This is a genomic window from Streptomyces sp. NPDC057543, assembly GCF_042801895.1.
GTDB lineage: Bacteria > Actinomycetota > Actinomycetes > Streptomycetales > Streptomycetaceae > Streptomyces.
This window is the reverse complement of the sequence record NZ_JBHVFF010000018.1, coordinates 1-49,910: the sequence shown is the minus strand read 5'-3', so window position 1 is coordinate 49,910 and position 49,910 is coordinate 1. Positions and strand designations below refer to the sequence as shown.

The 49,910-nt window shown below is 69.6% G+C and carries 42 protein-coding genes and 5 pseudogenes; 19 read left to right on the top strand and 28 right to left on the bottom strand.

Going from position 1 to position 49,910, the window contains the following annotated elements; translation table 11 throughout:
* Positions 1-27: 27 nt before the first annotated feature.
* The 5 genes from ACFU8Q_RS05755 to ACFU8Q_RS05735 form a co-directional block, all read right to left on the bottom strand.
* Positions 28-1,620, bottom strand: coding sequence for a von Willebrand factor type A domain-containing protein (locus ACFU8Q_RS05755; protein WP_384448254.1), 1,593 nt, complete (start codon positions 1,618-1,620; stop codon positions 28-30).
* Between the two features lie 129 nt (positions 1,621-1,749).
* A complete protein-coding gene (locus ACFU8Q_RS05750; protein ID WP_384448251.1) occupies positions 1,750-2,625 on the bottom strand; it encodes an ABC transporter permease in 876 nt (291 codons plus the stop codon).
* Positions 2,622-5,330 carry an alpha/beta fold hydrolase gene (locus ACFU8Q_RS05745; RefSeq protein ID WP_384448248.1) on the bottom strand — a complete coding sequence of 903 codons (2,709 nt, stop codon included), beginning with the start codon at positions 5,328-5,330 and terminating at the stop codon, positions 2,622-2,624. Before ACFU8Q_RS05745 ends, ACFU8Q_RS05750 begins: the two co-directional genes overlap by 4 nt.
* Before the next feature lie 150 nt (positions 5,331-5,480).
* Positions 5,481-6,203, bottom strand: coding sequence for a DUF981 domain-containing protein (locus tag ACFU8Q_RS05740; protein WP_384448245.1), 723 nt, complete (start codon positions 6,201-6,203; stop codon positions 5,481-5,483).
* 111 nt (positions 6,204-6,314) lie between these two features.
* Positions 6,315-6,893, bottom strand: a complete 579-nt coding sequence (locus tag ACFU8Q_RS05735) for a DUF4291 domain-containing protein (protein WP_384448243.1) — start codon at positions 6,891-6,893, stop codon at positions 6,315-6,317.
* A gap of 260 nt (positions 6,894-7,153) precedes the next feature.
* Between ACFU8Q_RS05735 and ACFU8Q_RS05730 the strand changes: the two genes are divergently transcribed.
* Complete coding sequence (locus tag ACFU8Q_RS05730; RefSeq protein ID WP_384448241.1) at positions 7,154-7,882, top strand: VC0807 family protein; 729 nt, start codon at positions 7,154-7,156, stop codon at positions 7,880-7,882.
* A gap of 175 nt (positions 7,883-8,057) precedes the next feature.
* On the opposite strand, the gene ACFU8Q_RS05725 is transcribed toward ACFU8Q_RS05730, so the two are convergent.
* Positions 8,058-8,528 (bottom strand): transglycosylase SLT domain-containing protein, encoded by a 471-nt coding sequence (locus tag ACFU8Q_RS05725; protein WP_384448238.1) that lies wholly within the window; start codon positions 8,526-8,528, stop codon positions 8,058-8,060.
* Between the two features lie 474 nt (positions 8,529-9,002).
* On the opposite strand from ACFU8Q_RS05725, the gene ACFU8Q_RS05720 reads away from it, so the two are divergent.
* Positions 9,003-9,422 (top strand): hypothetical protein, encoded by a 420-nt coding sequence (locus ACFU8Q_RS05720; RefSeq protein ID WP_384448236.1) that lies wholly within the window; start codon positions 9,003-9,005, stop codon positions 9,420-9,422.
* Positions 9,423-9,510: 88 nt separating this feature from the next.
* Here the strand turns inward: ACFU8Q_RS05720 and ACFU8Q_RS05715 are convergent, their stop codons facing one another.
* From ACFU8Q_RS05715 to iolC, 5 genes are read right to left on the bottom strand one after another with little or no spacing between them, the layout of a single operon-like run.
* The gene (locus tag ACFU8Q_RS05715; protein WP_384448233.1) at positions 9,511-11,010 is read right to left on the bottom strand and encodes a CoA-acylating methylmalonate-semialdehyde dehydrogenase; all 1,500 of its coding nucleotides are present in this window, start codon (positions 11,008-11,010) and stop codon (positions 9,511-9,513) included.
* Between the two features lie 24 nt (positions 11,011-11,034).
* Positions 11,035-12,915, bottom strand: a complete 1,881-nt coding sequence (iolD, locus tag ACFU8Q_RS05710) for a 3D-(3,5/4)-trihydroxycyclohexane-1,2-dione acylhydrolase (decyclizing) (protein WP_384448230.1) — start codon at positions 12,913-12,915, stop codon at positions 11,035-11,037.
* Complete coding sequence (gene iolB, locus ACFU8Q_RS05705; protein WP_384448227.1) at positions 12,912-13,793, bottom strand: 5-deoxy-glucuronate isomerase; 882 nt, start codon at positions 13,791-13,793, stop codon at positions 12,912-12,914. The genes iolD and iolB overlap by 4 nt, the downstream gene beginning before the upstream one ends.
* Positions 13,790-14,725 (bottom strand): deoxyribose-phosphate aldolase, encoded by a 936-nt coding sequence (locus tag ACFU8Q_RS05700; RefSeq protein ID WP_384448224.1) that lies wholly within the window; start codon positions 14,723-14,725, stop codon positions 13,790-13,792. Before ACFU8Q_RS05700 ends, iolB begins: the two co-directional genes overlap by 4 nt.
* Positions 14,722-15,741: a 5-dehydro-2-deoxygluconokinase gene (iolC, locus tag ACFU8Q_RS05695; RefSeq protein ID WP_384448221.1), complete on the bottom strand. Its 1,020-nt coding sequence runs from the start codon at positions 15,739-15,741 to the stop codon at positions 14,722-14,724. Before iolC ends, ACFU8Q_RS05700 begins: the two co-directional genes overlap by 4 nt.
* Before the next feature lie 131 nt (positions 15,742-15,872).
* Here iolC and ACFU8Q_RS05690 point away from each other — a divergent pair, with 131 nt between their 5' ends.
* The 3 genes from ACFU8Q_RS05690 to ACFU8Q_RS05680 all read left to right on the top strand — a co-directional run bounded on the left by ACFU8Q_RS05690 (position 15,873) and on the right by ACFU8Q_RS05680 (position 17,755).
* Entirely contained in the window at positions 15,873-16,823 is a 951-nt protein-coding gene (locus ACFU8Q_RS05690) for a sugar phosphate isomerase/epimerase family protein (protein WP_384448218.1), read from the top strand.
* A gap of 92 nt (positions 16,824-16,915) precedes the next feature.
* On the top strand, positions 16,916-17,341 hold the full coding sequence (locus ACFU8Q_RS05685) for a peptidoglycan-binding protein (RefSeq protein WP_384448215.1): 426 nt from the start codon (positions 16,916-16,918) through the stop codon (positions 17,339-17,341).
* Between the two features lie 216 nt (positions 17,342-17,557).
* Positions 17,558-17,755: a helix-turn-helix transcriptional regulator gene (locus ACFU8Q_RS05680; RefSeq protein ID WP_384448212.1), complete on the top strand. Its 198-nt coding sequence runs from the start codon at positions 17,558-17,560 to the stop codon at positions 17,753-17,755.
* Between the two features lie 95 nt (positions 17,756-17,850).
* Here the strand turns inward: ACFU8Q_RS05680 and ACFU8Q_RS05675 are convergent, their stop codons facing one another.
* Positions 17,851-18,312 carry an Lrp/AsnC family transcriptional regulator gene (locus ACFU8Q_RS05675; RefSeq protein WP_384448209.1) on the bottom strand — a complete coding sequence of 154 codons (462 nt, stop codon included), beginning with the start codon at positions 18,310-18,312 and terminating at the stop codon, positions 17,851-17,853.
* Positions 18,313-18,483: 171 nt separating this feature from the next.
* Between ACFU8Q_RS05675 and ACFU8Q_RS05670 the strand changes: the two are divergent.
* The 4 genes and pseudogenes from ACFU8Q_RS05670 to ACFU8Q_RS05655 all read left to right on the top strand — a co-directional run bounded on the left by ACFU8Q_RS05670 (position 18,484) and on the right by ACFU8Q_RS05655 (position 22,633).
* Positions 18,484-19,128, top strand: a pseudogene (locus tag ACFU8Q_RS05670) (AzlC family ABC transporter permease).
* A complete protein-coding gene (locus tag ACFU8Q_RS05665; RefSeq protein WP_384448206.1) occupies positions 19,121-19,450 on the top strand; it encodes a branched-chain amino acid transporter permease in 330 nt (109 codons plus the stop codon). The pseudogene ACFU8Q_RS05670 and the gene ACFU8Q_RS05665 overlap by 8 nt, the downstream one beginning before the upstream one ends.
* 353 nt (positions 19,451-19,803) lie before the next feature.
* Positions 19,804-20,112 carry a heavy-metal-associated domain-containing protein gene (locus ACFU8Q_RS05660; protein ID WP_384448203.1) on the top strand — a complete coding sequence of 103 codons (309 nt, stop codon included), beginning with the start codon at positions 19,804-19,806 and terminating at the stop codon, positions 20,110-20,112.
* A 130-nt stretch (positions 20,113-20,242) separates the two neighbouring features.
* On the top strand, positions 20,243-22,633 hold the full coding sequence (locus tag ACFU8Q_RS05655; RefSeq protein WP_384448200.1) for a heavy metal translocating P-type ATPase: 2,391 nt from the start codon (positions 20,243-20,245) through the stop codon (positions 22,631-22,633).
* 469 nt (positions 22,634-23,102) lie between these two features.
* Here ACFU8Q_RS05655 and ACFU8Q_RS05650 read toward each other — a convergent pair whose 3' ends face one another.
* Both ACFU8Q_RS05650 and ACFU8Q_RS05645 read right to left on the bottom strand, forming a co-directional pair.
* Positions 23,103-24,401, bottom strand: coding sequence for a citrate synthase (locus ACFU8Q_RS05650; RefSeq protein WP_384448197.1), 1,299 nt, complete (start codon positions 24,399-24,401; stop codon positions 23,103-23,105).
* Positions 24,402-24,530: 129 nt separating this feature from the next.
* On the bottom strand, positions 24,531-26,831 hold the full coding sequence (locus tag ACFU8Q_RS05645; RefSeq protein ID WP_384448194.1) for an ATP-dependent RecD-like DNA helicase: 2,301 nt from the start codon (positions 26,829-26,831) through the stop codon (positions 24,531-24,533).
* A gap of 204 nt (positions 26,832-27,035) precedes the next feature.
* Here ACFU8Q_RS05645 and ACFU8Q_RS05640 point away from each other — a divergent pair, with 204 nt between their 5' ends.
* The gene (locus ACFU8Q_RS05640; RefSeq protein WP_384448191.1) at positions 27,036-27,278 is read left to right on the top strand and encodes a hypothetical protein; all 243 of its coding nucleotides are present in this window, start codon (positions 27,036-27,038) and stop codon (positions 27,276-27,278) included.
* On the opposite strand, the gene ACFU8Q_RS05635 is transcribed toward ACFU8Q_RS05640, so the two are convergent.
* Complete coding sequence (locus ACFU8Q_RS05635) at positions 27,265-28,179, bottom strand: RNA repair domain-containing protein (RefSeq protein ID WP_384448189.1); 915 nt, start codon at positions 28,177-28,179, stop codon at positions 27,265-27,267. The genes ACFU8Q_RS05640 and ACFU8Q_RS05635 overlap by 14 nt on opposite strands.
* Before the next feature lie 368 nt (positions 28,180-28,547).
* Here ACFU8Q_RS05635 and ACFU8Q_RS05630 point away from each other — a divergent pair, with 368 nt between their 5' ends.
* Positions 28,548-29,054: a DUF6584 family protein gene (locus ACFU8Q_RS05630; RefSeq protein ID WP_384448186.1), complete on the top strand. Its 507-nt coding sequence runs from the start codon at positions 28,548-28,550 to the stop codon at positions 29,052-29,054.
* 64 nt (positions 29,055-29,118) lie between these two features.
* Here ACFU8Q_RS05630 and ACFU8Q_RS05625 read toward each other — a convergent pair whose 3' ends face one another.
* Positions 29,119-29,472 carry a hypothetical protein gene (locus ACFU8Q_RS05625; RefSeq protein ID WP_384448183.1) on the bottom strand — a complete coding sequence of 118 codons (354 nt, stop codon included), beginning with the start codon at positions 29,470-29,472 and terminating at the stop codon, positions 29,119-29,121.
* A complete protein-coding gene (locus ACFU8Q_RS05620; protein ID WP_384448180.1) occupies positions 29,469-29,753 on the bottom strand; it encodes a hypothetical protein in 285 nt (94 codons plus the stop codon). The genes ACFU8Q_RS05625 and ACFU8Q_RS05620 overlap by 4 nt, the downstream gene beginning before the upstream one ends.
* A gap of 139 nt (positions 29,754-29,892) precedes the next feature.
* On the opposite strand from ACFU8Q_RS05620, the gene ACFU8Q_RS05615 reads away from it, so the two are divergent.
* The 3 genes and pseudogenes from ACFU8Q_RS05615 to ACFU8Q_RS05605 form a co-directional block, all read left to right on the top strand.
* The gene (locus tag ACFU8Q_RS05615; RefSeq protein ID WP_384448177.1) at positions 29,893-30,717 is read left to right on the top strand and encodes a Scr1 family TA system antitoxin-like transcriptional regulator; all 825 of its coding nucleotides are present in this window, start codon (positions 29,893-29,895) and stop codon (positions 30,715-30,717) included.
* A complete protein-coding gene (locus ACFU8Q_RS05610; RefSeq protein WP_384448175.1) occupies positions 30,704-30,928 on the top strand; it encodes a DUF397 domain-containing protein in 225 nt (74 codons plus the stop codon). Before ACFU8Q_RS05615 ends, ACFU8Q_RS05610 begins: the two co-directional genes overlap by 14 nt.
* 356 nt (positions 30,929-31,284) lie before the next feature.
* Positions 31,285-31,405 (top strand): annotated as a pseudogene (locus tag ACFU8Q_RS05605) (VOC family protein); the annotation flags it as partial.
* Between the two features lie 174 nt (positions 31,406-31,579).
* Here ACFU8Q_RS05605 and ACFU8Q_RS05600 read toward each other — a convergent pair.
* From ACFU8Q_RS05600 to ACFU8Q_RS05555, 10 genes and pseudogenes are all read right to left on the bottom strand, one after another.
* Positions 31,580-31,900, bottom strand: a complete 321-nt coding sequence (locus ACFU8Q_RS05600) for a hypothetical protein (protein ID WP_384448172.1) — start codon at positions 31,898-31,900, stop codon at positions 31,580-31,582.
* A gap of 13 nt (positions 31,901-31,913) precedes the next feature.
* Positions 31,914-32,244 (bottom strand): annotated as a pseudogene (locus ACFU8Q_RS05595) (hypothetical protein); the annotation flags it as partial.
* 8 nt (positions 32,245-32,252) lie between these two features.
* Positions 32,253-32,585, bottom strand: coding sequence for a hypothetical protein (locus ACFU8Q_RS05590; protein ID WP_384448169.1), 333 nt, complete (start codon positions 32,583-32,585; stop codon positions 32,253-32,255).
* Between the two features lie 381 nt (positions 32,586-32,966).
* Positions 32,967-36,002 (bottom strand): annotated as a pseudogene (locus ACFU8Q_RS05585) (RHS repeat-associated core domain-containing protein); the annotation flags it as partial.
* A gap of 552 nt (positions 36,003-36,554) precedes the next feature.
* Positions 36,555-37,135 (bottom strand): annotated as a pseudogene (locus tag ACFU8Q_RS05580) (putative T7SS-secreted protein); the annotation flags it as partial.
* Positions 37,136-37,274: 139 nt separating this feature from the next.
* Entirely contained in the window at positions 37,275-37,922 is a 648-nt protein-coding gene (locus tag ACFU8Q_RS05575) for a hypothetical protein (protein WP_384448166.1), read from the bottom strand.
* Positions 37,919-38,425: an SseB family protein gene (locus ACFU8Q_RS05570; protein WP_384448164.1), complete on the bottom strand. Its 507-nt coding sequence runs from the start codon at positions 38,423-38,425 to the stop codon at positions 37,919-37,921. Before ACFU8Q_RS05570 ends, ACFU8Q_RS05575 begins: the two co-directional genes overlap by 4 nt.
* Positions 38,426-38,789: 364 nt before the next feature.
* Positions 38,790-39,617: a sugar phosphate isomerase/epimerase family protein gene (locus tag ACFU8Q_RS05565; protein WP_384448161.1), complete on the bottom strand. Its 828-nt coding sequence runs from the start codon at positions 39,615-39,617 to the stop codon at positions 38,790-38,792.
* A complete protein-coding gene (locus ACFU8Q_RS05560; RefSeq protein ID WP_384448157.1) occupies positions 39,614-40,762 on the bottom strand; it encodes a dihydrodipicolinate synthase family protein in 1,149 nt (382 codons plus the stop codon). Before ACFU8Q_RS05560 ends, ACFU8Q_RS05565 begins: the two co-directional genes overlap by 4 nt.
* 77 nt (positions 40,763-40,839) lie before the next feature.
* Positions 40,840-41,991: a Gfo/Idh/MocA family protein gene (locus tag ACFU8Q_RS05555; protein ID WP_384448155.1), complete on the bottom strand. Its 1,152-nt coding sequence runs from the start codon at positions 41,989-41,991 to the stop codon at positions 40,840-40,842.
* A 129-nt stretch (positions 41,992-42,120) separates the two neighbouring features.
* On the opposite strand from ACFU8Q_RS05555, the gene ACFU8Q_RS05550 reads away from it, so the two are divergent.
* The 3 genes from ACFU8Q_RS05550 to ACFU8Q_RS05540 all read left to right on the top strand — a co-directional run bounded on the left by ACFU8Q_RS05550 (position 42,121) and on the right by ACFU8Q_RS05540 (position 45,757).
* Positions 42,121-43,200, top strand: a complete 1,080-nt coding sequence (locus ACFU8Q_RS05550) for a LacI family DNA-binding transcriptional regulator (protein ID WP_384448152.1) — start codon at positions 42,121-42,123, stop codon at positions 43,198-43,200.
* A 121-nt stretch (positions 43,201-43,321) separates the two neighbouring features.
* Positions 43,322-44,107: a sugar phosphate isomerase/epimerase family protein gene (locus ACFU8Q_RS05545; protein WP_384448149.1), complete on the top strand. Its 786-nt coding sequence runs from the start codon at positions 43,322-43,324 to the stop codon at positions 44,105-44,107.
* A 345-nt stretch (positions 44,108-44,452) separates the two neighbouring features.
* The gene (locus ACFU8Q_RS05540; protein WP_384448257.1) at positions 44,453-45,757 is read left to right on the top strand and encodes a cation:dicarboxylate symporter family transporter; all 1,305 of its coding nucleotides are present in this window, start codon (positions 44,453-44,455) and stop codon (positions 45,755-45,757) included.
* Between the two features lie 58 nt (positions 45,758-45,815).
* Here ACFU8Q_RS05540 and ACFU8Q_RS05535 read toward each other — a convergent pair whose 3' ends face one another.
* A complete protein-coding gene (locus ACFU8Q_RS05535) occupies positions 45,816-46,748 on the bottom strand; it encodes an EamA family transporter (RefSeq protein WP_384448146.1) in 933 nt (310 codons plus the stop codon).
* Positions 46,749-46,847: 99 nt separating this feature from the next.
* Between ACFU8Q_RS05535 and ACFU8Q_RS05530 the strand changes: the two genes are divergently transcribed.
* Both ACFU8Q_RS05530 and ACFU8Q_RS05525 read left to right on the top strand, forming a co-directional pair.
* Entirely contained in the window at positions 46,848-47,759 is a 912-nt protein-coding gene (locus ACFU8Q_RS05530; protein ID WP_384448143.1) for a LysR family transcriptional regulator, read from the top strand.
* A gap of 228 nt (positions 47,760-47,987) precedes the next feature.
* On the top strand, positions 47,988-49,853 hold the full coding sequence (locus ACFU8Q_RS05525; RefSeq protein ID WP_384448141.1) for a glycoside hydrolase family 3 protein: 1,866 nt from the start codon (positions 47,988-47,990) through the stop codon (positions 49,851-49,853).
* Positions 49,854-49,910 lie beyond the last annotated feature (57 nt).

Genomic DNA, 49,910 nt, shown 5'->3' with positions numbered 1-49,910 from the left:
CCCCGCGGCCCCTCTCCCTCGGCCCGGTCAGTCGATCTCTCCCTCCTGCGCTCCCCCGGTCCCGTTGTCGTCCGCGCCGCCCCTGAGCCGGTCCGCCTGTCCGATCGCGGTCGCCAGCTTCCGTACCGAATCGTCCTCGGTCTGCGATGCCAACTTCTCTGCCCGCTCCGCAAGTTCGCCGAAGCCCGGCGCGCCCGGCAGTCGTCCGCCGCGCAACGCGTCGGCGAAGTAGGCGGCGACCGCGGTCACTTGGAGCCGCTTGCTGTCGCCGTCCCACAACGGACCGTCGATCGCGTTCGTCGCGACCGACCCCGTCCGCTCGTGCGGCGCCCGGGTCTTCGGGTCCAGCCAGCGTACGGTCGCGGTCGCCACATGACCGGCGGCGCCGTCCTTGAGGTGGACGGCGTAGAGCGCCGTCACCGTGTGGCCGGGGCCGACCTCGCCGCCGTCGACGCGGTCGTTGCGGAAGTCCTCGTCGGCGACCTTGCGGTCCTCGTAACCGATCAGCTTGAACTGCTTGACGGTCTCGGGGTCGAAGGCGACCTGGGCCTTGGCGTCGCGCGCGGTGAGTTCGAGGTGTGCGGGCAGCTGGTCGACGAAGACCTTTCGGGCCTGGGCCTCGTCGGCGATGTACGTGGTGTGGCCGTCGCCCTTGTTGGTGAGCTGTTCCATCAGAGCGTCGCCGTAGTCGCTGCCGACGCCGACGCCGAAGAGGGTGATGCCGTACTCGCGGCGGGCGGAGCCGATGCGTTCGAGGATGGCTTCGGCGTCGGTCGCGCCGGTGTTGGCGAGGGCGTCGGAGAGCAGCACGACCCGGTTGTTGGCGCCCTTGACGCGGCCGTCGACCGCCTCGTCGTAGCCGCGGCGGACGCCCGCTTCCAGGTTGGTGGAGTCGGTGGGTTCCATGGAGTCGACGCGGTCGCGGATCGTGCCGCGGTGGTCCCGCAGCCGGGTCATCGGCAGCAGCGTCTTCGCCTTGTCGCTGAAGGTGACCAGGGAGACCGAGTCGTCGTCGCGGAGTTCGTCGGTGAGGATGCCCAGGGACTTCTTCACCAGGTCGAGGCGGCCCGCTTCGGCCATCGAGCCGGAGATGTCGACGACGAAGGTGAGCGCGGCGGGCGGGCGTTCCTCGCGGGCGGGGGCGGCCCGGGTGGCCAGGCCGACCCGCACCAGCGACCAGCCGTCCGCCCCGGCGCGGGCCCCGTCGACGTTCACGGTGAAGCCGTTGCCGGCCGGGCGCCGGTAGCCCTGGCGGAAGCTGTTGACGAACTCCTCGGGCCGCACGGTGGCCGGCTCTGGCAGGTTGCCGTCGGCGAGGGTGCGGCGCGCGTATCCGTACGAGGCGGTGTCGACGTCCAGCGCGAAGGTGGACAGATAGTCGGGCGGCGCGGACTCCCGGATCCCGTCCTGCTTCTTCGCGCCCTTCGCGCCGTCGCCGTCCGCGACACCGCCCGCCGCGGGGGCCGGGCCGGGTGCGACCCCGCGGTCCATGGCGGAGTTCTCCTTGGTCGTCGTGGCCGAGCAACCGGTGAGCAGCACCCCGCCCGCCAGCAGCACCCCGAGTGCCGCGTGCCATGTCCGTACGTACGTCGCTGCGTACTTTCCTGTCCGGCGTTCCATCCCGAGCCCCCCACGTCGTGTCAGCACTTGTGAATGTGACGTGCGAGACGGCGCCGAGGAACAGACGAAGACGTTGCGGATGAATCTCGATGCGGCAACGGAGGCCGGGAAATCGGCGGAATGTCGAGCTCAGGACACGATGTCCTTACGGCTGAACCCCCGGAAGGCGAAGGCGAACAGGATCAGGGCATACGTCACCGAGATCGCCGCGCCCTTCACCATGCCGCCCCATTCCAGTTCGGGCTGGAGCGCGTCCGCCCAGGCGAACTGCCAATGTGCGGGCAGGAATTCGCGCCAGGAACCGAGCGCGGTGACGGCGTCCAGCACATTGCCGACGATGGTCAGCCCGACCGCCCCGCCGACCGCGCCCAGCGGGGCGTCGGTCTTCGTCGACAGCCAGAACGCCAGTCCGGCGGTGACCAGTTGGGAGACGAAGACGAAGGCGACGACGAGCGCCAGCCGGGGCACGGTGTCCGAGGTCGCCAGCGCCCCGCCGGTGGGGAGTTCGAGCGGCCCCCAGCCGTACGCGACGGCTCCCGCGGCCAGCGCGACGAGCGGCAGCAGCACCATCGCGGCCAGGCTGAAGCCGAGCGCCACGACGAGCTTGCTCCACAACAGCCTGGCCCGTGGCACCGGCGCCGCCAGCAGATAGCGCAGCGAGGACCAACTGGCCTCGGACGCGACAGTGTCCCCGCAGAACAGCGCCACCGGGACGACGAGCAGGAACCCGGCGGACACGAAGAGGCACGTCGCGGCGAAGTTCGCGGCGGACGCGGTCGCGGTGTCCATCAGGGTGACCCGGTCGCCGCCGCCCCGCGAGGACGGTGTGCCGCCGATCGCGAACGCGGTGATCAGGATGAACGGCAGCGCGGCCAGCACCCCGCCCATGAGCAGCGTGCGGCGCCTGCGCAGCTGGCGTACCGCCTCGACGCGCAGCGGCAGGGTGTGCCGGGCGCGGTAGCCGGGTGCCCCGGCGGCTTCCGTGACATCGACTGCGGCACTCATGCGGAGCCTCCGGAGATCAGGGTGAGGAACGCGTCCTCCAGGCGGCGGTGCGGCCCGACGCCGGTCAGCGGCACGTCCAGCCGGACGAGTTCGGCGATCAGCTCGGGCGAGGTGGCACCGTCGAGCCGGACGAGCAGGCCGCGGCCGTCGTCCGTACGGGCCGCCGAGCCGATCCCCGGCAGTGCGGCGATCTTCTCCACGAGGGGTTCGGCCAGCTCGCGCGCGCTGGTGACGAGCAGCATGTCGCCGGAGCCGGTGATCTCGGCGACCGGGCCGGCCTGGACGAGCCGGCCCCGGTCCATGACCACGAGGTGGGTGCAGGACTGTTCGACCTCGGACAGGAGGTGGCTGGAGACGATGACGGTCCGGCCGCCGGCCGCGTACCGGATCATCACGTCGCGCATCTCGCGGATCTGGGGCGGGTCGAGTCCGTTGGTCGGTTCGTCGAGGATGAGCAGGTCCGGCATGCCGAGCATGGCCTGGGCGATGGCGAGCCGTTGCCGCATGCCCTGCGAGTACGTGCGCACGGCGCGGGCCAGGGCGTCACCGAGCCCGGCGATCTCCAGGGCCTCCTCGATGTGGGCGTCCTGGGCGGGCCGTCCGGTGGCCTGCCAGTACAGCTCCAGGTTGGCACGCCCGGTCAGGTGCGGCAGGAAGCCCGCCCCTTCGACGAACGAGCCGACACGGGACAGTACGGGCGCGCCCGGCCGGACGGCCTGTCCGAAGACGCGGATCTCGCCGTCGTCGGGCGTGATGAGGCCCATCAGCATGCGCAGGGTCGTGGTCTTGCCCGCCCCGTTGGGGCCGAGGAGTCCGAGTACCTGCCCCTTCTCGACCCGGAAGGACAGTTCCCTGACGGCGTATGGGGTCTCCCCTGCTCGAACGAAGTTGAGAGCTCGGGGAAGGTCTGCGGACTTCGCGTACTTCTTCGACAGGCCGGTGATCCGGAGGGGCACCTCGGCGAGCACCGGGTCGGGCGCGGGGGTCGCGGTGCGGCGGCGGGCGGTGAGCAGCAGCGCTGCAGCGATCACCACGGCGGCGGCCGGGAGCCCCCAGGTCCACCAGGGCAGGGTGGCCGGTGCGGTCTTCAGGGCGGGCGCGGTGGGGACGGTCAGTGGCCCGGTGGGGGTCACGGTGTACGTCGTCGGCTCGGCCGGTGAGGCGTAGCCGAGGTCGGTGGCGGAGAGGACCAGGCGGAGCCGGTGTCCGGTATCGAATCGGTGGTCGATCGCGGGGAGGGTCAGGGTCACGGCCTTGCCCTGCCGGTCCTGCGGGATCCGGAAGGGGGCGACCAACTGGGCGGGCAGCACCTGCTGCTTGCCGTCCGGCGACACGTCGTACACCTTGCCGAACAGCACGGCGTCGCCCCGCTCCGCTGTCACCCTGACCCGCACGGTCGGCGAACCGGTGACGCGCAGGGACGTGTCCAGCGGTGCCGAGTCGAAGCGGGCGTACTGGCCGGGGAAGTCGAGGGAGAGACCGACGCCGAGGGACGACAGCTGGGACAGCCCGCCACCGACGCCGGGAACGGCCGAGACGGCGGGCGGGTTGGCCCCGGCGGGGTTACGGAACGTCTGCGCCCGCCGCCCCAGACCGATCGTTTCCGCTCCGCTGCTCAGCCCCGGGTACGTGTCGCTGCCCGCCCCGCGGGTGAGGGCGGCGCCGTCGGTGGAGTCGATGCCTCCGGTCCGGGTGACGCGGAACGCGGGTCCGGTGTCGGTGCCCTTGTCGCCCTTGAGATACCGGTCGAACCAGGCGCCGATGCGCCGGCGTACCCGGTCGGTCTCCAGGTCGCCGCCGTCGTGCCCGCCGGCGATCCAGTCGACGGCGACCGGTGCGCCGTTGCCGCTGATCGCCTCGGCCATGGCGTCGGCCTGGCCGAGCGGGAAGAGGGAGTCGGACTGCCCCTGCACGATGAGCGCGGGCACTTTGATGCGGTCGGCGACGGCGCTCGGGGAACGCTCGGTCAGCAGCGCACGCGCGGCGGCGTCCGGCTTTCCGCTGACGGCGACCCGTTCGTACATGTCGCAGAGCCGCTTCTCGAACTTCTGGCAGCCGCCGCCCGTGGTGACGAAGATTCCGGCCCAGAGCTTCTTGAAGACGCCGTCGGGGAACAGCGCGTCGGCGAGGTTCCAGTAGGTGATCTGCGGGGCGATGGCGTCGACGCGCTTGTCGTACCCGGCGGCGAGGAGTGAGACGGCTCCGCCGTAGGAGGCCCCGGTGACCCCGACCCGCGGGTCGCCCTCGGCGTCGAGCTCCACCTCGGGCCGGTCGGCGAGCCAGTCGATCAGCCGGGACACGTCCTCGACCTCGCGGTCGGGGGCATTGAGCGAGATCTCCCCGCCCGATTTCCCGAAACCGCGGGCGGACCAGGTCAGTACGGCGTATCCGGCGGCGGCCAACTGCTCGGCCTGCGCCCGCACATCGTTCTTGCTTCCGCCGAACCCGTGCCCGATCAGCACGGCCGGCCGGCGGTGCGTACCGCCGGTGGTGAAGTACGAGGTGTCGAGGGACACGCCGTCGATCCGCATCATCCGGTCCTGGCGGTGCACGGCGGGCCCGCCGTCGTCGGCCGCGGCGGTCCAGGTACCCGCACCGGCCAGCACGGCGAACGCCGCGAGGCCCGCTGTCCACCGACCGCGGCGGCGGGGCATACGGGGCAGCAGCCGCCGCCACCGGGATGTACGCGCATCAGGGGTCTCCATGGTTCCCGACCCTAAGCGGACCAGCGCGGCGTGCGGGCAGCCTCCGGGGGGAACTCTCCGGCCTCCTTTCGGCGTACGGCACTCAGCCGCCGTACTCCGTACGCGGTATGCCGAGGAGCCCGGGCCGGGCCCACCGGGATTCCGCGCAGGTCACATGGTGTTGATGATGAGGCCGATGTGGGTGAAGTAGTTGAGCCCGCCGAAGAGCAGGAACACCAGTCCGGCCAGGCCCCAGACGACTCCGATGACCGGGCTCAGCCGGCTCCTGGGCCGGCGCACGGCGAACGGGAACAGGAGCGCGCCGATGCCCACGAGGACGTACAGCCCGGACATGAAGCTCGCTTCCATGATCGGCCACTTCGCGAACTCGCCGGAGATGGGTTCCTCGGGCGGCGCCGCGAAGAGGGTGTACTTCCAGCCCGCGGCGGCGATCCCGAAGCAGGCGAGCCCGAGGCCGAAGACGAAGACGGAGATGGGTGCGGCGACGCGGGCCGCGTGAACGATGCGGTCGGCGCTGTTGAGTTCGGCACCGCGTTTCCAGAGGTAGCAGGATGCGGCAAGCAGGAAGACGCCGAAGGCCAGTGCCGGTTCGCCGAAGATGATGTTGTCGAACGGGAAGCCCTGTCCGGCGAGCGGCCAGGTCAGGGTCATGTGGAGGCCGGTGGTGACAAGCGTGAAGCCGACGGCACCGAACGCCAGCACCCAGCCTTCGGGGGTGATGGTGCGGTCGGACGCGAGGAGCAGGCGCCCCAGCGCCACCACGAGCAGCAGCCCGGCTCCGGCGGCCACCGCCATGATCGTGTTGTACGTCGGCATCTTGGCCCAGTCGATCTTCAGGCCGGATGCCGCCAGGAGGATGGCATGGTGAGTCATGCACGGAGCGTAATGCCCAATATGTTCACTATCGGGTAATCAGCCCTTTTGGCCGGGTCGGGAGCGGCGAGGAGGGCCGGTTCGGGGCCGAAGGGGCGAAGGGGCCTGGTGTCACGTTCCCCCGGGATACGGCACCTCCGGCGGCAGGAGCTCCGCCGCTTCGTCGAGCCGTCCGGCCGACACCAGTTCGTGGATCCGCCGGGCGAGCGGGGTGACGTCACGGATCGAGACCGTCCACTCGTCCGCGTACCGCCGCGCCGCGTCGCCGGAGAGGCCGAGCTGCAGGGAGCGGTAGGTGAGCCGGTTCAGGCGGAGGTCGCGCTCTGGATCCCACTGGACGCGGGCCGGGCTCCGGCGCAGGCTCTGCCGCCAGGTGCCGTGGTCGGGGTGAACTCCTCGTACGTAGTGGGAGAGTTCGGAGTTGGCCAGCGCCCAGTCGAAGCCCTCGCGGGTGATCTCGACGGCCAGGACGGTCTCCTGCCCCTCCTTCGTGGCCCAGCCGCAGCGGTACATCATCCACAGGAAGCTCGGCTTGATCCATGTCATGCGGTCACGCTTCCAGGCATCCGGGAAGCGCCCGTCGCGCACGGCGGGCAGCCCGATGAACGGGGCATACGCCTGGTAGACGGTGATGGTCGTGTCCGTGTGCTGGGCGCGGATCTCGTGCTGTGGCCTGGTCGGGGCGGTCATGACCCCATCACAGCACCGGTCCGGCCGGCGAGGCGACCGGGTTACGGGCGCCGCGAAGGCCCGCCGCGCCATCGGCCCCCGCCGTGCCATCGGCCCCCGCCGCGCTCCCGACTCCTGTCGCGTCACCGGCAGGAGCTGACATTCGTCACACGGACCTCGGTACAGGCGGCTCTGCCGGGCACCGGGCCCCGGCCGCCAGTCTGTACGTATCGAGAGCGGGGGCCGCGAAGGCGCCCGCCGATACGGGAGAGGAACCCGTCATGACCAGCCCGGCCGCCACAGCCACCGCCCCTGTCGCAGACGCTCCGGCCGCCGCCGCCCCGTTCGCTCCCCGCAAGGCGTTGCTGGACAGCATGATGCCGCTGCTCGTGGACGTGGGGGTGCCGCTCGCCTCGTACTACGCGCTGAAGGCGGCGGGCATGGGCACGTTCGCCGCGCTGGCGTGGAGCAGTGTGGTGCCGGCCGTGCGCACCGTGTGGGGGGTGGTGCGCAAGCGGCGGCTGAACGGGCTGGCGGCGCTGATGGTGACGGTCAACGTGGTCGGGCTGCTGACGAGTCTGGTGGTCGGCGACCCGCGGCTGATGCTTGCCAAGGACAGCGGGGTGAGCAGCATCATCGGGCTCGTCATCCTGGTGACCGCGCTGAAGGGGCAGCCGATGATGACCGCGGGGGTGCGGCCGTGGCTGGTCAAGGGCAATGCGGCCAAGGACGCCGCCTGGCAGCGGCTTTCGGCGGAGTCGGCGGCGTTCCGGCGGGCGGAGGTCCGGTTCTCGGCGGTGTGGGGCGCGGCACTGCTGGGCGAGTGCGTGGTGCGGGCCGCGGGGGCGTACACCGTGCCGGTCGAGACGATGGTGTGGCTCGGCACGGTGGTCATGGTGCTGACGCTGGTGTGCGCGTTCCTGGTCTCGGGGCGGGTGGGCGCCGTTCCGATGGAGCGGATGCTCGCCGAGGCGGTCCGCCCGGAGAGGGCGACGGACTCGGCGCGTTGACGCCGAGGCCGAGCGCCGGCCGAAGAATCCCAGGAGTGCAGGGAAAGGGAAGAAGCCGGAGAAACCGAAGAAGCCGATGAAGGGGAGCCGTGACGGCTCCCTTTCTTCGGCTTCTCTTCGGTCCCGGCCCGGGACGCCCCTGGCACGGTCATGCGACGTGGATACCCTGCCTCGCTCAGTAGGCGGAGTTGACGTTGTCGATGGAACCGTAGCGGTGCGCGGCGTAGTTGGAGGCAGCGGCGATGTTGGCGACGGGGTCGTAGATGTTCTTGGAGGTGCCGCTGACGTGGTACGCGTTGAAGGTGGGGTCGATGACCTGGAGCAGCCCCTTGGACGGGATGCCCTTGGCGGCGTTGGAGTCCCAGTTGTTGATGGCGTTCGGGTTGCCCGCGGACTCACGCATCAGGTTGCGGTGGATACCTTCGTACGAGCCGGGGATGCCCTTCGCACGCATGACCTCCAGCGCCTGCTTGATCCAGACGTCCACATTGCCGGTGGGGGCCTTGGTGGGGGTCGCGGCCGAGGCGCCCGGGGCGCCGGCGACGGTGCCGGCCACGATCGCCGCACCGGCGGCGAGCATGCCCAGCGAAGCCTTCTTGGTGCGGGTCATGCGGGTGAACTTCTTGGGCATCGCGGTGATCTGCATTCGGAAATTCCTCTTCCGTCGGTGGGGTGATGCCAAGAATTGTTATGCCAAGAGGAAATCCAGGTCAATGATGGCCTTTTACTAAATGGAATCGTATGTGGCGTCAGAAATGATCCACGAATGCGGCACGACAACAGGAACGACAGCACCGGATCTCTACTATTCCGCATCATAGTGACGCCCGTCACGTGGCCCACCACACACGGCAAATGCGCCAAATCGCCACAAGAGTGGTGCGCGTCACGTGGTCTGCGCCACATAAAGGGCAGGTCATTAACTCACCGTAATGCGAAATAAGCACGCCGCATTGACTGCGGGCGGTGAATCGTCTGCCCTGCGACGGTCTCCGCCGGGCGCGCTCGTCGGCCCGCCCCGGGCGGCCATGACCTCAGAGGTAATTGAGCGGATGCCTGGCCCGTCCATACCGTTCGCATGAACTGAGCGACCGCATGACAACGACAGGAGGACCCAGTGATGTCGTCCCAGAACGCGAGTACGGTCCCGGCGGCGGGCACCGCCCGCCCCGACGGCCTTCTCCGGGCGGCCCTCGTGGCAGACGTGATCCTCACCGGTGCGAACGGCATCGGATACCTCGCGCTCGCCACCGTCCTGGACTCGTTCCTCGGCGTGCCGCTCCCCCTCCAGTACGCGGTGGGCGTCTTCCTCACGGTGTACGCGCTGTGGGTGCTGGTCGTCTCGCGGCAGGAGAACATCAGCCGCGGCGCGGTCACCGTCGTCATCGCCCTGAACGCGGCCTGGGCCGTGGCCGGTGTCGTGACCGTCGTCCTGGACGCGCTGACCGCAACGGCGGTCGGCAACGGCTGGATCGTGTTCCAGGGCCTGGTCGTGGCGGCCATGGGCGCGGTCCAGTACGCGGGGCTGCGGCGCATGTGAGAGCGCGGGGCGCCGGGCCCGTACGGACACGGCGACGGCCCGCACGGACGGGGATGCGTCCGTACGGGCCGTCGGCCGGGATGAGGGATCAGTGGTTGCGCGGGAAGCCCAGGTCCACGCCCGCCGGGGCGTCGGCCGGGTCCGGCCAGCGGGTGGTGACGACCTTGCCGCGGGTGTAGAAGTGCACGCCGTCGTTGCCGTAGATGTGGTGGTCGCCGAAGAGCGAGTCCTTCCAGCCACCGAAGGAGTGGTAGCCGACCGGCACCGGGATCGGCACGTTGACTCCGACCATGCCGGCCTCGATCTCCAGCTGGAAGCGGCGGGCGGCGCCACCGTCACGGGTGAAGATCGCGGTGCCGTTGCCGAACGGCGAGGCGTTCATGAGGGCGACGCCCTCCTCGTACGTCTCGGTGCGCAGGACACACAGGACCGGGCCGAAGATCTCGTCCTTGTACGCGTCCGAGTCGGTGGACACGTTGTCGAGGAGGGAGAGGCCGATCCAGTGGCCGTCCTCGAAGCCGTCTACGGTGAAGCCCGTGCCGTCGAGAACGACATCGGCGCCCTGGGCGGCCGCGCCCGTGACGTAGGAGGCGACCTTGTCGCGGTGGGCGGCGGTGATCAGCGGGCCCATCTCGGACGCGGGGTCGTTGCCGGGGCCGATCTTGATCTTCTCGGCGCGCTCCTTGATCTTCGCGACGAGCTCGTCCGCGATGGAGCCGACGGCGACGACCGCGGAGATCGCCATGCAGCGCTCACCGGCGGAGCCGTACGCGGCGGAGACGGCGGCGTCGGCCGCGGCGTCGAGGTCCGCGTCCGGCAGCACCAGCATGTGGTTCTTGGCGCCGCCGAGCGCCTGGACGCGCTTGCCGTTGGCGGAGGCGGTGGCGTGGATGTACCGGGCGATCGGGGTGGAGCCGACGAAGGAGACCGCGGCCACGTCGGGGTGGTTCAGCAGCCCGTCGACGGCGACCTTGTCGCCGTGCAGGACGTTCAGCACGCCGTCCGGCAGACCGGCCTCGGAGGCCAGCTCGGCCAGCAGATTGGCGGCCGACGGGTCCTTCTCGCTGGGCTTGAGCACAAAGGTGTTCCCGCAGGCGATGGCCAGCGGGAACATCCACATCGGGACCATGGCCGGGAAGTTGAACGGGGTGATCCCGGCGACGACACCGAGCGACTGGCGGATCGCGGAGACGTCGACCCGGCTGGAGACCTGGGTGGACAGCTCGCCCTTCAGCTGGGTCGTGATGCCGCAGGCCAGCTCGACGATCTCCAGACCGCGGGCGACCTCGCCCAGCGCGTCCGAGTGCACCTTGCCGTGCTCGGCGGTGATGAGTGCGGCAATGTCGTCGCGGTGGGCGTCGAGCAGCGCGCGGTAGCGGAAGAGGATCGCGGTGCGGGTGGCCAGCGAGGACGTGCCCCAGGTGGCGTAGGCGTCCTTGGCGGCGGCCACCGCGGCGTCGACCTCTTCGAGGGAGGCGAGCGCGACCTGGGTGGTGACGGCGCCGGTGGCCGGGTCGGTGACCGGGCCGTAGTTGCCCGACGCGCCCTCGACGGTCTTGCCACCGATCCAGTGGTTGACGGTCTTCATGACAGAACTCCTTCAGTGGCGTCTTCAGAGGTGGCGGCGTCGGTCGGCGACGTGTCGGTCGTACTCTTCGCGGGCTTTCACGGCCGACGGCCGGGTGGCCGTTTCGGCTACGGGAACATCCCACCACGCCTGTGCCGGAGGCGGGCCCGACACTGTGTCTGCCGTTTCGGTCTCGACGTAGACACAAGTGGGACGGTCCGCGGCGCGCGCCTCGGCAAGGGCTTCACGCAGGTCACGCACGGTCTTGGCGCGCAGTACCCGCATCCCGAGCGAACCGGCGTTGGCCGCGAGGTCGACGGGGAGCGGCGGGCCGGTGAACGTGCCGTCCTCGGCGCGGTGACGGTAGGCGGTGCCGAAGCGTTCGCCGCCGACCGTCTCGGAGAGAGAGCCGATGGAGGCGTAGCCGTGGTTCTGGAGGACGACCAGCTTCACGGGGAGTTCCTGCTGCACGGCGGTGACGATCTCGGTGGGATTCATCAGGTACGTGCCGTCGCCGACGAGGGCCCAGACGGGGCGGCCGGGGGCGGCCAGCTGGACCCCGATCGCGGCCGGGATCTCGTAGCCCATGCAGGAGTACCCGTACTCGACGTGGTACTGGTGCGGGGAACGGGTCCGCCAGAGTTTGTGCAGGTCGCCGGGGAGCGAACCGGCCGCGTTGATCAGAATGTCGTCCTCGGTGACGAGCACGTCGAGCAGGCCGAGGACCTGGGCCTGGGTGGGGCGGGCGTGCGGGTCCTCGGCGGTGAACGCGGCGGTGACACGCTGCTCCCATTCCTCCTTGGCCTCGGTGTACTCGGTCTCGTAGGACGGGTCGACGCGGTGGTTGCGTGCGGCGAGCGCGGCGGTGAGGGCTTCGAGGGCGGTACGGGCGTCGGCGACGAGCGGCAGCGCGCCGAGCTTGTGGGCGTCGAAGCCGGTGATGTTGACGTTGAGGAAGCGGACTGCCGGGTTCGGGAAGAGCGTGGCGGAGGCGGTGGTGAAGTCGGAATAGCGGGTGCCGATGCCGATCACCAGGTCGGCGGTGCGGGCCAGTTCGTCGGCGGTCGCGGTGCCGGTGTGGCCGATGCCGCCGACGTCGGCGGGGTGGTCGTGGCGCAGGGAGCCCTTGCCGGCCTGGGTGGAGGCGACGGGGATACGGGTGGCGGCGGCGAACGCGGCGAGGGTCTCCTCGGCCGCGCTGTGGTGGACACCGCCGCCCGCCACGATCAGCGGCCTGCGGGCGCTGCGCACGGCCCGCACCGCTCGGTCGAGCTCGTGCGGATCGGGGGCGGGGCGGCGTACGTACCACACGCGCTCGGCGAAGAACTCCTCCGGCCAGTCGTACGCCTGGGCCTGTACGTCCTGCGGCAGCGCGAGGGTGACGGCGCCGGTCTCCGCCGGGTCGGCGAGGGTCCGCATCGCCTGGAGTGCGGCCGGGATCAGGGCCTCGGGGCGGGTGATCCGGTCGAAGTAGCGGGAGACGGGGCGCAGACAGTCGTTGACCGAGATGTCGCCCGCCGCCGGGACTTCGAGCTGCTGGAGCACGGGGTCGGCGGGACGGGTCGCGAAGGTGTCCCCGGGCAGGAGGAGGACGGGGAGGTGGTTGATGGTGGCGAGGGCCGCGCCGGTGACGAGGTTGGTGGCGCCGGGGCCGATGGACGTGGTGACCGCGTGCGCGGAGAGCCGGCCGGACTGGCGGGCGTAGCCGACGGCGGCGTGCACCATGGCCTGTTCGTTGCGGCCCTGGAGGTAGGGCATGGCGCGGCCGGACTCGACGAGCGCCTGGCCGATTCCGGCGACGTTGCCGTGGCCGAAGATGCCCCAGGTGGCGCCGATCAGCCGTTGCCGTCGGCCGTCGCGCTCGGTGTACTGGCGGGTCAGGAAGGACACCAGGGCCTGGGCGGTGGTCAGGCGGCGGGTACTCATGCGGGTGCCTCCGTCCCGTACAGCGGGAGTCTGGGGTCCACCGGCTGGGTGGGCCAGGTGTCGCGGATCCAGCTGTGGTCGGGGTGGTCGGTGATCAGCCACTCCCGCTGCTCCCCCGGGCCCGCCATCACGTTGAGGTAGTACAGGGTGCGGCCGGGGGCGGCGATGGACGGGCCGTGCCAGCCGTCCGGGATGAGGACCGCGTCGCCGCTGCGGACCTCGGCGAGGACGTCCGTACCGCCCGTCCGGGACGGCGACACCCGGTGGTAGCCGAGGCCGTCGTCCGCCACCTCGAAGTAGTAGATCTCCTCCAGCACGGATTCGACGCCGGGGCGGTGCTCGTCGTGTTTGTGCGGCGGGTAGGACGACCAGTTGCCGCCGGGGGTGAGGACCTCGACGGCGATCAGCCGGTCGCACGCGAAGGTGTCGGCGGCGGCGAAGTTGTTGACCTGGCGGGAGCAGTTCCCGGAGCCGCGCAGCTCGACGGGTACCTCCGGCGCGGGGCCGTAGCGAGCGGGGAGTCGTCGCTCGCACTTCGCTCCTGCCAGGGCGAAGCGGCCTCCTGCGCCGGAGGCGATCTGTGCATGGGCGTCACGCGGTACATAGGCGAAGTCGGATACCCCGCTGAACACGCTTTCCCGGCCCAGCAGTTCAAAGATCTCACCTGAGGTGTGCACCGTACAGCCACCGGTCAACGGCAGAACGATCCACTCGCTCTCCCCGGTGACAAGTGTGTGAACTCCGCCGGGCTCCAGCTCCAGCACGCGCAGGCTCGACCGGTCCCATCCGGCGCGCTCCGGGCCGATGTCGAGGGCGTAGGGGCCGTGCGCCGTGGATCCCGCGCGAACGTGGTGCCGCGGTTCTTCGTACGTCGTCATACCCATCCCCTACCCGATACCCGGTCCCCGCCCGTTCCTCTCGGCTCCAGCAGCGATACGGCCGTGTCGACGGCCGCGGCCACCTTTCCGTCGGCCGGGTAGAGCAGCGAACGCCCCACCACCAGGCCCTGGACCGTGGGCAGTCGCAGCGCCGTGCGCCACTTCTCGAACGCGCCGTCCAGGTCGTCGCCCACCTCGCCGCCCAGCAGCACGGCGGGCAGCGTCGAGGCCTCCATCACCCGGGCCATGTCGCCGGGGTTCTCGGTGACGGGCACCTTGAGCCAGGTGTACGCGGACGTCCCGGCCAGTCCCGAAGCGATGGCGATCGAGGTGGTGACCGCCTCCGCCCCGAGCTCGTTGCGGACATGGCCGTCCCTGCGGCGGCAGAGGAACGGCTCGACGAAGACCGGCAGCCGGTACGCGGCCATGGCGTCGATGGCCCGGGCGGTGGCGTGCATGGTGTCGAGCGAGCCGGGGTCGTCGTAGTCGATGCGCAGGAGCAGCTTGCCCGCGTCGAAGCGGAGCCGGTCGAGGTCCTCGGGGCGGTGGCCGGTGAAGCGGTCGTCGAGTTCGAAGGCGGCGCCCGCGAGCCCGCCGCGGTTCATCGAGCCGATGACGACCTTGCTCTCCAACGCGCCGAGCAGCAGCAGGTCGTCGAGGATGTCGGCGGTGGCGAGGACGCCGTCGACGCCGGGGCGGGAGAGGGCGAGGCAGAGCCGTTCCAGGAGCTCGAACCGGTTGGCCATGGCCAGTTCGCGGTCGCCGACGGCGAGGGAGCCGCGGGCCGGATGGTCCGCCGCGATGATCATCAGGCGTCCGCCGTCGCCGACGAGGGGACGTCTGCGGCGGTGCGCGGCGGCCTCGGCGACGGCCTCGGGGTGGCGCATGCGCAGCTGGACGAGTTCGGAGACCGAGGAGGCCGGGGGCGTCATGGGGTGGCTCCGGTGGGGCGGGAGGTGACGGCGCCTGCGGCCAGGGCCGCTTCGACTTCGTATGGGAACGGCATGGCGGACGAGCAGGCGAGCCGGGAGGCGACGATCGCACCGGCCGCGTTGGCGTACCGCATGACGCGTTCGGTCTCCCAGCCGGCGAGGAGCCCGTGGCAGAGCGCCCCGCCGAAGGCGTCGCCGGCGCCGAGGCCGTTGACCACCTCGACCGGCAGCGGCGGCACATCGGCCACCGTGCCGTCGCGGTGGACGGCGAGGACACCCTTGGGGCCCCGTTTGACGACGGCCAGCTCGACGCCCGCGGCAATCAGGGCACGGGCGGCCGCGTACGGTTCGCGCTCGCCGGTCGCGATCTCGCACTCGTCGAGGTTGCCGACGGCGACGGTGGCGTGGGCGAGGGCCTCGCGGTAGCGGGCAGTTGGGGTGGAGGTCGTGGAGTCGGAGGTGGTCGAGTCGGAGGTGGTCGAGTCGGCGTCCCAGAACATCGGGCGCCAGTCGAGGTCGAAGACGGTGATGCCGTTCCGGTCGCGGGCGCGGAGTGCGGCGAGGGTCGACGCGCGGCTGGGTTCGGCGCACAGCCCGGTGCCCGTCATCCAGAAGACCCGGGCCGCGCGTACCGCGTCGAGGTCCAGCTCCGAAGCGTGGATCTCCAGGTCGGGGGCCTTGGGCCGGCGGTAGAAGTAGAGCGGGAAGTCGTCGGGCGGGAAGATCTCGCAGAAGGTGACCGGCGTCGGATACGCGTCGACGGGCGTCACCCAGCGATCGTCCACCCCGAACTCCCGCAACTGCTGGTGGAGATACTCCCCGAACGCGTCCCGGCCGGTACGGGTCACCACCGCGGCCCGCCGGCCGAGCCGGGCCGCGGCGACGGCGACGTTGGTGGGTGAGCCGCCGAGGAACTTCCCGAAGGTGTCGACCCGGGCCAGTGGTCGACCGGTCTGCAGGGGGTAGAGATCCACACCGATCCGGCCCATGGTGATCACGTCGTACAGCTCAGGCATCTGCATCCCTTCGACCGGCGACCGGGCGGCTGTCCCCAGGTCTAGCCCTCCCCCGCACCCCTGTCAACGGTTTGTCCGGACATACGGACGAATCATTGACACGGTTCCTCGGGGCCGGGAGGCTGGGCGGCATGACCTCCTCCGCAGCGGCTCCGGCCCGTATCCGTATCGGTTCGGCACCCGACTCGTGGGGGGTGTGGTTCCCCGACGATCCGCGGCAAGTGCCCTGGCAGCGCTTCCTCGACGAGGTCTCCGCGGCGGGTTACGAGTGGATCGAGCTCGGTCCGTACGGTTACCTCCCGACCGACCCGGCCCGTCTCACCGACGAGACCCGCCGCCGCGGACTCACGGTCTCGGCCGGGACCGTCTTCACCGGATTGCACCACGGCCCCGGCGTCTGGGACCGGACCTGGGCGCATGTCGCCGATATCGCGGCACTCACCCGGGCGATGGGCGCCGGGCACCTGGTGGTCATCCCGTCGTTCTGGCGCGACGACAGGACGGGCGAGCTCCTGGAGGACCGGGAGCTGACCGCGGAGCAGTGGCGCGACCTCACCACCCTGACGGAACGGCTGGGCCGCGAGGTGCGGGACCGGTTCGGGCTGCGCATCGTCGTCCATCCGCACGCCGACACCCATATCGACAGCGCGGAGAACGTCACCCGCTTCCTCGACGCCACCGATCCCGACCTGGTCTCGCTCTGCCTCGACACCGGCCACTACGCCTACTGCGGCGGCGACAGCGTCAAGCTGATCGAGACGTACGGGGAACGGATCGGCTATCTGCACCTCAAGCAGGTCGACCCGGAGATCCTGGCCCAAGTCGTGGCGGACGAGGTGCCGTTCGGGCCCGCCGTGGCGCGCGGCGTGATGTGCGAACCGCCGGGCGGGGTGCCCGCGCTGGAACCCGTGCTCGCCGCCGCCCGCGAGCTGGACGTCGATCTCTTCGCCATCGTCGAGCAGGACATGTATCCGTGCCCGCCCGACAAACCCCTGCCCATCGCCCGCCGCACCCGGGCCTTCCTCCGCACCTGCGGCGGCCCGCACCGGGCCCCTGACACGCCGAGGCGCGCCGGGAAGTGACGTAGGGGCGGCACGCGGTGTTGTCCTCGGTGAGAAGCCGGTGCACGGCCCCGGCCGCGCACCCCACCACGCCGCACGAGGAGCAACTCACCATGATCCGGAAGATGCTGTCGCCCCGCAGGACGGCCGGGGCCCTGGCCGCGGTCGCTCTGGCCGCCGCCCTCGCCGTCGGCCTGGGCGGCTCGACCACCTCGACCGCCTCGGCCGACGAGCACAACCCGCCGCCACCGCCCGGCTCCAGCCCGGTCTGCGTCTTCTACGACGGCGACGAGCCGACCATCTACGGCGAGCAGGGCGAGCGGGTCTCCCAGGTGCAGTGCATGCTGGCCAACCGCCACTATCTGCCGTGGTCCGCGGTCGACGGAACGTTCGGACCGCAGACCCTCCTCGCCGTGCAGCGCTTCCAGGCGGACAACCCGCCGCTCAGGCCGAACGGCCTGGTCACCGCGGCGACCTGGTCGGCACTCTGGCACGCGGGACCGAGCCGCGAGACCCCTCTCCCCTATCCGCCGAGGTGACGACGGCGTACACCACCTCTCGCTCCGGTCTCCCGTAACCCGCTCGTCACACATGTCCGCGTTACGTGGCTCTTCCGTCACAGGCGCACGACAGCCCCTCCCCGGGCTCACTCCCTCTCGTTGCACCGAACGCAGGCTGAGTGATCGTCAGCGTCCGTGCCGCGGCTCCTCCGACGGCCTTCCCGGCTGCCGCCGCGGCGCAGAGAGGTGACACCCATGACGGACAGAAGGCTCTGGTCCTACAAGGACATCGCGGCGCACATCCGGGTGCAGACGGACACCGTCCGCTCGTACCGAAAGCACGGTCTCCTCCCATCACCCGACCATGTGGAGAACGGCAAGCCCTACTGGTACGCGGACACCATCCGTGCCTGGGTCGCCTCAAGACCCGGCAACCGAGGACGTGGGGACTGATCCCCTGGCAAACGCAGCCCCGCACGGCGAGAGCACCCAGAACCCGCCCGCCGTGCGGGGCTGCGTCTGCCGGGGGATGAAGGAACGCGCCACCCCTACCCGGAGTTGGTCTTGATCGTCTTCATGGTCAGGTGGGAATCGGTCCGCAGGACGCCGGGCAGACCGGTGAGCTTGCCGGTGAGGAAGGCTTCGTAGGCGGCGTGGTCGGCGACCGCGACACGAAGGAAGTAGTCCGGGCGGCCGAAGAAGCGGCGGAACTCGATCACCTCCTCATAGGAGGCGACAGTCTCCTCGAACGCCTCGACGGTCTTGCGGTCGGTGGCGTAGACCTCGACGTCGACGAGGACCTCCAGGCCGTGTCCCACTGCTGCGGGGTCGACGACCGCGCGATAGCCGGAGATGATCCCGGCCTCCTCCAGACGCTTGACCCGGCGCAGGCACGGCGGCGGCGTGAGGCCGACCCGCTTGGCCAGCTCGACGTTGGTCAGCCGACCGTCCCGTCGCAGGTGAAACAAAATGTCACGGTCGACGGCATCCAGTTGAATTTGATTGCTCACACACCCATCGTAGGGTCACGATGCGCAACCATATAAGGTCCGATTCGTCCTAAAATTTCATCCATGGGAATACCGACTGCCGCTATCGGCGGCCCTGCCCGACCCACTACTCCCGCCCCCTCACCCCGGACGACGCCCGAAGTCCGGGCCGCGTTCAAGGACTCCGCCTCCGTGGGCCTGGGTCTGGTCCCGCTCGGCCTCGCCTTCGGCGTGCTCGTCACGCAGGCCGGGCTGGACTGATGGTGGGCCACCGCGTTCACGACCCTGATCTACGCCGGCTCGTTCGAGTTCCTGCTCATCGGCCTGGTCGTCGCCGTCGCGCCACTGGCGAGCATCGCCCTGACCGCTTTCCTGGTGAACATCCGACACCTCTTCTACGCACTCTCCTTCCCCCTGCACCGCGTGAAGGGCCGCCTTGCCAAGGGCTACAGCACCTTCGCCCTCACCGACGAGGCATACGCCCTGACCACCGGGGAGCGGGCCCGCTCGTGGTCCGGCCGCCGAATCCTCTGCCTTCAGCTGTTCATGCACCTGTACTGGACCGGAGGCGCCACCGCCGGAGCCCTGCTCGGCTCCCTCCTCCCCGACAACGTCACCGGCCTGGACTTCGCGCTTCCCGCGCTGTTCACCGTCCTCGCGCTCGACGCCCTCCGGGACCGGCGCGGCGACCTGCCCACCCCCGCCCTCGCTCTCCTGAGCGCCCTGGCAGCCCGGCTTCTCTTCCCCGACCAGATGCTCCTGGCCGCCTTCGCCCTCTTCACCGGCGGGCTCCTGGCCCGCCACCTCGCCACCGGCAGGAAGCCGAACCATGCCTGACACCCCCTACCTCATCGCCGCGGTCGCCGTCTCCGCCGCCGTGACCTGGGCCCTGCGCGCCCTGCCCTTCGCCGCCCTCGCCCCGCTGCGCGGGAGCCGGACCATCCAGTACCTCAGCAGTCGCATGCCCGCCGGCGTCATGGTGATCCTGCTCGTCTACTGCCTGCGCGACCTCCCCGTGACCGAAACCAGGGCCATCGCCCCTGTGACGGCATTGGCTGTCACCATCGGACTGCACCTGTGGCGCCGCAACGCCCTGCTGAGCATCCTCGGCGGCACCACTGTCCACGTGGTCCTCACCAGTACCCTCTTCACCCACTGAGGCCCACTCGACCGGCATGGCGGTCCTCCCCACCCGCCTCCGTACGACTGACCCGAGAAGCCGTCCGGCCGACACCGCCCCCCGCCCTCTCCTTCCGGAGGCCGAACGGGCGTTTCCACCTCGCCGCGCCCGCGATCGCCGCCAGCCCCCGCGTCGCCGTGCTGCACTCGCTCCGGGACTCGATGCACGGCATCACGATCCGGCCGGTCGCCCGGGTCACCGACACCCGCCCCAACCGCCGACGCTCGCATTCATACCCCCTAGGGGTATAGTCTGAAGAGTGTCGAGGGGCACCGGGGCCTCCCGGGCCCCTGTCGCCACATCCTTCCGCGCTCATCGAAGAGGAGAACACCATGACCGCCGAGACCCAGCTCCCCCAGGCCACCGGCTCCTGCTGCTCGCCGAGTGGCTCCTGCCACGGCAGCACGGACAGCGGTGACGGGACGGGCGCGGTGACCACCGTCTACCAGGTGTCCGGCATGACCTGCGGGCACTGCGAAGGTGCCGTCTCCGAGGAGATCTCCGGCATCGAGGGCGTCACCTCGGTGAAGGCCGTCGCCTCCACCGGCCAGGTGACCGTCGTCTCCCGGGCCCCGCTGGCGGAGGACGCCGTGCGCGCCGCGGTGGACGAGGCCGGTTACGAGCTCGTCGGCCGGGCCTGAACACCATCGGGACCCACCCGCCGCACCCGGAAACACAGAATCACCCGCATCACCCCTCTTTGCCGCCGGGCCGGACCGACCAGCAGATACTGGTGGGGTACGGCCCGGCAGGCGTTTCAGGAGTACGGACATGCACAGCGCGACAGAGGCCGAGACCCCGGCGGCGGAGAGTTCACGGGCGGAGCTCACGATCGGCGGGATGACCTGCGCCTCCTGCGCGGCCCGCGTCGAGAAGAAGCTCAACCGGATGGACGGCGTCACCGCCAGCGTGAATTACGCGACCGAGAAGGCCCGCGTCTCCTTCGGTCCGGGGACCGGTCTGGCGGATCTGATCGCCACGGTCGAGAAGACCGGTTACACGGCGCAACCCGTACGCCGTCCCGATCCCGCACCGCCCGCCGGGGCGCGGGTCGCGCCCGCCACGCCCGCGGCCACCGCCGAAGGCGCCCCCGAGATCGGCACCGGGACCGAACCCGCCGAACCCCGGACCGCCGAAAGCAGCACCGAAGCCGAGACCGACGACGGCGACCCCGCCGAGCGACGCGCCGCCGCCGCGCTCGCGTCGCTGCGTCAGCGCCTGATCGTCTCGGCCGTCCTCGCCGCGCCCGTCGTCGTGCTCGCCATGGTCCCGGCACTCCAGTTCGACAACTGGCAGTGGCTCTCCCTCACCCTCGCCGCCCCCGTCGTGGTCTGGGGCGGACTTCCCTTCCACCGCGCCACCTGGGCCAACCTCCGGCACGGCGCGGCCACCATGGACACCCTGGTCTCGGTCGGCACCCTCGCCGCCTTCGGCTGGTCCCTGTGGGCGCTGTTCTTCGGCGACGCGGGCATGACCGGGATGCGGCACGGCTTCGACTTCACCGTCTCGCGCGACGGGGCCTCCTCCACCATCTATCTGGAGGTCGCCGCCGGTGTCATCACCTTCATCCTGCTGGGCCGCTACCTGGAGGCGAAGTCCAAGCGGAAGGCCGGTTCCGCCCTGCGGGCGCTGATGCACCTGGGCGCGAAGGACGTCACCGTCCTCAGGGGTGGCACGGAGGTACGCGTCCCCGTCGGCCGGCTCACCGTCGGCGACCGCTTCGTTGTCCGCCCCGGCGAGAAGATCGCCACGGACGGCACCGTCGTGGAGGGCGCGTCGGCCGTGGACGCCTCCATGCTCACCGGCGAGTCCGTACCCGTCGACGTGGGTGTAGGCGACTCCGTCACCGGGGCCACGCTCAACGCGGGCGGCCGGCTCGTCGTCGAGGCGACCCGGGTCGGCGCCGACACCCAGCTGGCCCGGATGGCGAAGCTCGTCGAGGAGGCGCAGAGCGGCAAGGCCGAGGTGCAGCGCCTCGCCGACCGGATCTCCGCGGTCTTCGTCCCCGTGGTGCTGGCCCTGGCGCTGGCCACCCTGGTCGGGTGGCTGTTGGTCACGGACGACGTGACGGCCGCGTTCACCGCCGCCGTAGCCGTGCTGATCATCGCCTGCCCCTGCGCCCTGGGCCTCGCCACCCCGACCGCCCTCATGGTCGGTACGGGGCGCGGCGCCCAGCTCGGCATCCTGATCAAGGGCCCCGAGGTCCTGGAGACCACCCGCCGCATCGACACGATCGTCCTCGACAAGACCGGCACGGTCACCACCGGCCGGATGACCCTGCTGGACGTGCACACGGCGAACGGCACCGACGAGAACGACGTACTGCGGCTCGCGGGCGCCCTGGAACACTCCTCCGAGCACCCCATCGCCCACGCCGTCGCCGCCGGAGCCGCCGAACGCACCGGTGCCGACCTGCCCACCCCCGAGGACTTCACCAACGTCGCGGGCCTCGGCGTACGCGGCACGGTCGAGGGCCACCGGGTACTGGTCGGCCGCCCGCAGCTGCTCGCCGACGCGGGCATCGCCGTCCCCGAGGCCCTGTCCGACGCCGTGGCGGACGCGGCGACCCGGGGCCGCACGGCGATCGCGGTCGCCTGGGACGGCCGGGCGCGCGGCGTCCTCGCCGTCGCCGACGCGGTCAAGGACTCCAGCGCGGACGCCGTCGCCGAACTGCGCGCGCTCGGCCTCCACCCCGTCCTGCTGACCGGCGACAACCGAGCCGTGGCGGAGGCGGTGGCCCGCGCCGTCGGGATCGACGAGGTCCACGCCGAGGTCCTGCCCGAGGAGAAGGTCCACGTCATCGAGCGGCTCCGGGCTCGCGGGCGCTCCGTCGCCATGGTCGGTGACGGGGTCAATGACGCGGCCGCCCTGGCCACCGCCGATCTCGGCCTGGCGATGGGAACCGGTACGGATGCCGCGATCGAGGCCGGCGATCTCACCCTCGTTCGTGGAGATCTCAAGGTGGCGGCTGACGCGATCAGGCTCTCCCGGCGCACCCTGGCCACCATCAGGGGCAACCTCTTCTGGGCATTCGGCTATAACGTTGCTGCCCTGCCCCTTGCGGCATTTGGCCTGCTCAACCCTATGATTGCCGGAGCGGCGATGGCCTTCTCATCGGTCTTCGTCGTGACGAACAGCCTGCGGTTGCGCGCCTTCACGTAACATCCACAAAGAGATTTAGATCACACCGGTTTCAGGGTAACCATTCGGTGGGTTCGCGAGTCTAAGAGTGCGATGCCAAGGATGTCTTGGGGGACGTCCATCGAAGTGTCTTGGGGGATGCTTCGGGCAAGCGTTGGCCGGGGCACGTGCACCGGGGAGCTTTGAGCGGCCCTCCCGTGCGTACGTACCCCGGCAGACCGCACCGGAAGTACAAGTGAAGAGCGCGCAGCGCGCCCAGGAGCTTCGGCTCCCACAGACGCCCGGCCGGATCCCGTGGGGGGAATCCGCTCCGGGATATGGGAAGCGCCTCGCTGTCGGCCCGTGGGGGGATCGATGGCGGGGCGCTTCTCGCTGCCGTGCCTCTCGGGCACGCAAATCGCCCCGGTCACCGCGCTCTGTGCGAAAGCGCGGTACACGGGGCGAAGACAACCGGCGGGGCGGCCGGGGTGGTGCGGGGTCGGTACGAGGCTCAGCGGCTCTCGACCGGGACGAAGTCGCGCAGGACCTCGCCGGTGTAGATCTGGCGCGGGCGGCCGATGCGGGAACCCGGCTCCTTGATCATCTCGTGCCACTGGGCGATCCAGCCGGGGAGCCGGCCGATCGCGAAGAGCACGGTGAACATCTCGGTCGGGAAGCCCATGGCCCGGTAGATCAGCCCCGTGTAGAAGTCCACGTTGGGGTAGAGGTTGCGGGAGACGAAGTACTCGTCGGAGAGCGCGTGCTCCTCCAGCTTCAGCGCGATGTCGAGCAGCTCGTCGGACTTGCCGAGCGCGGACAGCACGTCGTGCGCGGCAGCCTTGATGATCTTGGCGCGCGGGTCGAAGGACTTGTAGACGCGGTGGCCGAAGCCCATCAGCCGGACGCCGTCCTCCTTGTTCTTCACCTTGCGGATGAAGGAGTCGACATCGCCGCCGTTGGCCTGGATGCCTTCGAGCATCTCCAGCACCGACTGGTTGGCGCCACCGTGCAGCGGGCCCCACAGCGCCGAGATACCGGCGGAGATCGAGGCGAACATGTTCGCCTGCGAGGAGCCGACCAGACGCACGGTGGAGGTCGAACAGTTCTGCTCGTGGTCCGCGTGCAGGATGAGCAGCTTGTCGAGCGCGGAGACGACGACCGGGTCCAGGTCGTACTCCTGGGCGGGGACCGAGAAGGTCATGCGCAGGAAGTTCTCGACGTACCCGAGGTCGTTACGCGGGTAGACGAACGGGTGTCCGATCGACTTCTTGTACGCGTACGCCGCGATCGTCGGCAGCTTGGCCAGCAGCCGGATCGTCGAGAGGTGGCGCTGCTCCTCGTCGAACGGATTGTGGCTGTCCTGGTAGAACGTGGACAGCGCACTGACGACCGAGGACAGCATGGCCATCGGGTGGGCGTCACGCGGGAAGCCGTCGAAGAACCGCTTGACGTCCTCGTGCAGCAGCGTGTGCTGGGTGATCTCGTTCTTGAAGGTCGACAGCTCGTCAACCTTGGGAAGCTCGCCGTTGATGAGCGTGTACGCGACCTCGAGGAACGTCGAGCGCTCGGCGAGCTGCTCGATGGGGTAGCCGCGGTAGCGCAGAATGCCCTGCTCACCGTCGAGGTAGGTGATGGCGGATTTATAGGCGGCGGTGTTGCCATATCCGCTGTCCAGCGTCACCAGACCGGTATTGGCCCGGAGCTTCCCGATGTCGAAGCCCTTGTCGCCGACGGTGCTGTCGATCACCGGGTAGGTGTACTCGCCGTCGCCGTACCGCAGTACTACAGCGTTGTTGGTGTGCTCGCTCACGTCATCCCTCACCGACGTAGTGCCTCTTCTTTGAGGTTCCCTGACTGTCTCCACCCTCCCCCATTTGGCTCAGGAGAGTGCACTCGGGGTCGTCCATTGGACCTACTCGCGGCACTGAGTGCCGCGAGCTTACTCATCCTGCCCCCTTGACTCCGGTTCCGGAAGGGCTCCGTGATGTTTCCCACCGATTTGATCGATCATTTTTTCGGCGGATCCTCCGCCCGCGCCGCCTGACAACCGGTAATCCAGCGCCGTACAGCGCCTGCCTGCGGAAACTGTGCGGACGGCCTGGCCGATCGCCTGCCGCGACCCGACCAGCACGACAAGCTTCTTGGCCCTGGTCACGGCGGTGTACAGGAGGTTCCGCTGAAGCATCATCCAGGCGCTCCTGGTGACGGGAATGACGACGGCCGGGTACTCGCTGCCCTGGGAGCGATGGATCGTCATGGCGTACGCGTGGGCCAGCTCGTCCAGCTCGTCGAAGTCGTAACCGATCTCCTCGTCCTCGTCGGTCAGCACCGTCAGCCGCTGTTCGTCCAGGTCGAGGGCGGTGACGACGCCGACCGTGCCGTTGAAGACGCCGTTCTCCCCCTTGTCGTAGTTGTTGCGGATCTGGGTGACCTTGTCGCCGACCCGGAAGACCCGGCCGCCCACCCGCTTCTCGGGGAGGTCGGGGCGGCCCGGGGTGATGGCCTGCTGGAGCAGCCCGTTGAGCGCGCCCGCGCCGGCCGGGCCGCGGTGCATGGGGGCGAGGACCTGGACGTCACGCCGGGGATCGAGGCCGAACTTGGCCGGGATACGGCGAGCGGCGACGTCCACCGCGAGGACGCCCGCCTGCTCCGTCTCGTCCTCGACGAAGAGGAAGAAGTCGTCCAGGCCCTGGGTGAGGGGCGGCGTCCCGGTGTTGATGCGGTGGGCGTTGGTGACGACGCCGGATTTCTGGGCCTGCCGGAAGATCGTCGTCAGCCGGACCGCCGGAACGGGTCCGCCCTCGGCCAGCAGATCGCGCAGCACCTCCCCCGCACCGACCGACGGCAGCTGGTCGACGTCCCCGACGAGCAGCAAATGGGCACCGGGTGCCACGGCCTTGAACAGCTTGTTGGCGAGCAGCAGATCGAGCATCGACGCCTCGTCGACGACGACCAGATCGGCGTCCAGCGGCCGGTCCCGGTCGTAGGCCGCGTCCCCGCCCGGCTTGAGTTCGAGCAGCCGGTGCACGGTGGACGCCTCGGCCCCGGTCAGCTCGGAGAGCCGCTTGGCCGCCCGCCCGGTGGGCGCGGCCAGCACGACCTTGGCGCGTTTGGCGCGGGCGAGTTCGACCACGGAGCGGACGGTGAACGACTTCCCGCAGCCGGGCCCACCGGTCAGCACGGCGACCTTGCGGCTGAGCGCGAGCCGGACGGCGGCCTCCTGCTCGGGGGCCAGCGTCGCCCCCGTACGGCCCGCGAGCCAGGTCAGCGCCTTGGCCCAGTCGACGTCCTGGAAGGCCGGCATCCGGTCCTCGGGCGTCCGCAGCAGCCGCTGCACCTGCGCGGCGAGCGCGACCTCGGCGCGGTGGAACGGCACGAGATACACGGCGGTGACCGGCTCACCGCCCTCGGGCGACGGCACCTTTTCCCGTACGACGCCCTCCGGGTCCTCGGCCAGTTCGGCGAGGCACTCGATGACCAGCCCCGTATCGACCTGGAGCAGCTTCACGCCATCGGCGATCAGCCGCTCCTCGGGGAGGAAGCAGTGCCCCTGGTCGGTGGATTGCGACAGTGCGTACTGCAGCCCCGCCTTGACCCGCTCCGGACTGTCGTGCGGGATGCCGACCGCCTGGGCGATCTTGTCGGCGGTGAGGAAGCCGATGCCCCAGACGTCGGCGGCCAGCCGGTAGGGCTGGTGCTTCACGACGGAGATCGAGGCGTCCTCGTACTTCTTGTAGATACGGACCGCGATGGAGGTGGAGACCCCGACCCCCTGGAGGAAGACCATCACCTCCTTGATCGCCTTCTGTTCCTCCCAGGCGGCGGCGATCATCTTCGTCCGCTTCGGCCCTAGCCCCGGCACCTCGACCAGCCGCTTCGGCTGCCGCTCGATGATGTCGAGGGTGTCGACCCCGAAGTGGGTGGTGATCCGGTCCGCCATGACCGGGCCGATGCCCTTGATCAGCCCGGAGCCGAGATAGCGGCGGATGCCCTGGATGGTGGCGGGCAGCACGGTCGTGTAGTTCTCGACCGTGAACTGCTTGCCGTACTGCGCGTGCGAGCTCCAGCGCCCCTCCATCCGCAGCGACTCACCGACCTGGGCCCCGAGCAGCGAGCCGACCACCGTGAGCAGATCACCGCCGCCCCGCCCGGTGTCAACGCGAGCGACGGTGTACCCGTTCTCCTCGTTGGCGTACGTGATGCGCTCCAGCACACCTTCGAGGACGGCCATGTTGGACATGTTCCGACGGTATCGGTTCCCACCGACAACGCATTTCCGGCCTCGGAGGCCGCCCGTTTCCTGTGGTGACGGCGCCTGAGCAGCGCTGCCCGGACCGCCGGGAACACAGCCGGGCGAGGGCCTGTTGCGCCCATGGTCCAGGATCGGAATGATCAGCAACTCCCGCGTGAGGAAGACGCCTTGGAATACGCCGATGGTCCGAGCGTGAACAGTGTTGTCCATATCGAGGCAGCCGTGCCGGGCCGCAGCGGGGTCACCGCAGCCATCGAGAGCCGGCCGGACCGGGAGCAGGAGGTGATCGCCTTCCGGCTGAAGGAACTGCGTGCCGGGATGGAGACCACCCTCCAGGGCATCAAGACGCTCGCCGAGGAGGGCGGTCGGAGCGGCTGGGAAGCTGTTGTCCGGCGACGCTTTGCCCCAGCCGCCCATGGGCTCATCTGTCGGTGATCCCGGAAAGCCATGCCGTGTCCTCCGGGCCCGGCGCTCCGATGCCGGGCGCGGGCAGCCGGCGGACCTCGCCCGTTCGCAGGGCGACCGTGGCCCGTGGCCGCATCGGCCCGTCGCCCCTACGTGAGAGCAGCACGAGTTCCCAGACTGTCGCCGCCATGGTGTCGAGCCGGGTGACGCAGTCGGCGGTGACTCGCCGCGGATCCCGGGTCCGGCCCAGGGACAGATGTGGGGTGAAGTTCTTGGCGGGCCCACTGCAGCGCGGGAACCGCTGCTGCAGCAGGCGGTGCAGGTCGGCCCACGGCGCCTGGCCGGCCGCCGTCGGGTCGAGCCACACGGTGAAGTACGCCCTGTGCCGGAAGGTGCGCACCCCGTCCAACCGGGCGGTGAAGACCGGCGTCTCGGCCGTCGCCGCGGCGAGCAGCGGGGCAGCGCGCTCGAAGTCGGACTCCGGCACGAAGCCGAAGAGCACATTGACGTGCGGCGGCCACCGGTGGATCTGCGGATCGTAATCCCGGCGGATGTCCTGGATCGGCGGCCACAGCTCCGCGGGCGGGATCCAGGCCACCGCTGTGCGGGCCGTCGGGGGCACGTCGAGGACGCCGACGGGATCGCCCCTGCCGGAGCTCGTATCGAAGCTCAGGTCAGCTCGCGGGTCCCGCGCCCGGCCGGCGCCCGACGCATCGATGCGGTCCACGCCCGTGGCCCGGTCCCAGACCACCTCGCCGTCCGCCTCGATGAACACCACCCGGTGCCACGGGATGGCGCCCCCGGGCACGAATGAAGGCAGCGGGATGCGTTTGCAGGCATCCCCGCGCTGGCTGATCCCCAGCACGAACCGGGCCGGGTCGAACCGCGGGTCCCAGCGGACCCGGTGATAGATCTCGTCGCTGGTTCGCATCGCGCCTCCTCGCCCAGTCACGCCGCGACCGGCCGGACCGCCGCTTCAGTGCGGCCTCACATATCCACCTTCACCACATCCGGCACGTCGGGCAGCATCTCCCGGCCGCGGCCCCGACCGATGTCGACGCGGGCGACGGTGTACCCGTTCTCGTCCGAACCTCCACGTCATCGAACTCGTCGTAGAAGCCCAACGGCCCCAGCACCGCACCGACCTCCCCCTGCGCATGTGCGCCCACGTCGTCGGACCGCCCTCTGCCGCATCGAGCGCACTTCCGACCACGCACCGAAGCTGCAACCGGCCGGTCTCCGGAGCACCTTGAAATAATTCACTTACACACATCCGCGGGCACGCCTGATGATGTGCGCATGGCACTGAAGGAGACGCTGGAGCGCGTGGACGCGGACCTCGCCGCGGGACGTGTGCCCATGGCCCGCCAACGACTGCGCGGACTGGTCTCGTCCTACCCGCACCACCCGGCTCTGCGCCGACGCCTGGCCGCCATCTACCGGATGTACGGCGACCTTGCCGAGGCCGGCCGTTGGTCGTACCTCGAAGAGGACAGGCTCCCGGACGAGGTCGCCGCGTTCGACAAGAGGTACAGCGACCCGGTGCGCCGGATGCGCGCCCTGGCCTGGCAGGGCCCGGAATCGGCGGCCGACTCCCCCTTCATCGAAGAGCAGTTGGCAACCGTGCGGACCGCCGCCTCCAAGGCCGTCGGCCAACCGGTCACCTGGGACACCCTCACTGAGGTACGGGGTGACGCGCCGGAGGCGAGTTCATTGCGCCAGTCCTTGGCGGCCGTGGGCTGCGCGCTCCTGGCGATCGTGTTCGTCGGGATCTGGGTGAACGGGGTCCTCGGCCTCTTCCGCTGACGGCGAATGCCTCGAAGTCGGTGGTTTCGTGACGGTCCGGGAGCTCGTCAAGCAAGTTGCCGACTCACCGGCTGCCAATGTCCGTTTCTCGGTGCCCCGGCCTGCCATTGTCCGGAACAGGCCCACTCGCGTTCAGTCGCGAACCCCGACTCTCCGCGACCCGCTTGACCTCCTGCAACGACTCGCTCAGCCGGCTGGCGAGGAAGTGGAGCTCCTCCCCGGTGACCCGTCGGTCCGCCAGAAGGTCGGCGGCGTGGCCGAGCAGGTCGTCCGCCATTCCGAGTTGGATGCTCTCGATACCGTCGGCCACCCGTGACACGTAGCCGGTGCCGTCCCCCAGGACGTAACACGGCTTGCCCTCCGCCGCCGTCCATGGCAGCAACCTGAACGTGCGGTGTTCGCACGGCTCCCCGTTCACGCGGCGACCTCGGCTCGGCGAAGGGGCCTGGGCCTGATGTCCACAGCGTGCACGGCAATCCACAACGTGCGCGATCGCCGCCGCGCCTCGGCCAACTGCCGCTCGTGCGCGACGAGATAGGGACGCACCAGTGGGCCGTCCTCCCCACGTAGCGCAGGCTCACCGATACGGCGGACGGTGGGGCCGGCCACGTATACACAGGAGTACGGATGGACGGTGACGGGGACCGGGCGCAACAGCCGCGCCAGCGACTCGGTGAACCGGCGGACGAAATTCTTCATGTCGGTGCGCTCTCCCTCTGACTACCCACGAACGGATGCGTTCTGTGGCGAACTGATCACAGAGTGGGGTCGGGCGTGGCTACGCTGCCAGGGGGTCGGGCTTGACAGCCCGCTGGTCAGACAGAGGAGTTGGGGCTGGATGGCGATGAACCGGAAGCCGCGTACACCGAGGGAGAAGTACGGGGAGGAGCTGAGGCTGCGACGGACGGCGGCGGGGCTGACCCAGGAGGCCCTGGGAGATCAGGTCGTGTGCTCGCCGACGCTGATCAGTCACTACGAGGCGGGGCGGCGCCTGCCGAACCCGGATGACGCACAGCGGGTCGACCGCGCGCTTCAGACGGATGGGTTCTTCACCCGATGGCTGGAGGACCTGGAGACGAAGTACGCCGATCACTTCGCCGTAATGGCGGAGTTGGAGCGGCAGGCAACACTGATCCAGCAGTTCGCGCTCTCTCTGGTACCCGGCCTGCTCCAAACGAACGGGTACGCGCGTGCGCTGTTCCGCGCATACCGGCCGAACCATCGGCAGGAGGACCTTGACAGAGATGTCGTCATCCGGACGGAACGTGCCCACATCCTCGACGGCCCGTTGAACCCTGTCCTGTGGACCATGCTGGACGAGGCCGTGCTCAGGCGTCAGGTCGGCGGGCCGCAGGTCATGGCGGAGCAACTGCGCAAGATCGCGGACATGGCCGACGCCGGACGGCTTCGGCTGCATGTGCTGCCGTTCAGCGCGGGCGCCCACTCGTTGCAAGAGGGATTGGCATCCCTCATGGGCTTCGAGGACTCCGCTTCAGTGGCCTATGTGGAGGGCTTCTTGACAGGGCATCTGATGGACGATCCAGCTCTGGTTAAGGCCTGCCGAACGGCCTACGATCTCGCCTTGAGCGATGCGATGTCGCACCAGGAATCACTGGCCCTCGTGCGGGCAGCAGCAGAGGAATACGAACATGGTCAGCAGTAAGTGCAGTGTCTCCGACTCGTCCACGCTCACCGGGTGGTTCAAGTCCAGCTACAGCGGCGGCGGCCAGGGCGACTGCCTTGAGGTGGCCGCTGGCTATGTCACCGTCCCCGTCCGCGACAGCAAGACCCCGGACGGCCCCGCGCTCGTCTTCTCCGCCGACGGCTGGTCGTCGTTCGTCTCGGCGGTCAAGGACCGTCGCATCGGCGCCTGAGCCGTGGTACCCCGAGCCCCGCAACCACCACCCCTTCCCGGCCCGGTTACGGGGCTCGTCCCGTACGCACAAGGAGCATCCGCCGCGTGGGCGCGCCATGCATGCCGACGTCTTACCCCGTCGGCCTTCCTCACGCCGCTGTGGAGACAGAGGCCCCTTGATGTGACACACCTGATATCCGCTCCAGCACAACTGCCGGTGCGCACAGAGCACTGCCTCTCCTGCCGCCTGGCCCTGCTCCACGAGCGGCTCACGAGCAGAGCGACGTTTCAGCGATAGACACTGAGTGTGTTCGAACCTGGGGCGGATGTGGTCAGGCCACGTCCTGGAGCCGTGCAGTGGGACCGACGGCGCGCGACTTCGTCGCCCAGGCATGCGACGGGGAGGAGCTCGGGCGGGTGGCAACCGAGGACGGCTTGATCGGTCACGGTGAGATCCGCGTGGGCGACACCGTCGTGCTGGCCTTCGACAGGCAGGCAGCTGCGTGCAGCAGCCGGTATCGGAGTTTCTTCGGCTCGGCGGAGGCCAACTCACCGTCCAGCATTAACGCCTGGGCCCAGGAGAGCAGATTGAAGCAGTCAGGGACAGCCTCAGCCAGGCGGCGTTGAGCCGCCCAACCCCGCTGAAAAGTTGTCCCCCCCGGGGCCCTGCTCAGATTTCAAGCAAGTCGGTTACGTATCCGCGAAGTTCAGGTGTCACCTCCCCAAGCCGGATCTCCCGCAGCTGTGAGACGTGGTCAAGGCCGACATGGCCCGTTGACATCAATTCGAGGATGGCGTGGAGCTCGGCCTCCAGGGCCGAGCTCTCCTTCTCCGAGGCCGCAGTTGCCGACAGCAGCGTTGCCAACGCGGAAGCCTGAGCAGGCGAATAGGTGCTCAACTGATCGGTGACTTCGTCGGCCGCGCGTTCACGCGCCCCCGATGCTGCATCCAGGACCTTGCGCGCAATGTTGATAAATTCACGGGATTCCATGCGCTCAACCTATTGCGGCGGTGATGCGTTCACTCTGAGCCAGGGGCTGCAGGCCCTTGTGGTCCCAGGTGAGGGTGACCGGGTGGGGCCGCACAGTGGACGTGGTGGTCTGCTCGCACAAGGTCGTTTCGTCCCAGGTGAACGCCACCCGTTCGACGACGGTTTCTTTGTCCTCCGCCAGGTGTCCGGTTTTGCGGGACAGACGGGTCTTCTGCCGAAGGGTGATGCGGTCGAGGGCGCCGTGTTCGTAGCAGATGTTGCCCGCGCGATTTGATGGTCCTGCCTGTGTACTCACGTGTGCCGAGCGCTTCCTGACCGGGGTGCGAGGCCGGCCAGGATGCCTCGCATCGGATCAGTTCTCCAATTGTGTCGCTCGCGCTCTCAGTTCTTCTGCGATTTCATCCCAGTCGGGACCAAAAGAGAACAGGTCGGCCGCCGCTTCGCGCAGCAGTTCGGGATCGTCTGGGCGCTGCAAGCATACAAGTCTGTAAGCGAGATTGCGGGCCCAAACCGGCATCGCCATCCAATCCTCCGCCAGCACGTCATGCACAGCAGAAAGAATATCCTCTGGTTTGGCGAATGTGATTTTTTCGATGAAATCTCGCACTAGATCAGGGATCTTTTGGGCGTTTTCCTCGTACGTCGATTCAATCAAATCCCGGGTCAATCGAGTCAGGTCAGACATGAGCCTTTTTCTTTAGGGGTTGAGCCAGTATGTAACCACACGGTACACATCATCGGGCGTCTGGGAGACGCGATATCCAATACTGTGTCCTTCTATTCGTATCTCCCTGTCCAACGGTCCAGTGAACCCAGGGCCAACTCGGGGTACGGTTCCTCCATTTTCTATGTGGTCGTACACAGAGTTAACGATTCCCTGCTCGATCTGGTCGGGCGTAAGACCAGTGGTTCGCAGGTCGTTCGGAACTCCATCGCGCCCTGTATGGACGCGATCAAATCCATGGCCGGTATTGAACTGCCACTCATCGTTGCCAACTGTGGCCGAACGCTTGAGATCCTGACCTTCACCCTTCGACTTGCCATAAGCAATTTTCTTACACTCTGATGGCATCAGACCCAGAGGGTCGCAACTGGTGTGAGGGTTAATGACGTATGCCGAAGAATTTGGGGCGGCACCTAGCCCGAGAGGGTCTGGTGAGGCGTATCTTCCTACACCTGGATCGTAATAGCGGTGAAGATTGTAGTAAAGCTCGGTTTCGAAGTCGTGATATTGACCAGGGAAGCGGATCGGTGTGTGAGCGGTGCTTTTTTTCGTCCACGTAGTGGAGCCCCAGAGTGTGGCGCGGCTATGCCAGACAAGGGTTCCTTCCTCGTCGACGAGTTGGGTTGGGGCACCGATCAGGTCCGTGATGATGCCGAAAAAGCGCGAGTCAATCTCATGTTGACCCGCTTCAGCAGCGGTTATTCGTTCGGTTTGGGTGAGGAGCTTGAGCCCCTGGTGGTTCCAGGTGAGGGTGACGGCGTTGGGCATGTCCTCGGCGTGCGTGGTTTGTTCGCAGAGGGTGGTGCCGTCCCAGGTGAAATCGACTTGTTCGGCGACGGTCTCGCCGTCGACAGCCAGTCGCTGCTTGTCGATTCAGCGGGCCAGTGGATCGTAGTGGTAGCGCCAGAGGGTGCCATCCGGGGTGATGACCGAGGTGAGGCGGTCTTCGGCGTCCCAGGTGTACCGCCAGGTGTCCGGCTTGCGAGACAGACGGGTCTTCTGGCGCAGGGTGATGCGCCCGGCGGCGTCGTGTTCGTAGCGGATCGCGCCGGCGCGGGTGATGCGGGTGCCCTCGTACGTGCGCAATCCCCTTGCCTCGGCTCCCGGGTGGGCGTCGGGCCAGCTGGCGTCGGTCTGGTTGCCGGCGGCGTCGTAGGCGTAGGACTCCGACCAGGTGGCGGCACGGACGGAGGTTACGCGGCCGGTGGGGTCGAGGCCGTAGTGGCGGGTACCGCCGAGGTGGTCGTCGATGCGAGTGACGTAGCCGTCGGGGCGGTAGGTGTACGCGCGATGTTGGATCAGACGGTCGACGGGACCGTGGACGGTCTGGGCGGTGAGGCGGCCGACGGTGTCGTAGGCGTTGGTGAAGGTCACTTCGCCCAGGCGGCGGCAGGCTTCGCGACCGGCCGCGTCGTAAGCGAACGTGAGGGTGTGGCCGTGGGTGGTGAGGGCCGTCGGGTTGCCCAATACGTCGTACGCCCAAGTGCTTTCCGTGCCGGTGGGTGTCGTCCGGACCGTGCGGCGCCCCAGCTCGTCGTAGCTGTGCCTGAGTGTGCGGCCGTTGACGGCTTCCGAGATGAGTCGGCCCTGCCGGTCGCGCAGCAGCATCACGGTCGCGTCGTCGTTTGTGGCCTGGGCCAGCTGGTCGGTGAAGTCGTACTCGTACGTCGTCGCCTTGCCGTCGGCAACCTTGCGGAGAACCTGGCCGAGTTCGTTGCGCTCGAAAGTGATCGTCTGGCCGAGGGGGTTGGTGCGGGAGGCCAGGCGGCGGGCGTTGTCGTGGGTGTAGAGCTGGACTCGGTCGTCGAAGTCGGTCTCGCGGATCAGGCGGCCGGCGGCGTCGTATTCATACGTCCAGGTCAAGTCCTGGGGGTTGGTGACCTGAGTGAGGCGGAGGGTGGCGTCGTGCTCGAACTCGTAGCGGACGCCGTCGGGGCCGGTGCGGGCGGTCAACAGGTCGAAGTGGGTGTAGTCGAAGCGGGTGACGCCGCCGATCCGGTCGGTGTGGGTGGTGCAGTTGCCTTCGCCGTCGTACGTCCAGAACTGTTCGCTGCCATCGGCATCGATGCGGTGGGCGAGCTTCCCCTCCGTGGTCCAGACGAACCGGGTGATGGCTCCCAGGGCGTCGGCTACCGAGGCCGGGCGACCGTAAGGGTCGTGCTCGTAGCGCGTCGTTGCGCCCTGCGGGTCGGTGATCTCGGCGGGCAGGCCAGACATGTCGCACCGCACCATGGAGCGGTGTCCAAGCGCATCCACAACGGATATGAGGTGTCCGGCCTCGTCGTGCACGTAGGCCGTCGTCGCGCCCGAGGCCTCGGTGACCGACGTACGGTTGCCGCGCTCGTCATATGTCTGGCGGGTGACCGTGCCGTCCGTGCCCTTGACCCGTACCGGTAGGCCGAGGGCGTTGTAGTCGGCGGTCAGTTCGCGCCCGTCCGGGCGGATCAACGAGGTGAGGCGGCCGTGCTCGTCGTATGTGGAGCGGGTGGTGTGTCCGAGCGGGTCCGTGACGGACAGGAGCCGGTGGTAGCGGTCGTGCTCGTAGCGGGTGACCGCTCCCAGCGCGTTGATCTCGGCGACGACCTGGGAGCGGTCGTTGATCACATATCGGGTGGTGTGGCCGAGGCCGTTGGTCATGGACGTCATGCGTAGGCCGGTGTCGGGGTCGGTGTCGTCCCAGGTGAAGCCGGCTTCGAGGTGGCCGTTGGTGCCGGTCTGGTACACGCAGCGGTCGTGCTCGTCGTAGACGTACTCGTACCGGCTGCCGTTGGTGTCCGTCCATGAGGTGATGCGGCCCAGCTCGTCGCAGCCGAAGCGCAATGGCTTGCCCGAGGAGTTGGTGACTTCGGTGAGGTGGCCGTCGGTGTAGCCGTAGCGGAGGATCTCCTGGTCGGTGCCGTCCGGTGCGGCGCCTGACAGGTGCATTGCGGTGACCCTGCCGTCGTTCGTGGTGAGCTTCAGGTGGTAGCCGCCGTGGTGGACGATCGATGTCGGAGCACCTGTCTCGTCGTACTCGAAGGCGATCCAGCGGCCGTTGCGGTCATCGATCTGTGCCAGGAGCGCCAGCTCTCCGTCGGGGTGGTCGACGAAGTGCCGGACCCAGCCGGTTTCCGGGTCGGTGATGGTGTAGCCGTCGTCCACCCGGTCCAGGGGCCAGCGCCGACCATGCGTGGGCATGACGGGAACGCCGGGCGCGGGATGCGGATAGGCCAGCAGGCTGCCCTCCTCGCAGCTGAACACCACGCCTTCCGCGTCGATTTCGAGGCGCTGGTCGACCGTGCTCGACCAGCCGGTACCGAACCACCGGCCGGCTCGGTACGAGGAGTCGAAGACGCGCTCGAAGACAAGAGGCAGCGATCCGGGCAGCACGATGTCCGTCTGTGGCAGCAGCATGCGTCCGGTCGCGACGTCGACGGGGTCTCCGGCGCACTTGACCTCGCTGCATTTCTTGGCGTTGGAGTCGGGGTTCTTCTCGTGTCCGTGCCGGTTCTTGCCCTTGGGGCGTTCGAGGAGGTCCTTCATCCCGGCCCGCAGGCCGCCCTTGATCAGGCCGCCGCCCTTGGTCCCGACCAGCTCGGGTATGAGTCGGCCGATGAATTCTGCGGGGTCGCCCTTCGCCGCGTCCCAGGCGTTCTTGAGCGCCCGGTCGGGGTTGGCGGCGGTGGAGGCGAGGCCCGCGAGCGTCATGTTGACGCCCTTGTAGTACTCGGCGGGGTGAGTCAGGTTGTACGCGTCGAGAGGGTGGACGGATCGGACGAAGTTGACCAGGCCGGCTGTGCCCTTGACGACTCCGCCGGCCAGATGCATGCTCTCGACGCCCGTGCCCAGGCCCTGGTCGACGATGTCGAGCTTCAGCTTGTCGCGGCCGGTGGGCTCCTTCGGCGCGTGGGCCATCGCAGCCGTGACAGAACTCTTCGCCAACTCGGCGGCCTCGTTGCGGGCGCGCCTCGCATCGGTCAGAATCTCCCGTGCTCTGGCTCGCTTGGCTTTGCCGGGGTCGGTGAACGTGCCGGGGTGGGGCAGCGGGGTGGCGTCGTTGCGGGCAGCTTCATAGGCATCGGCCTTCTTGTTGTATGCCTCGACAGCTGTCTTGGTGTCTTTCTCGCCCTCCTTGTACAGGGCGATCGCCTCGCGGGCCTTGCTCTGTGCGCTGGTGATCGTCTTGGAGTATGTCTCCAGCGCCTGGCCGCGTCCTCGAACGCGTCGGCGGCCCGGAGCCAGTCCGTGGGCAGCGTCTCGAACTTCTCACGGAAGGTGTTGGCCGCTTCGCCCTTCCAGTTGCTGGAGTCGAGCTTCTTCATCCCGCCGCCGACCAGATCGAAAGCGTGTCGGAAGTCGCGCAGGTTCTTGACCGTTGCAGCGATCTGCTCGGGCTTGCCGTGGATCAGCTCGTCGGGCTCCTCGGTCTGGCCGAGCTGTTGTTCACCGATCTCCGCGCCGAGTGAGGAGGCTGTCTCATCACCCCAGTCCTCGACGGCGTCGGCGACGCCGTCGTATCCGTAGCGCCGCAGGCCGTCACCGGCTTTGTCGGTTGCCCAGTCAACCCCCTCGCCGACAAGTTTTTTGCCCTGTCGATGCCGGAATCGATCCCGTCGACGACTTTGTCGGTGGCCTTGCCGACGAGGCCGCCCAGACTTCCGAAATCCGCCATCAGTGACCGTCCCCCCACCGCGGCTGCTCGGCCTGCGTCACCGTCTCCTGGGACGGATCGAGATCATCCTTCAGCTGCTCGTCCAGCAGATCCCGCACCGCCGGGTCGATGATGCCGGAGCGCTCCATGGCGTCCATCTGCGCGTCCATGACGTCGTACGTGGTGTCCTTCCACGTCTGCTTGACCTCTGCGTGGGCCTCGGAGAACGACTCATTGCTCCAGTCCGCGTTGTCCCACCCGTGCTGGTCGCGGATCGTCTCCCAGCTCATCTGCTTGACCTCGTCCTCGGTCAAGTGCGGGTTGCCGTTGAGGGAGTTCTCGCCGATCTTGAACGAGTCCTTGATGTACTGCTCCTGTTCGGCGAACGAGCCGGCCGAGAGGCCCACCCCCAGCGCGAAGTTGTTCCCACGGAGCATCAGCGCCCGCACACCCCACTCCCAGCGGTTGCAGAACGTCTCGAACTCCGACGTCAGCCCGCCGTGTCCCAGCTCAAGCCCTGACAACGCCAGGTCGGAGAACCCGCGCCCGGCGAACGACTCTCCGATCCCACCCAGGTCCTTCAACTCGGCATGAGCCAGGTCGATCCCCTCCGCGATCGCGGCCAAGGCCTCCGGCGGCACCTGGAGATCAGAACCGTCCCCGCTCATCGCGTCCCCCCGAGATCGACCGCCGCAGCATCCGGCACGATGCCCGTCACCGGCGGGAACAACATCCCGTCCGCACTGCCCGCATCCAGCGCCACCCCCGCCGGCCCCGGCAACAGCGGAACCATCGCATCCAGCAACCGCGCCCCCAGCACGGTCTGATACGTCCACTCCCGCTCGGCGTCCCCCCGGGCTTGCGCAAACCGGGCAAGGGCTGCCTCGTCCGAGAACGCGCAGATCCAGCAGACCCCGTTCTGCTCCGCCGACCACAGATCCCCGGCCTCATCCAGCGGCACCAGCACCGCCGTACGCCGGAATTCACCCAGCAACACAGCAAACTCATGCCGGGACGCCGCTGTCATATCACGTTCCGACGTCTTGGCAGGAGTTGGTTCCGGTGCCTCACGCGGTGCCGGGGGCGCCTCGGGAACAGGCGGCCAGTCGGCCAAGCCGGCGATCTTCGAAGGTCGGGCAGGCTCCGCTATGTCTTCCCCGATATCGAGCACGAGTCGAATGCTGTCATGGCGTACTTCCCGGAAGCAACGAGCAAAACTGGCCAGCCGGACATGGTCCGGACTGACACCGACGCCGCATGTTCGCGGGTGAAGCTCTGGAGTTGTCCACAAAACGGAGTAGGCGCTCGCAGGGCCTGCCCTCCGAGGTGGTGTTGGCCGACGACGGTGGGCGGAGCCGGCGCAACGAAACGGGGCCCGGTCGAAGCGACCGGACCCCCCTCGCTATCCCCCTCCGTCAAGGCTTCCCGATCCCCCCGGATCCCCCCGGAAGCGCCCGACGCCAGATATGACCCGGCAGGGTGCCGAACGGTTGCATGCCTTGACGATCTCTTTACCCTGGCGGAAAAAAGCCTTCTCAGCAGGCGTGTTCGGCGTAGCGGGCCGCGACCTCCGCGAGGGCTTCGGCGCCGTCGCGGGCCCAGAGGGCCTCGTTGAAGATCTCCACCTCGATGGGGCCGTCGAAGCCGGTGGCCTCGACCTGTGAACGGAACGCGCGGAAGTCCACGGCGCCGTCGCCGAGTTGGCCCCGGCCGAGCAGGACTCCGGCCGGAAGTGGGGTGATCCAGTCGGCCAGTTGGAAGGAGTGGATGCGGCCGGCCGCGCCCGCGCGGGCGATCTGGGCGGGCGCCTGGTCGTCCCACCAGATGTGGTACGTATCGACGACCACCCCGACCTGGTCGGCGGGGAAGCGTTCCGCGATGTCCAGGGCCTGGGAGAGCGTGGAGACGACGCAGCGGTCCGAGGCGAACATCGGGTGCAGCGGTTCGATCGCGAGACGTACGCCGCGCTCGGCCGCGTACGGCGCGAGTTGCGCCAGGGCGTCCGCGATTCGTTCGCGGGCGCCGTGCAGGTCCTTGCTGCCCGCCGGGAGACCGCCGGAGACGAGGACCAGGGTGTCGGTGGACAGGGCCGCCGCCTCGTCGATCGCGGCGCGGTTGTCGTCCAGGGCGCGGGCCCGTTCCGCCGGGTCGAGTGCGGTGAAGAAGCCGCCCCGGCAGAGGCTGGTGACGGTCAGTCCGGAGTCGGCGAGCAGTCGGGCGGTGCGCTCGACGCCGTACTCCTGGACGGGGGCCCGCCACAGGCCGACCTTGTCGATGCCGGCCTTGACGCAGCCCTCGGCCAGCTCGGGCAGCGACCACTGCTTGATGGTCTCCTGGTTGATGGAGAGACGGCCGTCACTCATCGGCTGCCTCCGTTGACCGTGAGCAGGGCGCGCATCCGGAATTCGGCCAGCTCCGGGTCCGGGAACAGGCCCAGCCGGTCCGCGAGTTCGTACGCCTTCGCCAGGTGCGGCAGGGAGCGGGCGGACTGGAGGCCGCCGACCATCGTGAAGTGGTCCTGGTGGCCGGCCAGCCAGGCGAGGAACACCACGCCCGTCTTGTAGAAGCGGGTGGGCGCCCGGAAGAGGTGGCGGGACAGCTCGACCGTCGGGTCGAGGAGGTCCCGGAAGCCCTGGACGTCCCCGGTGTCCAGGACCCGTACCGCGTGCGCGGCCAGCGGGCCGAGCGGGTCGAAGATGCCGAGCAGGGCGTGGCTGAAGCCCCGGTCGTCGCCCGCGATCAGCTCGGGGTAGTTGAAGTCGTCGCCGGTGTAGCAGCGGACCCCGCCGGGCAGGCGGCGGCGTACGTCGATCTCGCGCTCGGCGTCCAGCAGCGAGATCTTGATCCCGTCGACCTTGTCCGGGTGCTCGGCGATGACCTTCAGGAACGTGTCGGTGGCGGCGTCGAGGTCCGGGGAGCCCCAGTAGCCCTCCAGCGCGGGGTCGAACATCGGGCCGAGCCAGTGCAGGACGACCGGTTCGGAGGCCTGGCGCAGCAGGTGTGCGTACGTCTCCAGGTAGTCCTCGGGGCCGTTCGCGGCGGCGGCGAGGGCGCGGGAGGCCATCAGGATGGCCTGGGCGCCGCTCTCCTCGACCAGGGCGAGCTGCTCCTCGTACGCGGACCGTACCTGCGCGAGCGTGGCGGGCCCGGCGGGCAGCTGGTCGGTGCCGACGCCGCACGCGATCCGGCCGCCGACCGCCTTCGCCTCGGCGGCGGAGCGACGGATCAGTTCGGCCGCGCCGGCCCAGTCGAGGCCCATGCCGCGCTGGGCGGTGTCCATGGCCTCGGCGACGCCGAGTCCGTGCGACCAGAGGTGGCGGCGGAAGGCGAGGGTGGCGTCCCAGTCGACGGCCACGGGGTCGTCGGGGCTGATGTCGGCGTACGGGTCGGCGACCACGTGGGCGGCGGAGAAGACCGTACGGGAGGCGAGCGGTGCCGCGCCGGGGGCGGCGAGGTCGAGCGGGGTGGTGCGGGGCTCGTACGGGCCCTGCGGGAGCTGGATGGTCACTCAGATCAGCTCCGATGCGCCGTGCGTGAGGCGGATCGTCACGGGACCGACTCCGGTGCCGTACGCGGAGTGGATCGTCACAGCGTCAGCTCCGGTACGTCGAAGCGGCGACCCTCGGCGGAGGACTTCAGGCCCAGCTCGGCGAGCTGGACACCGCGGGCACCCGCCATCAGGTCCCAGGTGTACGGCTCGTCGAGCACGATGTGGCGCAGGAAGAGCTCCCACTGGGCCTTGAAACCGTTGTCGAAGACGGCGTTGTCCGGGACTTCCTGCCACTGGTCGCGGAACGGCTCGGTGACCGGGAGGTCCGGGTTCCAGACCGGCTTGGGGGTGGCCGAGCGGTGCTGGACGCGGCAGTTGCGCAGCCCGGCGACGGCGGAGCCGTGCGTGCCGTCGACCTGGAACTCGACGAGTTCGTCGCGGTTGACGCGGACGGTCCAGGAGGAGTTGATCTGGGCGACGGCGCCGCTCTCCAGCTGGAAGATGCCGTACGCGGCGTCGTCGGCGGTGGCGGCGTACGGCTTGCCCTGCTCGTCCCAGCGCTGCGGGATGTGCGTCTGGACGTGCGCCTGGACGGTGGAGACCCGGCCGAACAGCTCGTGGAGCACGTACTCCCAGTGCGGGAACATGTCGACGACGATGCCGCCGCCGTCCTCGGCGCGGTAGTTCCAGGACGGGCGCTGGGCCTCCTGCCAGTCCCCCTCGAAGACCCAGTAGCCGAACTCGCCGCGCACGGAGAGGATCTCGCCGAAGAAGCCGCCGTCGATGAGGCGCTTCAGCTTCAGCAGACCCGGCAGGAAGATCTTGTCCTGGACGACGCCGTGCTTGATCCCGGCATCACGGGCCAGCCGAGCCAGCTCCAGGGCTCCGTCGACGTCCGTGGCGGTCGGCTTCTCGGTGTAGATGTGCTTGCCCGCGGCGATCGCCTTCTTGATCGCCTCTACCCGGGCCGAGGTGACCTGGGCGTCGAAGTAGATGTCGATGGTCTCGTCCGCGAGGACCGCGTCGAGGTCGGTCGACCACTCGGTCAGGCCGTGTCGCGCGGCGAGCTCCTCCAGGGCGTGGGCGCGGCGGCCGACGAGGACCGGCTCGGGCCACAGCACGTCGCCGTCGCCGAGATCGAGGCCGCCCTGCTCCCGGATCGCGAGGATCGAGCGCACCAGGTGCTGCCGGTACCCCATGCGACCCGTGACGCCGTTCATGGCGATGCGCACTGTCCTGCGTGTCACGAAGTTCCCTCCATATAGCTTTAGCAAGCGCTTTCTATGCCGTATGACGCTAGCCTGCCGACAGCGGCCCGGACAAGAGGGGGCGCGCCGATAACTCCTCTCACTCCTCATCACCCTCGGAGGAAAGCGATGACAGTCACCCTGGCGGACGTGGCGGCTCGCGCCCGGGTGTCCCCGGCCACCGTCTCCCGCGTGCTGAACGGCAACTACCCGGTGGCCGCGTCCACCCGGGAACGGGTCCTGCGCGCGGTGGACGACCTCGACTACGTGCTCAACGGGCCGGCCAGTTCGCTCGCGGCCGCCACGTCCGACCTGGTCGGCATCCTGGTCAACGACATCGCCGACCCGTTCTTCGGGATCATGGCGGGCGCGGCGCAGACGGAGATCGGCGGTCCGGGTGACGGCTCCGGGCGGGCCGGCGGCGAGAAACTCGCCGTCATCTGCAACACCGGCGGCTCCCCCGAGCGCGAACTGACCTATCTCACCCTGCTCCAGCGCCAGCGGGCCGCCGCCGTCGTCCTCACCGGCGGAGCGGTGGAGGACCCGGGGCACCAGGCGGCGATCTCCGCCAAGCTGGCGAAGCTCGCGGACGCGGGCACCCGGGTGGTGCTGTGCGGGCGGCCCCCGCTGCCGGACAGCGAGGCGGTCGTGGCCGCGCTCGCCTTCGACAACCGGGGCGGCGGGCGTCGGCTCACAGAGCATCTGCTGTCGCTCGGCCACCGGCGGATCGGCTACGTCGCGGGCCCGTTGGAGCGGACGACGACCCGCCACCGGCTCGAAGGCCACCGCGACGCGATGAGGGCGGCGGGACTCGGCGACGGGGCGGGCGCCGGGGAGCAGGAACGCCTCACCGTCCACGGCCCCTACGACCGCCGCTCCGGCTACGACGCCACCCTCGAACTCCTGCGCCGCGAACCGGAGGTGACGGCGATCGTCGCCGCCAACGACACCGTGGCCCTGGGTGCGAGCGCGGCGATCCGGGACCGTGGTCTCCGCATCCCCGAGGACGTCTCGGTGGCGGGCTTCGACGATCTGCCGTTCTCCGTGGACGCGGTCCCGGCGCTGACGACCGTACGCCTACCGCTCTTCGAGGCGGGGGCGCGGGCGGGGCGGCTGGCGATGGGCAAGGAGGCCCCGCCGCCGGGGGGCATCGCGACGATCGCGGCGGAGCTGATGGTGCGGGGGTCGACGGCGCCGCCGCGGAAGTGACACGGCCGGATTCCGCACTCTGGTCCCGGGTACCCGTACCGCGCGCCGTGGGCCGATGATGTGCGGGCCGCTGTCCGGTCCGTCAGGCGCAGTGGCACGTACCGACGGAAGGAACACGCACGTGAAGCTCGCTTTCTCGACCCTCGGAGTGCCGGGGATGCCGATGGCCGACGTCATCCGGCTCGCCGCGGAGCACGGCTATCAGGGGGTGGAGCTCCGCGCCCACCCCGAGGAGCCGGTGCACCCTGGGCTCTCCTCGGCCGAACGTGCCGAGGTGGTCGAGGAGTTCAAGAGGGGCGGCGTCGAGATCCTGACCGTCGCCGGGTACGTCCGGGTCGCCGCCGAGGGGGACGACCAGCCGGTGCTGGACGAGCTCGCCGGGCTGGTGGAGCTGGCCCACGACCTGAGTGCGAAGAACGTCCGGGTCTTCCCGGGCGGCGGCCAGGACCCCGCCGTGGCCGACGCGACCGCCGCCCGCCGACTGGCCGCCGCCGCCCCGCACGCCGCCAACCTGGGCGTACGCATCCTGCTCGAGACCCATGACTCGCACCGGGCCGGTGCCGCCGTGGCACGTGTCGTGGGGACGGTCGGGCACCGGCAGGTCGGTGCGCTGTGGGACATCATGCACACCTGGCTCGCCGGCGAGGAGCCGGCCGCGAGCCATGCGGTGCTCGCCCCGCACCTGGGCTACGTCCAGGTGAAGGACATCGCGTCGGCGGACGATGTCACTCCGCTGCGACTGGGCGCCGGGGTGCTGCCGCTGGGGGCCTGCCTGGACACGCTGGACACGGACAGCTGGGTCTGCTGGGAGTACGAGAAGCGCTGGCACCCGGACGCGGCCGAGTTGCCGGGACTGCTGAGCGCGGGACGGGAGCATCTCCTGCGGCTGGGCGCGACGAAGGAGTAGCAGGAGTCGACGGTGGAGGACTCCCGGGGAGCAGGGCTTCCTGGGAGTCCTCAGTCATGTCCGGGTTCTGCTGCCGCTCCGCCCACGGCACGGTCACGGACGACCGCCTGCACTGCCGAGCCGCCGGACAGGGGTGGGCGCGGAGGAGGCCGTTTGGAGCAAGGTCCAAGATTTTCCCGGACAGGACTCGGGGTCTTTTGCGAAAGACACAGCTCCGCCATAGTGGCCCGCACTGCGGAAATTCATTTCCGCATGACAGAAGTCCGCTACGGAGGAGTGCCCGTGCCGCACGCCGCCCCACCAACCCCACCTGCCGCGCCGACCCTCGCGCGACGCACCGCCCGCCTGCTACGTACCTCGCTCTTCGCGCAAGTCGCCTGCGCACTGCTGCTCGGAGTCCTCGTCGGACGGCTGTGGCCCGAGGCCGCCTCGGCCGCCCAGCCGCTCGGCGACGGGTTCGTCCGCCTGATCAAGGCCATGATCGCCCCGCTCGTCTTCTGCGTGGTCGTCGCCGGGATCACCAAGGCGGGCGACCTCAAGGCCTTCGGTCGCATCGGGATCAAGGCCCTCATCTGGTTCGAGGTCGCCACCACTTTCGCCCTCGTCTTCGGCCTGCTCGCCGGAAACCTCGTCGGACCCGGCCGGGGCATGAACATCGACCCGGCCACGCTCGACACCTCGGCCGTGAGCGCCAAGACCGGTGGCGGGGAGCTGCCCTCGACCTCGGAGTTCATCCTCCACTCGCTGCCCGACAGCGCTGTCGGCGCCTTCGCCGAGAACTCCCTCCTCCAGGTCCTCGTCCTGTCCTGTCTGGTCGGCGCCGCGCTGCTCCACCTCGGCACCACGAAGGTGCCGGCGATCCTGCCCGCCATCGAGCAGGCCCAGGAAGTCGTCTTCGCCATCGTCGGATTCGTCATGAAGCTCGCCCCGCTCGCGGTCTTCGGCGCAACGGCGCACCTGGTGGGCGAATACGGCCTCGGGGCGCTCTCCACGTACGGCAAACTGATCGCCGTCTGCTACGGCGTCGCCCTGCTCTTCCTGTGCCTGCTCGCGCTCGCGCTCAAGACCGTCACCGGGATCAGCCTGTGGAAGTTCATGCGCTACACGCGTGAGGAAATACTGCTCGCGCTCGGTACCGCCTCCAGCGAGACCGTCATGCCGCGCATGATGCAGAAGTTGCGCGCGGCCGGCTGCCGGGACGACGCGGTCGGCCTGGTGCTACCGACCGGCTACTCCTTCAACCTCGACGGCGCCTCGATCTATCTCTCCGTCGGGACGCTCTTCATCGCCCAGGCGGTCGGCGTGGATCTGACCATCGGGCAGCAGATCACCGTCGTGCTCGTCCTGATGCTCACCAGCAAGGGAATGGCGGGCGTCGCCGGCTCGGCCTTCCTCGCCCTGTCCGCGACCGCGTCCGCGCTGGGAGTCATCCCGGCGGGAGCCGTGGCGCTCCTGCTCGGCGTCGACCGGATCATGGACGCGATGCGTGTTCTGACGAACCTGCTCGGCAACTGTGTCGCCGTCTTCGTGGTGTCCCGCTGGGAGGGCGCGCTGGACCGGGTGACAGCGAAGAAGGTGCTGAACGGTGAGATCACTTTCGTACCGGAGCAGGCCGAAGAGCCCAAGGGTGTGCCGAAGCACGTGAGGTGAGGTGGCACGCGGGGCCCGGCATGTGCGAGCCGGGCCCCGCGTTGCGCCAGATCCTGACCTATGTCCTGGCCGGTGAGGGAGACGGCTCCGACTCCGGTGTCGCAGCGTCGTCGGGCCTACCCGCCGTACGCGGCCGGCGCGCCCCCGCCAGCGAGGTGAGGGCCACCCCGCCGACCAGGAGGGCCGCCGCGCACCACCGCAGCGGGCTCACCGACTCGCCGAGGAACAGCGCGGCCGAGGACATCCCGAAGACCGGGACGAGCAGGGTGAACGGGGCCACCGACGAGGCCGGGTGGTGGCGCAGCAGGAAGCCCCAGGCCCCGAAGCCGAAGACGGTGGTGATCCAGGCGACGTAGACGATGATTCCGGCGCCGCTCCAGTCGAGCGCGGCCAGGGCGTCGGCGTCGCGGTCCCAGCCCTCGAAGAGGAGGGAGAGGCCGAGCAGCGGGAGCACGGGCACGGTCGATACCCACACCATGAAGTTGAGGGAGTCGGGCGGGGCGGCCTTGCGGGTCAGCACGTTGGACACACCCCAGCAGGCCGCCGCCGCGATCACCAGGACGAAGGCGAGTACGGGTCCGCCCGCGCCCTCGTCGACCGCCGCCACCCCTATGCCCGCGAGAGCCACCCCCATCCCCAACACACGTATTCTGCCCGGCCGTTCACCGAGAGTGAGGGCCGCGAACAGGGCCGTGAAGACCGCCTGGACCTGGAGCACGAGGGAGGAGAGACCGGCGGGCATGCCGCGGTCCATGCCGATGAAGAGCAGCCCGAACTTCGCCACTCCGAGGACGAGCCCGACACCGACGATCCACTTCCAGGCGACCTTGGGCCGGCCGACGAAGAAGACCGCGGGCAGCGCGGCGACCAGGAAACGCAGAGCGGAGAAGAGCAGCGGCGGGAAGTGCCCGAGGCCGACCTCGATGACGACGAAATTGACACCCCAGACGGCGGCCACCAAGGCGGCCAGGGCGATGTGGAGGGGACGCATGCACCGAGGATCACCCGCGCCGACCATGTAGCACCAGCGCGGATTTCTTCATGGTGGAATTGAGCGTTGCTAATCAATCACCAAGAGCCGGGGGTTCCGGTGCTCGATCTGTCCCGGCTGCGCGCGCTGCACGCCGTCTCCGTCCATGGCTCCGTGGCGGGCGCCGCCGCCGCGCTCGGCTACACCCCGTCGGCGGTCTCTCAGCAGATCACGAAGCTGGAGCGGGAGACCCGTACGACCCTTCTCGAACGGCGCGGGCGCGGCGTCGCACTGACCGAGGAGGCGCTCCATCTCGCCACCACCGCCCAGCAGTTGCTGGCGATCGTGGAGCGCGCGGAGACGACGCTGGAGGAGCGCAGGGGGCTGCCGACGGGGCGGCTGTCGATCGGCGCGTTCGCGTCGGCGGCGCGCGGGCTGCTGCCCGGTGTGCTGGCCGGGCTGGACCGGGACCATCCGGCGCTGGAGGTCCGGCTGACCGAGGTCGATCCGCATCTCTCGGTCGACCTGGTGGCCAAGGGCGTGATCGATCTGGCGGTGGCGCACGACTGGGACATCGCCCCGCTGCCCGCCCCGGAGGGCGTTGCGCAGGCGGTGATCGGTGACGACCCGTGCGATCTGCTGGTGCCGGCGGGCCACCGGCTCGCCGGGCGGGAGGCGGTGCGGCGCGAGGAGTTGGCGAAGGAGCGATGGATCTGCCAGCCGCCCGGGACGGTCTGCCACGACTGGCTCGTACGGACGCTGCGCGCGGCGGGTTACGAGCCGGACATCCGGCACCAGGCGGAGGAGAACCACACGCAACTGGCGCTGCTCGCCGCCGGTCTCGGGGTCGCGTTGATCCCGCGCCTGGGCCGGGGGCCGCTGCCGCCCGGGGTGGTCGCGGTGCCGCTCGACCCCGTGCCGGTGCGTCGGCTGTACGCCCTGTGGCGTACGGAGGCGGCCCGGCGGCCCTCGATCACGGCGGCGGTTTCGGCGCTCCAGGCCCACGGAACCGCGGTGGGACTGAGGACGTAACGGAGCCCCGGCGCCACGCCCTGCCGCCACGCCCCGCCCTATGCGCCCTGCCCCCACGTCCTCCTGCCACCACGCCCCGGCGCGACGCCCACGAGTACCGGACAGGCTCAAAACGGTCCGGACCCTTGACCGGAAGTTATTTTCTGGATATCCGTGCTCCTTGGAAGTTACTTTCACCACCGTTTCTTTCACCACCCCTCGTCCCCGAGTACGGCCGAAGGAGCACACGTGCACCACCGCACCTCCAGACGCACCCTCCTCACCGCCACCGCCGCGACTGCCGCAGCAGCCGTCACGGGCGGCGTCGTCGCCCCCGGCGCCGTCGCCGCCCAGCGGTCCGCGAGCAGCGGGCAGAGCAGCGGGCAGCAGAATTCAGCCGCCGCCACCAAGCGCCTCAAGGGACTCATCTCCCGGATGAGCCTGGAGGAGAAGGTCGGGCAGCTCTTCGTGATGCGGGTGTACGGGCACTCCGCCACCGAGCCCGACCAGGCCGACATCGACGCCAACCTGGCCGAGATCGGGGTCCGTACGGCCGCCGAGATGATCGCCAAGTACCACGTCGGCGGGATCATCTACTTCGCCTGGGCGCACAACACCCGCGACCCGCACCAGATCGCCGACCTGTCCAACGGCATCCAGCGCGCCGGTCTCGCCGGCCCCACCCCCCTGCCGCTCCTCGTCTCCACCGACCAGGAGCACGGCATCGTCTGCCGCGTCGGCGAGCCCGCCACCCTTATGCCGGGCGCGATGGCGCTGGGCGCGGGCGGCTCGCGCTCCGACGCCCGCCGGGCCGGGCAGATCGCGGGCGCCGAACTGGCCGCGATCGGCATCAACCAGAACTACGCCCCGGACGCCGACGTCAACGTCAACCCGGCCAACCCGGTGATCGGCGTACGCTCCTTCGGCTCCGACCCGCAGTCCGTGGCCGGGATGGTCGCCGCGCAGGTGAAGGGATACCAGAGCAGCGGCATCGCCTCGACGGCCAAGCACTTCCCGGGCCACGGCGACACCAGCACCGACAGCCACACCGGTCTGCCGGTCATCGGCCACACACGGGAGCAGTGGGCGCAGCTGGACGAGCCGCCGTTCCGGGCCGCGATCGCCGCGGGCATCGACTCGATCATGACCGCGCACATCGTCGTCCCGGCGCTGGACCCGGCCGAGGACCCGGCGACGCTGTCCCGCCCGATCCTCACCGGCATCCTGCGCGAGGAACTCGGCTACGACGGTGTCGTGGTGACCGACTCGCTCGGTATGGAGGGCGTGCGGACGAAGTACGGCGACGAGCGCGTGCCGGTCCTCGCGCTCCTGGCGGGCGTCGACCAGCTGCTCAACCCGCCGAACCTGGACGTCTCCTGGAACGCCGTCCTTGATGCCGTGAAGAGCGGTGAGATCAGCGAGTCCAGGATCGACGAATCGATCCTGCGGATCCTGCGGCTGAAGACGAAGCTCGGGCTGTTCGACGACCCGTTCGTCAGCCACGCGGGGGTGGACCGTACCGTCGGGACGCGGGCCCATCTCGCCGCCGCCGACCGGATCGCCGAGCGCACCACCACGCTGCTCGCCAACGACGGCGCGGTGCTGCCCCTCTCCCGCCGCTCCCACAAGAACCTCCTCGTGGTCGGCGCCGATCCGGCCTCACCGTCCGGCACCACCGGACCGCCGACCACCACCCTGGCCACGGCCTTCGGCGAACTGGGCCACACGGCAACGGCGTTGTCCACCGGCACCGCCCCCACCAAGGCGAAGATCGACGAGGCGGTGGCGGCCGCACGGGGGAAGGACGCGGTGATCGTGGGGACGTACAACGTCACGGCGGCCAGTTCCCAGCGCACCCTGGTGAGCGCGCTGGCGGCGACCGGCGTCCCGGTGATCACGGTCGCGATCCGCAATCCGTACGACATCGCCCAGCTGGCCGGGACCGGGTTCGCGGCGAACCTGGCCACGTACTCCTGGACCGACGTCGAACTGCGGGCCGCCGCCCGGGTGATCGCGGGCCACGCCGAACCGGAAGGCACTCTGCCGGTGCCGGTGCAGCGCGCGGACGATCCGGCGCGAGTGCTGTACCCGGTCGGGTACGGCCTGACGTACTAGAGATCCGGCCAGAGACCCGGTGACCGGGAAGGAAGGGGCTGTGCACCCGCACAGCCC

Coding starts and splice junctions, on each gene's coding strand:
- ACFU8Q_RS05645 (WP_384448194.1), bottom strand. CDS start 26,831: ATGTCCAACATGGCCGTCCTCGAAGGTGTGCTGGAGCGCATCACGTAC.
- ACFU8Q_RS05630 (WP_384448186.1), top strand. CDS start 28,548: ATGGCACTGAAGGAGACGCTGGAGCGCGTGGACGCGGACCTCGCCGCG.
- ACFU8Q_RS05610 (WP_384448175.1), top strand. CDS start 30,704: ATGGTCAGCAGTAAGTGCAGTGTCTCCGACTCGTCCACGCTCACCGGG.
- ACFU8Q_RS05620 (WP_384448180.1), bottom strand. CDS start 29,753: ATGAAGAATTTCGTCCGCCGGTTCACCGAGTCGCTGGCGCGGCTGTTG.
- ACFU8Q_RS05750 (WP_384448251.1), bottom strand. CDS start 2,625: ATGAGTGCCGCAGTCGATGTCACGGAAGCCGCCGGGGCACCCGGCTAC.
- ACFU8Q_RS05665 (WP_384448206.1), top strand. CDS start 19,121: ATGCCTGACACCCCCTACCTCATCGCCGCGGTCGCCGTCTCCGCCGCC.
- ACFU8Q_RS05700 (WP_384448224.1), bottom strand. CDS start 14,725: ATGACGCCCCCGGCCTCCTCGGTCTCCGAACTCGTCCAGCTGCGCATG.
- ACFU8Q_RS05690 (WP_384448218.1), top strand. CDS start 15,873: ATGACCTCCTCCGCAGCGGCTCCGGCCCGTATCCGTATCGGTTCGGCA.
- ACFU8Q_RS05735 (WP_384448243.1), bottom strand. CDS start 6,893: ATGACCGCCCCGACCAGGCCACAGCACGAGATCCGCGCCCAGCACACG.
- ACFU8Q_RS05755 (WP_384448254.1), bottom strand. CDS start 1,620: ATGGAACGCCGGACAGGAAAGTACGCAGCGACGTACGTACGGACATGG.
- iolC (WP_384448221.1), bottom strand. CDS start 15,741: ATGCCTGAGCTGTACGACGTGATCACCATGGGCCGGATCGGTGTGGAT.
- iolD (WP_384448230.1), bottom strand. CDS start 12,915: ATGAGTACCCGCCGCCTGACCACCGCCCAGGCCCTGGTGTCCTTCCTG.
- iolB (WP_384448227.1), bottom strand. CDS start 13,793: ATGACGACGTACGAAGAACCGCGGCACCACGTTCGCGCGGGATCCACG.
- ACFU8Q_RS05660 (WP_384448203.1), top strand. CDS start 19,804: ATGACCGCCGAGACCCAGCTCCCCCAGGCCACCGGCTCCTGCTGCTCG.
- ACFU8Q_RS05745 (WP_384448248.1), bottom strand. CDS start 5,330: ATGGAGACCCCTGATGCGCGTACATCCCGGTGGCGGCGGCTGCTGCCC.
- ACFU8Q_RS05720 (WP_384448236.1), top strand. CDS start 9,003: ATGTCGTCCCAGAACGCGAGTACGGTCCCGGCGGCGGGCACCGCCCGC.
- ACFU8Q_RS05590 (WP_384448169.1), bottom strand. CDS start 32,585: ATGTCTGACCTGACTCGATTGACCCGGGATTTGATTGAATCGACGTAC.
- ACFU8Q_RS05600 (WP_384448172.1), bottom strand. CDS start 31,900: ATGGAATCCCGTGAATTTATCAACATTGCGCGCAAGGTCCTGGATGCA.
- ACFU8Q_RS05550 (WP_384448152.1), top strand. CDS start 42,121: ATGACAGTCACCCTGGCGGACGTGGCGGCTCGCGCCCGGGTGTCCCCG.
- ACFU8Q_RS05730 (WP_384448241.1), top strand. CDS start 7,154: ATGACCAGCCCGGCCGCCACAGCCACCGCCCCTGTCGCAGACGCTCCG.
- ACFU8Q_RS05565 (WP_384448161.1), bottom strand. CDS start 39,617: ATGAGTGACGGCCGTCTCTCCATCAACCAGGAGACCATCAAGCAGTGG.
- ACFU8Q_RS05685 (WP_384448215.1), top strand. CDS start 16,916: ATGATCCGGAAGATGCTGTCGCCCCGCAGGACGGCCGGGGCCCTGGCC.
- ACFU8Q_RS05615 (WP_384448177.1), top strand. CDS start 29,893: ATGGCGATGAACCGGAAGCCGCGTACACCGAGGGAGAAGTACGGGGAG.
- ACFU8Q_RS05740 (WP_384448245.1), bottom strand. CDS start 6,203: ATGACTCACCATGCCATCCTCCTGGCGGCATCCGGCCTGAAGATCGAC.
- ACFU8Q_RS05680 (WP_384448212.1), top strand. CDS start 17,558: ATGACGGACAGAAGGCTCTGGTCCTACAAGGACATCGCGGCGCACATC.
- ACFU8Q_RS05635 (WP_384448189.1), bottom strand. CDS start 28,179: ATGCGAACCAGCGACGAGATCTATCACCGGGTCCGCTGGGACCCGCGG.
- ACFU8Q_RS05715 (WP_384448233.1), bottom strand. CDS start 11,010: ATGAAGACCGTCAACCACTGGATCGGTGGCAAGACCGTCGAGGGCGCG.
- ACFU8Q_RS05725 (WP_384448238.1), bottom strand. CDS start 8,528: ATGCAGATCACCGCGATGCCCAAGAAGTTCACCCGCATGACCCGCACC.
- ACFU8Q_RS05655 (WP_384448200.1), top strand. CDS start 20,243: ATGCACAGCGCGACAGAGGCCGAGACCCCGGCGGCGGAGAGTTCACGG.
- ACFU8Q_RS05535 (WP_384448146.1), bottom strand. CDS start 46,748: ATGCGTCCCCTCCACATCGCCCTGGCCGCCTTGGTGGCCGCCGTCTGG.
- ACFU8Q_RS05575 (WP_384448166.1), bottom strand. CDS start 37,922: ATGAGCGGGGACGGTTCTGATCTCCAGGTGCCGCCGGAGGCCTTGGCC.